Raw genomic sequence first — 57671 nt, forward strand, 5'->3', positions numbered from 1 at the left:
TATATCAAACGAGCTAACGAATTCACTTTTATCGCCTTCTTTTTTAGCACGATTATTCTACTGTTCTTTACCTTTATGATCTGGCGGATTCTTAAGAATTTGATTAATCCTATTTTGAAGCTGGAAGGGGCCACTCATTCCTTGGCTGCCGGTGAGGAAATTCTTCTCGGCAAGCTTAAGCATCAAGATGAGATTGGTCGGCTTTATAATGCATTTCTAAATATGGCCAGAAGTATTCAGGACAAAGAAGAAGAATTGATGATGCAGAATGAAGAGCTGCACGCGCAGCAAGATGAACTTCAGGATCAGCAGTACAGACTGCAACGTTCGCTTAGTGAAATAGAGAGTATGATGAAGGCACTCGATCAATCATCAGCGGTGGGGATCCTTACAGATAAAGGCGTATTTACCTACGCGAATGATAATTTAAGCAAATATACCGGCTATAAAAATTCTGAAATTATCGGTTTTACCTATAAGTTATTTGAACTCTATAATATATCTAGAGAACAAATGCAGAAGATCTTCAACAAATTATATACGGGCGGGGTATGGAGCAATGAACTCCAGATTCTGACTAAAGACGGATTGCCAATCTGGATGCATCTGACTGTCGTGCCGTATCTGAACAATGAGGGTGTGATTTATCAGTACATTTTTATCGCGTATGATGTCACCTCTATGAAAAGTGTACAGCTGGAGTTAGCGGAAACGCTGAAGAATACAGAACAGACCAAAAAAATGCTTGAACTTAATAATCAGCTGAATCATGACATTACGTACACCTTAGATAAACAAGAATTTGCAGATAAGTTTATTCAGTTCATGCATCACCTGTATTCATTTGATTCGAGTTTCTTCCTTCTTGTAAAAGATAAGATCGCGGCTGTTAAAGGGATTCCTCAGGAAAATGTAGCGCGTTATCTCGATAATGAGAACAATGAAATGTTATATCGTTTGAAGACGGAAAAAACCTATCTGATTAAGCGTCTAGCTACGCAATCGGAACAGGGAATTTCTGCGAATGAGGTCTACTGTTATGATTTCTATACCACTGTTGTAAATGCAGAAGATGAGATTCTAGCTGTATTTTGCGGAACCCGGATTGGACATTCTTTCAGTAAAGAAGAGATTAATGAGGTTCAAGGAATGATGAACCGCGTAGCTCTGGCGATTGAACGTTTATTCATGTACGAAGAGATTGAACATGGGCGAAAGCTGAACCGCGATATCGTGAATAACGTAAACGAAGGCATTCAGTTCGTGAGTACAGAAGGCATGATGCTTCAGATGAATAAGGCGCTGTGCAACATCGTTAACTATGACTGGATTGAAGGTACACTGACTCCTAGAAAAGAATGGATGGATTATTTCATCGAACGCTCGAATGAGAACCATGAGCTTCGGTCGTTTTTTGAACAAGCAATCTCTGAGGATGCTCTGGAGTCCAGCAGTATGCAATACTCTATTGGAACGGAATCCAAGAAGCATATTGATGTTTATGCGATTCCTGTTTTCCGCCGGGAGCTTAGAATTGGTACATTGTTTGTATATAGAGATATCACTAGGGAGTACGAGCTGGATCTTATGAAATCTGATCTTGTCAGTACGGTAAGTCATGAGCTGAGAACGCCATTGTCGAGTGTATTAGGATTCACGGAACTGCTATTGTCCAAAACCATGAAGCCTGAGAAGCAGCTGAAGTATTTGGAGACGATTCATAAGGAAGCGAAGCGGTTGACTGAGCTTATTAATGATTTTCTGGATCTGCAGAGAATGGAGTCAGGGAAGCAGCAGTATATCACGGAGCATGTAAATCTTAGTGAAATTGTCCTTGGGGTTATCGATCAATATAAACTTAGTAGCACGCATCATGTGCTATTGGTGGATGAGGCTCTGAATGCGGAGGTAGATGTGGACAAGGATAAGATCGTTCAAGTTCTAACGAATTTGTTAAGTAATGCGATCAAGTTCTCACCGTCTAACAATGAAGTGAAGGTACTGCTGCATAATGAGCCGGATCATATTATTGTGCGTATCCAGGATAATGGTCTGGGCATTCCAAAGGATCAAATCGGACAGCTATTCCAAAAATTCAGAAGAGTGGACAACAGTGCCTCCAAAAGAATTGGTGGAACAGGTCTCGGTCTTGCCATCTGTAAAGAAATTATTGAGAAACAAAAGGGAACCATCGGTATTGATTCGGTAGAGGGTGAAGGGACAACCGTTTGGTTTAGCCTCCCAATCCTTAATGCAGAAGCAAGCCGGCAGCAAGATGAGCTGAATAAATGGAATGCTGATAAAGAGCTCAAACCGAATGTAATGATTGTTGAAGATGATTATAGTCTTTCGTTGCTTTTATCAGAAGAGCTTAAAGGGAAGGGGTTCCGTGTTACCCATCACTATCATCCACAGCAAGCTTTTGATCAAGCCTTGAAAACACCATTTGTTGCGATCGTGGTTGATTTGATGCTTGGTGAAGAACTGGACGGCTGGGATTTGATCCGAATGCTAAAAGAGGATTCGAGAACAGAGAATATTCCGATTGTTATCTCTTCTGCTCTGGATCAATCAGACAAGAACCAATTGAATGATGTGATACAGAAGTATTTAACGAAGCCTTATCCGCCAGGTGAGTTATCGAATACGCTTGAAGAGATTGTGAAGATAAAGACAGGGGTAGGCGAGGTATTATTTCCCGAAAGTAAGAAGGATTTATAGTTTTTATTTATCACAATATTTTATAAATAGTATCATTTTTTATAATGAAACCGATCAAAACAGGGCAAATCATACTGTTTTGATCGGTTTTTACGTACTTTATTGATACTTTTTCAATAATTAACAATTTTTAGGTGAAAATGACTTCATTGATCGTTTACAAATATTGTGATAGCCTGATTTTATGAGGTTCTAAAAAAGGCTCAGATAAATTCAATTGAGGCACGGATCATAACCAGATTTCATGTTTAGGAGAGGTGGATATTGTTGCAACTACAGGTAACGAACAGTCCTTTTAACGAGAACCAAGTCGAGCTTCTCAATCGTCTTCTACCAACCTTAACGGAGACGCAGCAAATATGGCTCAGTGGATATTTGTCCGCGATTGGACGTACTACGGCGGCAGCGCCAGCAGGTGCTGAACTTCAAGTGCCATCGAATACGATTGGAAACACAGAGGTTGGCGCTGCCGTAACGAGCCAACCAGCAGCCTCACGGGAAGTGACCATATTATTTGGTTCGCAAACGGGTAATTGCCAGCGGCTTGCGGGGAGCTTGTCCCGCAAACTGGAAGAGCAAGGATTTCAGGTCACACTCTCCGCGATGAACAATTTCAAACCTACAGCGCTTAAAAAGGTTGAGAATCTACTTCTATTGGTGAGTACTCATGGAGAAGGTGAACCACCTGATAATGCAAGGATTTTTCATGAATTTCTTTACAGTAAAAGAGCTCCTCAATTAGAGAACCTGCGGTTTTCAGTTCTGGCTCTGGGAGACACCTCTTATGAATTTTTCTGTCAGACGGGTAAAGAGTTCGATCAGAGGTTAGAGGAGCTTGGTGGTAAGCGCCTAAGTCCACGTGTAGATTGTGATCTCGATTATGACGATTCCGTTGCCGAATGGTTTGAAGGTGTAATTGGTGCATTAAATGCAAATTTAAATGCTCCAGCCATTGCTGCAAAAGCGGTTCAAGCCGCGGAGGACGCAGAGTCACAAGAACCTCTATATACTCGTAATAATCCTTTTAAGGCAGAGGTACTGGAGAATCTGAATTTGAACGGACGCGGTTCGGACCGGGAGACTCGCCATTTGGAACTATCGCTTGAAGGCTCTAATATACAGTTTGAACCTGGGGATGCACTGGGAGTATACCCAGAGAATCATCCTGAACTGGTGGACGCTATTATTCATACTATGGGCTGGAATCCTAATGATAAGGTTCCGTTTAATAAGAAAGGTGATGAAGGAGCCTTACGTGAGGCACTTCTGCATCATTATGAAATCACTGTATTGACCAAACCTTTGCTGGAGCAAGCGGCAAAGCTGTCTGCTTCAAACAAGCTGAGTGAGTTATTAGCTCCAGACCGTGCTTCGGAGCTTAAAGCGTATATTCAAGGACGCGATCTACTCGATTTGATCCAGGACTTCTCACCGTGGGAAGGTCCAGCCAGCAGTTTTGTGACGATTTTGCGGAAGCTTCCTGCACGCCTATATTCTATCGCCAGCAGTTATAAAGCTAACCCGGATGAGGTTCATCTAACCGTCAGAGCTGTACGTTATGAGGCTCACGGTAGGGAACGTTACGGTGTCTGCTCAGTGCATTGCGCAGAAAGAGTAGAGCCGGGAGATACATTGCCTATTTACATTCAGCATAATCCTAACTTTAAGCTGCCGACTAATCCGGATGCGCCGATCATCATGATCGGACCAGGCACAGGTGTTGCACCATTCCGCTCTTTCCTAGAGGAACGTGGAGAGCTGGGAGCGGAAGGGAAATCTTGGCTGTTCTATGGGGATCGGCATTTTGTAACAGATTTCCTGTATCAGACAGATTGGCAGAGAATGCTAAAGGATGGCGTTCTAAGCAAGCTGGATGTCGCCTTCTCACGTGATACCGAAGAGAAAGTATATGTACAACATCGCATTTTACAAAAGAGTCGTGAGGTTTATGAATGGCTGCAAGAAGGTGCTCATATCTACGTTTGCGGTGACGAGAAGTACATGGCGCATGATGTTCATTCTGCACTGCTTACGGTAATTCAGAGTGAGGGCGGACTGAGCCTTGAAGCTGCAGCGGCTTATCTGGAAGATATGCAACAGACGCAGCGTTACCAGCGTGATGTCTATTAATGGATAGATGGAGTTATCGAATGACTTCGGGGGGAGATAACAACAATGGCAAACAATGAGAAGGTTCAGCCGATCGGCGGGCCTCCAAGTGATGTTGAGCATATTAAATCGGAGAGTAACTATCTGCGGGGTGCATTAGTTGAGACACTAAGCAATCCGATTACGGGTGGTCTACCTGAAGATGATAATCGGCTGCTTAAATTTCACGGAAGCTATATGCAGGATGACAGAGATTTGCGCAATGAACGGGAACGTCAGAAGCTGGAGCCAGCATTCCAGTTTATGCTTCGCGTAGTTGCCCCAGGTGGTGTAGCTACACCGGAACAATGGCTGGTGATGGATGATCTGGCACAGAAGTATGGTAACGGAACCTTACGTCTGACTACAAGACAGGCATTTCAAATGCATGGCGTTCTCAAATGGAACTTAAAAAAGACCATTCGAAGCATCAATGATACGCTAATGACAACCCTTGCAGCTTGTGGGGATGTCAACCGTAACGTAATGAGCAATCCGAATCCTTATCAATCTGAGGTGCATGCAGAAGTCTATGAATGGGCGCGCAAAGTTAGTGATCATCTATCCCCACGTACTCCCGCTTACCATGAAATTTGGCTAGACGGTGAAAAGGTAGTGGATAGTTTAGGAGATCGGGCAGAAGTTGAACCGATCTATGGTCCGGTATATTTACCGCGTAAATTCAAGATTGGTCTTGCGGTGCCCCCTTCAAATGATGTAGATGTGTTCTCACAGGATCTAGGCTTCATCGCTATTCTTGAGAATGATAAGCTGGTAGGGTTCAACGTTTCTGTAGGCGGCGGTATGGGAATGACGCATGGCGATACCAGCACGTATCCTCAGCTTGGCCGCATCATTGGTTTTTGCCGTCCTGATCAATTGATCGATGTAGCGGAGAAGACAGTAACGATTCAGCGAGACTATGGAAATCGTTCTGTCCGCAAAAATGCACGGTTCAAGTATACGATTGACCGCCACGGTCTGGAATGGTTTGTCGATGAGCTGCATGAAAGACTCGGATGGCAGCTTGAGGCGGCACGTGAGTACCATTTCGACCATAATGGAGACCGCTATGGCTGGGTGAAGGGTACGAATGGAAAATGGAATTTGACGCTTTATATCCAAAGCGGACGGATTCATGACCAAGAAGGGTACACATTGATGACTGGACTGCGGGAAATTGCCAAGATTCATTCCGGGGATTTCCGGCTTACGCCGAATCAGAATTTAACGATTGCTAACGTAACCACTGCCAAAAAGCGAAAAGTTTCTGAGCTGGCTAAACAGCATGGACTTACGGACGGAGCTCATCTGTCTGCGCTACGACGCAGTTCGATGTCTTGTGTGGCGCTACCAACCTGCGGACTTGCAATGGCTGAAGCAGAACGTTATTTGCCTTCGTTGATTGATAAGCTAGAGCTTGTCCTTGATGAAGCTGGTCTACGCGATGAGGAAATCGTGATCCGGATGACAGGCTGTCCTAATGGGTGTGCAAGACCGGCACTAGGCGAAATCTCGTTTATTGGTAAAGGTCCAGGCAGATATAATATGTACTTGGGAGCAGGGTTTACGGGAGATCGCTTGAACAAAATGTATAAAGAAAACATAGATGAAAAAGAAATTCTGGAGACGCTGGAGCCAATTCTTCATCGTTATTCAAAAGAACGTATGCATAGCGAGCATTTTGGAGATTTCGTGATCCGTGCAGGTTATGTCAAAGCGGTTTCGTCAGGTCTTAATTTTCATGACTAATCTAATTTAGACTGAAATGGGTGTCCCAGAGCCTGCATTATGGCTGCTGGGACACCTCTTTGTTGGTTGGCCTTACCCTAACCACATTTTCATAAGAATAAGGGAAGTTTTTTAGTTTCAGACAGGAATAAATATTTTTTTTGCTTAATGATTTGGATTTCTCGTGTTTTTCTTTCATAATATAAAGGGGAAACTAAATACAAAAGAAGAGCCATTGCCCGAGAGTGATGTGTTCTGTACAGAAGAGGCGATATTATGATTATCATGAAAACGATGGAAGAGATCGAAAAAATGCGTGCGGCGGGAAAAATTCTCGCTGAATGTCATCGTCAAATTGCGCAAATTCTACAGCCGGGAATTACTACCTGGGAGATTGATGAATTTGCAGAAAAATTTATACTGTCTCAAGGAGCGACTCCTGAGCAAAAGGGATATAACGGATATCCGTATGCAACCTGTGCATCTGTAAATGATGTAATCTGCCACGGATTTCCGAAGAAGGAACCACTTAAAGATGGAGATATAGTAACCATAGACATGGTAGTTAACTTAGATGGCTGGTTGGCAGATTCCGCATGGTCATATGGGATTGGCAACATTAGTGAGCAGGCGACTAAATTACTAGACACCACAAAGGAATCTTTATTCCGTGGTATCGAGCAGGCAGTTGCAGGCAACCGTATCGGGGATGTCGCTCATGCTATTCAAGTTTACGCAGAGTCTAATGGTTTTTCAGTTGTGCGTGATTTTATTGGTCATGGGATTGGTTCAGAAATGCATGAAGCACCAGAGGTACCTCACTATGGTCCGGCTGGCAGAGGACCTCGTCTTAAAGAGGGGATGGTATTTACCATTGAACCGATGCTGAACACAGGCAGCTACAGAACAAAAATTGATGCGGATGGTTGGACTGCACGTACCATTGACGGCGGTCTGTCAGCACAGTATGAACATACATTAGCTATCACCCCTCAAGGAACCATTATCCTGACTGAACTATAATTTAGGGTAGAAAATAGACCTGATTAGCTTCATCTTCTCATGATGTTGCTGATCAGGTCTATTTGTTGTTCAGTTAATCAGTAATGTTGCGAGTATAATATTCAATGATATCTTTTCGACGAATAATTCCGACAAACACGCCTTCTTTATCAATCACAGGTACAAAATTCTGATCTGCGGCGAGCGTCAGCATATCCTCCATTTCGGCATTTATGAGAACGCTCTCGTTATGAACATGCTTCTGGATATCGCTTACTGGAACTTCTCCTATATTGTCAAAAGTTAGACCTGCTGTGTTTTTCAGCTTCCACAATAGATCGCCTTCCGAAAGTGTTCCTACATATTTTCCTTCATTATCAATAATAGGGATAGCCGTATAATGGTGCTGCTCTAATTGTTCTAAGGCTTCCAGCATGGATAGTGAATTAGTGATGTAGGCAACTTGATCTTTAGGCAACAAAAAAGAGGATATTTCCATCGGCATGAACTCCTTTGTATTGAGATTTTTTTAGTTAGGCTACTTTTATTTAAACATACTTTTTGAAGGGATAGGTGTTTTAAATTTTATTATTTAATTATAGGTGAAAAGACCTATTTAATGATAGTCGTATTTTGTCGATTAAAGATAAGGTATATTATCCTAGAGTGGAGTTGTTCAGATGGCGTTATATCGTAGGCTTTCTTTAACGGTTAAATTTGTTCTGGTAGTAAGTTTAGTTATCATTGTTATCTTTTTCTTTAGTCTAATCGCGAATCTGCTTAATCTTCGAAGTGTGAGCATATCGAACGGTGAACTAGAGGCGGAAGTTGCTGGGCGAAGTTATGCGGAAACTATTCAGAATAGTATGGTAGACATAGAGTCGGCAGCAAAGGTATTCACAGATGTACTGGTTGAATCAAGAGAACATCAAACTTTGAGTCGTGAAGAAGTTATTTCTACAATGAAATCGATGCTTGAGAATAGACCCGAGCTTTTTGCAATTAGTACATTGTGGGAACCCAATGCCTTCGATCAAAACGATCAGGCTAATATCAATAAGACGCCATATGATGATGGTACGGGGCGTTTTATTCCTTATGTTCTTAGAAATCAAGGTTCAATAACGGTTGAACCCTTAAAGAATTACGATGTAGAAGGTGCGGGTGATTATTACCTTTTACCTAAAAAAGAGAAAAAACCGATCTACATTGAACCCTATTCCTATGAGACGACTGGCGGGGCTATAGAGATGATTTCGGTTATGCTGCCCATTTTGGACAAATCGGGCACTTTTCTTGGGACGGTAGGATTTGATGTTTCGTTATCAAAGCTCCAGGAGGATGCTGATAAATATAAACCTATGGGTGGATACGTTTCTCTAGTCACGGGTAATGGTAAATATGCAGCTAATCCTAATGATCCAGAAAGTGTACTTAAAGATTTCGGTGATACGGAAGAGAAAGCTGCACTGTGGAGACAAGTGAAGAATGGGAAGTCGGTTCAGGGGTACACCAATAATTCCAAAGGAGAAAATGTACTTCGTATTTTTGTTCCGATTCCACTGCCAGAAAGCGATCAGGTATGGTATACGCAGACTGCGATTCCTAAAGCTACAATCATGGCTGATTACGAACAATCGAAAACAGAATCATTTATTATCATGCTTGTTGGGATGCTGATTCTAGGAATAGTTATAGTCTTACAATTATGGTTAATGGTGATCAAACCGCTTCGAGTATTATCTGAGAAATTGCAGCTTATGGCTCAAGGGGACTTAACACAAACATTGCAGGTTCGAAATGATGATGAATTCGGTAAGATGTCTTCTCATTTTAATCAGATGACATATAAGCTTCGAGAAATGTTTGGACTTGTGGCTGATTTATCGATGTCAGTGGGTGCTACTTCTGAAGAGTTGACAGCGAACGCGGAACAGACAGGGAAAGCTGCTGAACAGATTGCTGTGGCTATTGGACGAGTCGCCGAGGGAGCGCAACTGCAGAATGGTTATGCAGGAGAATCTTCTCTGGCGATGAGCGATCTTAGCATTGGAGTGCAACGTATCGCTGACTCTTCATCAGCGGTGTCTGCATCTGCAGACGAAGTAACCGATCAAACGAAGAGAGGCAGTGCACAGCTTCAAATGGCTGTGAACCAGATGACAGAGCTTAAGCAATCCGTGGATGAGACGAGTCTGGCGATTGAACGACTAGGTGAAAGATCTGTACAGATTAGTGGGATTATTGGTCTGATCTCGAATATCAGTAAACAGACTAATCTATTGGCATTAAACGCAGCAATTGAAGCATCCAGAGTGGGTGAACAAGGTCGTGGATTTGCTGTAGTAGCTTCGGAAATACGCATGTTGGCGGATCAAACGAAACAAGCTGCCGAACAAGTTACTGAATTAGTCGAACATGTGGTCCAAGATACTAATCAAGCCTCACAGGCTATGGCTGTTGGTAATGAGCAAGTACGTATCGGTGTGCAGGGTGTATCTGACAGTGATCTTTTGTTTACATCGATTCTTGCTGAAATGACACAGGTTACAGATCAGATTCAGGAAGTATCTGCTGCTGCACAGCAGATGACTGCTGGTACAGAGCAAATTTCAGCTAGTGTAAAAGTATTAGCTGAACTTGCATCAGAAGCGTCCGCAGATTCACAAAGTGTTGCAGCAGCCTCAGAGGAGCAGCTTGCTTCTATGGAAGAAATCTCAGCTTCGACGGAATCCCTCAGCTCAATGGTGCAAGATTTGCTGGACAAATTGTCTTATTTTAAAATTTAAACTGATGTGATATCGTGATTACAGGTGGGAAACCCTGTCCTTTTCTAAAGGATTAGGGTTTTTCCATTTATTACATAATCTAAAAGGTATCTACATGCCATCGGATGTGCTATAATCAATATATCGAAAGTAGTTACCTGCTAATTCACATAGCGTAGAGGGTTATTCTTAAGATGACAATAACCTTGTACCATATGTGAATTTTTATTTTTTTAGAGATTTTGTAAGAGATTTTTTTGGGATAAGAATAACATGTAAATTAAAAAAAGGTGGTAATTATATTATGCAAACAGGAACAGTGAAATGGTTTAACGCAGACAAAGGCTTTGGTTTTATCGAGGTTGAAGGCGGAGAAGACGTATTCGTACATTTCAGCGCAATCACTGGTGACGGATTCAAGTCTTTGGATGAAGGACAACGTGTAGAATTTAACGTAGTTCAAGGCAATCGTGGTCAACAAGCTGAGAATGTTGTAAAACTCTAAAGTTGTGAAAAGAATCCCCAAACTTATAGTTTGGGGATTTTTTTAAATAAAAGAAATTATAAGTTTCACACAATACTTTATGTCTTATATTTCTCGCTTAGTAGAAAGGTGGCGGATGTAAGTGCAGGTGTTTGAAGACTGGAATTTAAAAGTGAAGAAAACCTTTAACGCTACAAGCAACAAAGAAGTATTGACTGTGTCTGAAGCCGGTAGCTTGCTTGGTCTGTCTAAAGATCAAATGAAAAGCTATGTAGACCAGCATAAGTTAACCAAAGTCCCAATTATGAGAAGTGTTGTCAGGTATCTTTTACTGAAAAGTGAAATCGATACGATCCTGAACAAAACCTAATGTAACCTCAATATACTTTGCAGACCCATCCTTGATAGGATGTGGTCTTTTTTTTGCCTCAAAAATTTCTTATAAAAAGAAACTTATCGATCCAATGATCGTCTATAATAATGGGATATTTAGGTAATGGAGGGTAGGCACAAATAAAAAGTGATGTTCATTAATGGTGAGAAGTCGCATAAACAGAAAGGGTAATTCATTCAAATGAAAAATAAACAGAGCACTCATCCACCTGCTTCATTTGCATTAAGTAGAATCGAGAAAAAGAAAGTGAAAAAGAATAAAATCAGCAAGAAAATGAAGATTTGGTATTTTTCGATCGCTACCTTACTTCTTGTTGGACTGGGATCCTTTATTTTCCGTAAAGAACTAATGATTTTTGGGTTTGATAATGTTGTAGCACCAACTATTGAACACACCCTTGAAGAGTCCTATGTGCCGTTGGAAGACACTGAAGAATCTGGATTACAAGCAACGACGGAAAATAAAGACCGTCCTTTCTCTATCCTTCTACTAGGCACCGATCAGCGTGGCAAAGAAAACGGACTTTCTGATTCCATTATTTATACAGTTATTCGACCTATAGACCATAAAGCACTGCTCGTCTCCATTCCCCGTGATTCATATACTGAAATTATTGGAGCAGAAAATATCAAAGGAGCACGAAAAGAAACCAAGATTAATGCAGCGCATTCCTACGGTGGTCCTCAGATGAGTGTGGATACCGTTAAGAATCTACTGAACGCACCTATTGATTACTATGCTACTATTAATTTTAATGGGCTTGTGGGTGTTACAGATGCTCTTGGAGGAGTGGTGCTTCCAATCACCAAGGTGATAGAGAATAAGAGCCCCGATCATGAGAAACTAAGAATTGAGCCGAACAAACCGATCTATTCCGGTAAGGAAGCTTTAATGTATGTAAGATATCGGGAAGATTCTGATTTTAAGAGAACAGAGAGACAAAGGATTTTCCTAAAAGCAGCGCTTGATCGGATGAAAAGAATAGATAATATTCTTAATATACAGAACATTATTGAAATTGCTGGCAGTAACTTTAAAACCAATATGAAGTCAGATTTTATTTTGGATTTGGCTAAGAAGGTAATTCTTGAAGGTGGAACCCCTGAAATAACGAGTCATATGCTCCAAGGGGAAGGAAAACATACGGATCAATGGTATTATATACTCGATGAAAATGATGTAAAGCGTACCCATGATATGATCGAGATTTGGCTGAATCCAGAATCTACGGAGGCTGATCTAATAACTGCTTCTAAGGATGATGCTGCATAATATTTTTGCTATTCTATTTTATATTCACACGGAGGTTAGCTTCTATGGCAGTAAAATCAAAGGAGCAAATGATACTCGAATTTAAGTCTCTTATTCCATTCGTGAAATCATTAGAAGAGGTGCCAGATAAACATTGGGATAAGCCCATAGCTACTGGTAAATGGACCGTGAAGGATATTCTCTGTCACCTCATGCTCTGGGATAAATATTTCTATGAAGGTGCTATTAAGAAGATTATTTTGAAAGAACCACTAACAACGAAACATTTGGATTTTAACGAATTTAATGCTAACGCGATTGAGTATGCCAAATTGTTATCCAAGCAAACCTTGATAGAACAATTTGTGCTCTACAGATCTAGAATTTTAGATACAGTCTCTGGATTAACGGATGAAGAATGTGATTTGGAATATAAGGATGGAGACCGCAAGAAGTTCAGTGTTCGCAAGTATATGAGAAGTTTTATACCACATGATAAGCATCATAAAAAACAGATTGAACAATTTCTAAAATACATACAGCAAGGTTGAAAGTTTGCCTTTTATGGCTTAAACTTTAGCGCGATTCTGAACCAATTTCATGGATTGGCGAATGAGTATTGGGCCGAACATGCTGCCGGCTGAGGCGGCTATAAAGGAATGTAAGGGAAACCTAATGGCAAAGTAAATGACCGTTCCAGCTACAAAGTCAATAAGAATGAATTTCTTGATCTCGGATAGTGGGATTGTGACGAATACAAATGATTCTTTATTTTTCAAGTGGTTGACCTCCTATTTGATAACGCAGCATATAAATCCACTGTTCATTCTATTTTGAGAACAAGATGTCCCATTCGAAATATTTAGACTAACGGCATAGAAGAGTAAAGGGTGAAGACTCGAATGGATAATCAGGATCATCAAAAAGAGCGGAAACCGCTATTATATATACAGACAGCTAATCATGTTATGGAAGAAATCAGGAAGAGAAAGCTTCAGTCACATGATCTCGTCCCATCTGAAGGGGAGATTGCCAAGTTGTACGGTGTCAGTCGCATGACGGCGAAGCTTGCTTTGCAGATCTTGGAGAAAAAAGGGATCGTTTATCGCCATGCCCGTCGTGGGACATTCATATCCGCTGATTACCACCATACACATTCCGGTGAACAGATGCTGGAGAAGGCGATCGAGGAGAAGAAATCGATACGAAGGATTGCATTGGTGATTCCTAATATGGATGATTATATCGGTAGAATAATTACTTCCGTCGAAAAAGAAGCGCGTGAAGCGAATTGTCATTTACTCATTCGAATGACTGGGGACAAAGAAGACGAAAGCATATGCTTGCAAGAGCTGTATGATGATCAAGTAGAGGGTATTATTTTATATCCGCGTGGGAGTACGCAGTGCAGTGAGAAAGTATTGGAGCTTAGTCTATTAAACTACCCTCTAGTTATCATCGATCGTATCTTTCGAGAGGTGCAGATTGACTGTGTCTACCATGATCATTACCATGGGGCTTATAAAACCACCCAGTATTTGATTGAGAAAGGCCATCAGGAAATCGGATATCTTTCAATGGCATTTGATGGTGTGACGAGCAGGGAAGACCGGTATAGAGGTTATCTTCAAGCTATGTTGGATCATGATCTGCCGGTAAACAGTCGTAATATTTACTTGAGCTGCTCAGAAGATTATATGCATCAGTTGAATGCTCCGAATGTGCAGTTGGCGTCATTTTTAGGTAATAATTCCGCTTTAACGGCAGTCGTATGTGCAGACGACTATATCGCTGCATCATGCTTATATACGGCAATCTCCATGCAAATATTGGTTCCGGATCAATTGTCAATCATAGGGTTTACCGACATTCAATTGGCGAGCTTGCTGCCTGTTCCATTAACTACAGTAAGACAAGCTACAGAGAAACTCGGACAAGTTGCTGTCCAGCGAGTTGTTAAACGGATGGATAATTCACGTGAAGGAGCACTAACGATTAAGATTGATACCACCATCGTCGAGCGAAGCTCCGTTAGACCCAACATTATTAAATGATCCGCTTGAAAATTACCTTTTGAGACTCTTTCCCCACATTTTTGTGGAGGGAAGAGTTTTTTATATCAGTGACATAAAAGCGCGATAATGTATTTATCATGTTATTTAATGATATTATTTCAGACTATTTGATTGTATAGATCAGTGACATATACTAGTCTGTAAATAGATCGTTGGAAATTCCAGTTTTCAATAAGCCATAATCTAATGGAAGCAGGTCGGGAAAATGAATAACACTAAGAAGGTCCATGTTGTATTTAAAACGCATTTGGATATTGGGTTCACGAATTTGGCTGCGCATGTATTAAGACAATACATGGAAGAGTATATTCCGAAAGCGATCGCTTTGGCCGATACATTAGAGGCTGAAGGTGGTCGCGCGCAATTTGTATGGACGACTGGATCCTGGCTAATTCGTTATTATTTGGATCACGCACCTGCTTCGGAAAGAGAAGCGATGGAGAAGGCAATTCGTAAGGGACATATAGTGTGGCATGGGTTACCGTTCACTACACATACTGAGCTTATGGATAAGGAGCTTTTCCGATACGGGCTAACGATCAGCCAAGAGCTTGATCAACAATTTGGGAAACAAACGATAACCGCAAAAATGACGGATGTGCCAGGTCATACCTTGTCCATGGTTCCGTATATGCAGAAAGCAGGCATTCAGTATATGCATCTCGGAGTTAACCCAGCCTCTATGCGTCCTGATGTACCAAAGCTGTTTCGCTGGCAGGCAGGGGATGGCAGCGAATTAATTGTGAACTATGCCGGAAGCTACGGAGAGCCGGTTGAGATTGAAGGGATCGACGATATATTGCTATTTGCGCATACGGGTGACAATTGTGGGCCGCCAAGTGCTGAGGAAATCGAAGAGCAGTTCCGTGAAATCCAAGAACGATACCCTGACGCTGAGATTATTGCGTCTTCACTAGATGCATTTGTTAGAAGTCTTATGCAAGTTCGCGAGCAGCTTCCTGTGGTTAGTGAAGAAATCGGTGATACTTGGATTCATGGTGCAGGGACAGATCCATTAAAACTTGCCAAGCTTCGCGAGCTTCAACGTTTGAGAAGCAAATGGCTGTCCGAAGGAAGCTTAGACGAGCATAGTATTGCCTATAAAGGGATGAGCGATGCTATGTTGATGGTAGCAGAGCATACATGGGGTTTAGACGTAAAGAAATGGCTTCCTGACTTTCGAAACTATGCGAAAAAAGATTTCAATGATGCTAGAATCAAGGACGAGATTGATGTAGACGATATTCCTGCGAAATTCAATTATATTGGTGCATTCGCTATGGATGAATTCGATAAACATTCTAGTGGTTTATTTACCTCAGAACAGAGCGTCCGGAAGTATTCGATGATCGAACGTTCCTGGGCGGAGCAACGGGGCTATCTGGATCAGGCAATCGCATGCCTGGATAAAGATAAACAAGCGGAGGCAAAGGAAGCGTTCGGTAGGCTAGAGCCTACGAGGAAAGATTGTTCCGCTGATTCTGAGCAGGTTAGTGTCCAAGGGGTGTACGCGGTTGAAGGTTATAAACTGACCTTTGGCGTGAATGGCTCACTTGTTCATTTATCGGACGCTAATGAGAAAGTATGGGTAGACGAAAGCCATCCCTTCGGCGTTTACGCCTATGAGACGTTTGGAACGGAGGACTACGCCAGATACTTCCGTACCTATATGCAAAATTTAGGCTTCACCCATCCATGGTCTGATGCCGACTTTAATAAGCCTGGCTTTGAATTTGTTCGACCATTACCTAGCCATCAGCTATATGAGCCCATCGTGACTGATATGAAGCGAGTAAATGGAAAACGGTTCTTGCTACGTTTACGCATGCCGGTACAAGCCTATGAATTATATGGTGCGCCGAAAGAACTTGAATTAGTGTATGATTTTGAGCATGAAGGTACGGTTGACGTATCACTGCAATGGTTCGGAAAAGAAGCCAACCGCCTTCCAGAAGCAAGCTGGTTCGGTTGTGCATTGAATGTCGATAATCCTAATCTTTGGTTGATGGATAAGATGGGCTTGCCAGTCTCACCTTTGCGTGTAGTGAAGGACGGGAATCGTAATCTTCATGCCATTGGACGTGGCGTTAGTTATCAGGGGGCAGATGGGAGCGCCTTTATCGAAACCATGGATGCTGCGTTGGCTGCACCGGGTCAAAAAAGACTGCTACAATTCGATAATTCTTTTGTTTCTCTAGATAAAGGATGGCATTTTAATTTGCACAACAATATCTGGGGTACGAATTTCCCTATGTGGTACGGTGAAGATGCAGTATTTCGTTTTCGTCTAAATTTACAATCGAACCGTAAGTAAAATAATAAATGTACTTGTGACTGAAATGCACCCCTTAGAATAAACATTGGAAAACCCTCTGGGTCCGATGTCTTTCTATGAGGTGCATTTTTGCTCAGTTTCTGCAACTGATAAGATCTCAATGTTAAAAAGACAAATTTCCACTTGGAAAATTTGGTTTTCATAGGTGATATCCCATATTCCGCCGATTTCTTCTACCGCATTCTTTACGCTTTTTAGACCGATACCATGAAAATGCTTGTCTCGTTTTGTTGTGGCTAATTCTCCGAAATGATTCGTACGTATTGAATGCTGATATGGATTCTGTATTCTGATAAATAAAGTACCCTTATGATAATGAAGTTGGAATTTAATATAAGGCTGAGTCACACCTGGATGCCTGCATGCTTCTATCGCATTATCAAGGGTGTTCCCTAGAATAATGCTAAATGCATAAGCATCTAGGTCAAGCTGAGGTGGAATCTTAATATCCGTTTGAAAGGAGATACCCAGCTTTTTGGCAAATTGCGACTTGTAATTAATGATAGAGTCGATTAGGATGGAGCCGGTATTACTTTCACCTGAAGAGAGTTCTATTACTCCAAGAAGCTTATCCACATCATTCAGTCCGGCTTCTTTTTCCCCAGCTTGTAATTGAGACCTCAGGCCGAGCAAGATATTCCTGAAATCATGTTGAAACGTAAAGACTTCTTGCTGCCTTTCTTTCGTGAGCAGATACTGGTTCATATAGTAGGTGTTCTGCTGTTCCAACAAGTAGTTTTTATTCTGTGCCGATTGTATGGTTAATACACGATCACACAAAAGAATGATCAGGAAGTTGATCAATAGCATTCCTCCGGACAAAGTCGGATACAACGCCGGATATTCCCGCAATGACAGCTCGCCCGATAATTTTGCAATACTGAGAATGCTGATAAACGGAAAGCAGAACAGCCCGATCCAATACCAACTGCTTAGACTGCCCTCGCCAAAAGCTTTGGTAAAACGAAGCGTGATCTGTACCAGTATAAACATCAGAATCTTAGACAAAAACAAGGTAAAGATGTATCCGCTTGTCGTATACACAGGTGCAGTAGCTGCATCTGAAAGAATAATCAGTGCGACTATAAATAAAGCAGCACCAATACGCCATTGTATTTTTCCTTTATACAAAAAGGACAAGAGAACGATCCCCACTATATTAAGCCCTAGCATCCATAAGCCGGGGAGTGGGCTGTAATGAAGGAGGAGTACGAAAATATAATAAGCAGTGTATACGGAATAAAGGATTACTTTGGATTCCCAAAGTCGTGGGAAACAATGATCATAGAAATAATGAATGATAAATGGGAGAGCTGCCAGTGTGAGGGCATAGAACAGCTCATCCAGTAGAATATTATTCAAGCAGACTCCCCCTGAATTGCAAATAACTCTTTTTCACTACGGTGCTTTGCTTATCGCTAATCGGAAGTTCTTCCCCACTCGTTAATACAATTTTTTTGCCCTGAATTTGTTTTATGTAATCGAAATTCACAAGATACGATTGATGAATCCGCACAAACTGCTTCGAAGGTAGCTTTCCTTCTTCTATAGATAAAGTACTGTAATATTCCGTTTGATCTTCCGTTGTTTGCAAAATGATTTTTCGGCGATCACTTGCCAAGTACATAATATTACGGATTGGAATAAGTAGTTTAGTTCCACTTTGGTGTACAGGCAGTAATTTTGGTTGGTTTTGCTGACGCTTGACCTTTATTTGCTGAATCATAGAGATTAGTTTTTTTTCAAAAGACTCGTTATGTATAGGCTTCTTTATAAAACCGGAAGGTTGAACGTCAAATAGTTGAACATGATACTCTTCGTGGCTCGATACGTAAATCAACCGAACCCTATCATTATCACAATCTCTCCGTAATATATGACCCGCTGTTATTCCGCTTATTCCCTTCATTTCTATATCCATAAAAATAAGATCAAATGGACAACCATGTTGAATGGCTTTCGTGAAACTTTCACCAGAATAGAATATCGATACCTCTATCTTTACAGTCTGCTGAATGGGATGGTTAAGGATCAATCTCTCAATATATTCTGTTGCCTTGAAATCATCATCACAAATAGCAATATGTATCATGTGAAATTCCCCTCCTGTGTTATAAATAATAATACATTATATGGGAGTATAATCAACCTTTATCCTTTTAGGGATCACTTGGAAGCGGCGAAAGTTACATTTATTCCCGTGTTTTTTACCATTGCGATTAGTAATTCTAGTAAACATGCTAATTTAATATCAATTAGTAGCAGACGGTATGGAGGAGTTGAAAAATGAATACAACAATCTTTGAAGCTGAGGGATTAACTAAACAGTACGGCAGTGCAAATGCGCTTCATAATATAAATATGCAGATTAAACAGGGTGATATCTATGGCTTTGTAGGTGAGAATGGAGCAGGTAAAACCACACTCATGAAAATAATTAGTGGATTAGTTTACCCTACAAAAGGGACTATCCAATTGATGGGTAAAAGTAGTGAGAAGGACATCGCACGAGTCAGAAAAAAAATGGGGGTTTTAATAGAGCTACCTGCCCTCTACCCCCATATGAATGCTGAAGAGAATTTAAGCTTTTATTGTAAGATTCATGGTATTTCGGATTTCAAGAGAATTAAAGATGTGCTGAATTTAGTGGGACTAACGGATGTTGAAAACAAAAATACAACGGAATATTCTCTGGGCATGCGTCAACGCTTAGGGCTGGCAATTTCCCTTCTCAATGAACCGGAATTTTTAGTGTTGGATGAACCGATTAATGGACTTGATCCTACAGGAATTGTAGAGATGAGAAAATTATTGGCTAAGCTGGCACATGAAAAAGGGGTTACCATCTTGATTTCCAGCCATATCTTGAGTGAGCTCCAATTGTTAGCTACCAAATTCGGGTTTATTCATAAAGGGCAGTTCATTAAGGAAGTCTCTGTGGAAGAACTCTTGCAATCAGCCGAAGCGCAAATTTGTATTAAGACCGTTGAAATAGCTGCAGCAATAAACGTGCTTAAGAACGATCTTAATATTCATTCGATCACATTGTCAGAAGCCGGAGAAATATTGGTTCCCAAGGATTTGACAGATCTTGAACAGTTAATGTCAACGTTAATTAGAAATGGAATTCCACTTGAAGGAATCAACCTGTCCACAGCAAATCTTGAGCATTATTATATGGATCTGATAGGAGAATGAGAAATGAGGGATTTTCTGAAAGCTGAGTCTTACTTTATAAGAAGGGATATCATGTTTAAGGGAATTTCTCTTCTGTTCCTTATAGCAAGTCTGGTACTAGCAATCTGGATTGGCGGTAAAGGTGGTTTTGAAATCGGTAATCTCGCGGAACCCTTAACAATTGTGACACCTTTATCTTTATTTTTTTATTTTATTATTCCAGTTTACGTATGTTTTTTTGCAACCGAAGGATTTGAATATGGATCTATCAAAGTTATCCTGGCTTCCGGACAAAGTAGGTTTATCTATATCACGGGGAAATACCTTTCTGTTTTTAAAATTATTATATGGTGGATTTTACAATTTACAGTAGTGTTTTATCTCGCTTATATGATAGCTGCTTTGATAATTGGGACTGACATCGGTAATCGTAATTTTTCTGCTGACTTGATTCAAGTTTCCCGTGTACTGGGATTAAATATCCTTTATTTATCAGCTTATGCTGCTCTAATCATTATGGTAGGTATTCTTATTAAAAGAACGGCTTCAGCGGTGGTTGTAACTTTTCTAATTATATTTGGCGACTTCATGATATCCGGTTATTTCCGTGATGCTTCCTCCGCATTGTTAAGGGGGATTTCAGACCATGCTTTAACGACTCAGGTTATGAAGTTTTCCGGAATCTACGTCGTTAATTCACAACATATAGTCCTAACCGGAGCAAAGAGCTTTATGGAAGTGGTGCTGATTCCTGTGATTATCATAGCTATTAGTTTGTCTGTCACCTATATTTCGTTTGGAAAAAGAGATATACACGCGTAGATAAAGGAGGAATTGAAATGGACAGGGGTAATAGATCACCAAAAACGATCGTTATTGTAGGTGCGTTGCTAGCTATTGTAGTTTTTGTTGTTCTTTTTGTTGGTATTGAGATGGGATGAGGCTAGTCTCAGTATATGTCGCGGGGAGTTATGTGAAATGAAATACAATGTAGTATGGATCAGCATTAAAGAGTTATTTCATCCTTACCGTAAAAACATTTGGATAATCAGTATTGTTATGTTGGTGACTTCTATAGGGAGCTTTTTGACTCCTTGGTTTACCAAGCAACTTATTGACATTGGTATTCTAGGTTTGGATTTTTATCGAGTTATTCAATACGTAGGACTAATTTTTTTAATATTCCTTATCCAACAATTACTTGGTATTTTTCAATTCTATTACTATAAGGAAATAAGTGTGAGAATACCATATGACTTGAATAAGAAAGCTTGTAAACATGTGTTATCCGTACGCACGAAATTTTTTAAAGACAGAAATTTCTCAGTAGTGATGTCTGAGCTTTTTCAAGATATCGCCAACATATCGTCTTTGACAGACACGCAATTTTTAACATCTTTCGTTAATCTATTTAAAGTTTTCGCCGGCTTAACAGCATTGTTTTATATTAACTGGAAATTAACTCTAGTTATGCTCGCTACAATTCCAGTCAAAATGCTAATCAGCAGTTTTTTATATAAAAAGCAAGTAAAGGTATATGAAATCATTATGCACTTGCAATCAAATTTCTCAGAATGGTTAGGGGATGCAATTAGTGGCATTGAAGCGATAAAAGTATGGGGGATTACTGGAAAACGACTAGCGAAACTGAAAGTGAATCTGGATGGAAGTAAAAATGCTAAATCCAAGTTAATGCGTTATGGATTTATTGATAGTATATCGGGTTCATTAATGACGACATTGTTTACTTGTGGTCTTTACTTGTACGGTGCTTGGTTAATCCAAAAAGATGAAATCACTATTGGCGGTCTGGTATCCTTCATTTCGTACTCATCATTGGTATTTGAACCAATTACTATCATATCGTATTTGATTACTCAATTATCCAGCGTGAAACCAGCTTTTGAGCGGTTTTTAAAATTTCTAAATACGGATGCTGAAATTGATAAACCGGAAGCGAAGGAATTATTAGAATCAATATCTATCAATGATCTGAAATTCGAAAACGTATCCTTGGTTTATGAGAATGAAAAAGCTCTGGATCAAGTGAATTTCACCATTCAAAAAGGTGAGAAAGTAGCGATTATTGGTTTGAACGGCAGCGGCAAATCATCTGTTGTAAATCTGCTGCTAAGATTCTATGAGCCAACTGAAGGCAGCATCAAAATAAACGATAAAGATGTGAAAGAGTATACTTTTGAATCCTATCGCTCAATATGGAGCTTGATGGCTCAAAACAATTATCTTTTCAATGATACTGTGGCGAACAATATCAACATTTCTGAAGAACTTACACTTACTGAGATATTGGAAAGCTGCAAACAATCAGGGGCATATTCATTTATCCAAGACCTACCCGAAAAAATGGACACTCGAATTGGTTATAATGGCGCTAAACTATCGGGTGGACAAAAACAAAAAATAGCACTTGCCCGAACATTAGCACGTAAGGATACAAAAATTCTGCTATTGGATGAAGCAACCTCAAGCTATGACTATTATTCGGAGCAGGTTTTTAACGAGGAACTGTTATCTTCAGATCGTTATATGATGACTATCATTATCACGCATCGACCGGAAGTATTAAAGAGATTAGATAAGATCATTTATTTAAATGGTGGCAAGGTTCTTGGGATAGGAACTTTTGATGAGTTGTATACATCTCAGGAGAGTTTTAGAGATATGATTACTAGTACGCAAAGGGAGGAAACCCCGGATGCCTTTTATTCCTTTTCAAACGAGAACGAATCTACATTACGTCTATGACATGAATAGAAACAGTATTTATAAAATCAAACAGAATCAGTATGAAGCGTTAAGTCATATTTCTGAAGGCAGTTATGAGGAAGCTGATGTAAATGTGCTTAAAGATTTTCAAAAGAGAGGGCTTTTAGCTGAATCTCCGATTCTACAAATTGAGCATCCGGCAAGTCAAATGTTGGAGTACCAGTTAGAGCGCTGTGTTAACTCAATCACTTTTCAAATGTCTCAAAATTGCAACTTGCGTTGTGGTTACTGTCCTTACTCAAGCAATGAAATTTATAATAATCGTTCACATTCTGCCCTGAATATAACCTGGGATACTCTGCAGCAAGGGATTGATTTCCTTGTAGCCCATTCTAAAGACGTGGACCACTTGCATGTAGCTTTTTATGGTGGGGAGCCTTTGATTGAAAAAAAACTCATCATGGATACTATGAAATATACACAGGAAAAAGTCAGCGGCAAAGAAATTTCCTTTGGTATGACTACTAATGGCACACTTCTGGATGATAGTTTTGCAAGGGAAGTTCGTGATTTTAACATATCCATTATGATTAGCCTGGATGGACCGAAGGATGTTCATAATGAAAATAGGACGTTTGTAAATGGACGTGGTTCCTATGAGATTGTATATCGTAATGTTGTACATATTCGAGATAACTATCCTGATCTATATCAAAAACTGAAGTTCAATACAGTTATTAGTCCAGATGGTAAGTTCGAAGAGATCTTTGATTATTTTAGAGCGGGAGAAGGAGTTAGTGACCTCTCTAAAGTTAACTTTAATACACTATCCATGAACTATACAGAGACGGAATTCTTTTATGGTGAGGCTTATTTTGAAGAACGAAATTACGAAGCTTTGAAGGCATATCTATTGCTGCTAGGAAAAGTAAAAGAAGAGCCTGTGGCCTATCATAAACGTGATATTGAAACCATTTATAGCTACAAAGAGTTTCTTTCGCCAATCAATGAGACCCCGAAAATTGCTCATCCCAGCGGGACTTGTATACCAGGCTTGAAAAAACTTTTTGTAGATGTAAACGGTAACTTTTTTCCTTGTGAGCGTATTGATGAAAATTCTTCACTGATGAAAATGGGAAATCTTCAGGATGGTTTTGATATTAAAAAGGTTCGAGAAATTTTGAATGTTGGAGCAGTTACGGAACAACACTGTAAAGAATGCTGGGCCTTTCATTGCTGCTCTATATGCCCCGCTGCAGCGGATAATGGAAAGGATGAACATTATTCAGAAAGCTATAAGCTTAGCAAATGCAACAGGGTTAAAGCGTCGGCATTAGAGAATTTGAAGAACTATACGATGATGAGGGAATTTAAATATCAGTTTAAAAGAGAGGATATTTCACTGTGAAGAAAAAACTGGCGGTTTACCCTTTTCATAAAGGTCTGATGCCTTTATTGCTAACAGAAAGTGAGCTTCAGAATTTCGAGCTGATATATGCCGTAGTTCCAAAAGGCTGGGAGTCATTCGATGAAGTGGACGACACTAAAAAGGCTTTAATATGTGATGAAGAGAGCTTTTATTTAAATGATCTGATTAACTCTGTTGATGTACTGTTATTATGTAAGCCTCAATTTCAAGTTGATGAATCAGGTTACTGCCGGTTAACTTCTCTTGCAGAAGAGAAGGGAAAGCATATTATGTACGTTGCTGAATTGAAAACTGTATTAAACCAATCAACCATAGAGGGTTGGGAATGTCTGAATCTAGAGCATCCTTCTATATCGAAACAGAAAGCATTAGCGAGTATCGACGTCCCAGTTATTTTAATTATGGGGATGGGGGAAAACTGCGGAAAATGGAATTTGCAGCTTAAACTAAGTGAAAACTTTCGCAATTCGGGATATAAGATGAGTTTGATTTCCAGCAATGCACTATCTAGATTATGGGGATACCATACAATCCCAGACATTATAGACGGCAATGATCTAACGTTTTCAGAACAGGTCGAGAGTATTAATGCCTATATTAAATATATAGAACAAGCTGAGAATCCAGATGTCATTATTATTGGAGTTCCAGGAAGCATTCTTAAGTATAGCACTTCAGTTCCCAATGGATATGGGTATATACCTTTCCTAATCAGTAATGCAGTCACACCAGATATCACAATATTAAGTTTGTATAACGGAAATTACGAAGAATCCCATTTGAAAGAAATGAAGTCCACTTGTTTATACAAATATGGCGTTAATATTGATTACTATCATATTTCTGAGAATGTTTGTTTATATAATCCAGAAGCAAGACAACTAGAATACTATTCTGTAGATTATCTGGACTCAGTGGAAAACAATTCCTATTCTCAAGAGGGGATGTATACTTTTAATCTTTCTAATTCTACAAGTCAGGAAGAGGCTTTTAGAAGAATTATAAGTGAGCTGCAAAATAATATTCCGATGATTTAAAGGAGGAGAAGGAGTTGTTGTATCTAAACGAACAGGTTATAGAAGAAACAGTCAAAAAATATGTCAAAGAATTCGATAGAACGACCAATCTATTAGGTGTAACTTCTGTTAGAAATATCATTTATATTTTAACAGATCTCGAGAACGAACTTGGATTCCAGATCAATGATTCTTTTGTCCGTGAAATCAAAGACTTAACTGTAGAAAAACTTATTGAAGTTATACCGAAACATCTAAAGTAGTGGCATAGAAATTTCGCTCTATCATTCTCAATGCTGACATAAGAGATGTATTCAAAACAGACCCTATGACAAACTGAAAGGAGGGGACTAAACAATGGAACTGAATAAAAACGCTTCTCAACAAGTAGCTCCTATGGTCTCTACATTTGCAGCTTGCTGGTGTATGTGCCTATGCCTTATTTTTACAGAAAAAAGACATAGTGACCAATTAGATGCTTTGAATGCTGTTAAAAATTAGTGAATTTATGCATCATTAATTGAGATCCTGTTTTTGACGAAGTTTTATTAGAAAATTGGCTGTTTTGGATACATCCTTTATGTCAGCATTTAAACTCTAATATAAAATCTCCGGCAACAATATTGCCAGGAGATTTTTTTGTTCAGGGCTTGTTTTGATTGGGCTGATATCGGAAGAGTACTGAAAGTCACAGAGGATTATTTTAATTATCGATATAATGAAAGCGTTATCTTTTTTATTGCAGTTTACTTAAATTAAAAGGAGATAAGCTATGAGAGTGAGCAAAGTTTCTTTTAACCAGCTTGTGTTTATTTGTTTAGGGATTCAATACATGTTAATGCATTTGTTCTCTGCAGGCGAGGCGATTGTCATCACATCCATAGAGCTTGTTATATACATGATTTTTACCGTTGTTGGCCTTGTAGGATTTTTTATGCGGAGCAGAAAAGTGGATAGTGAGGCTATTTCCGGATTGGTCGCATTATTCTTCAGTGTATTATGGATGGTATCTTTATTTTCGCAATTTAAGAAAGAAAGCTACCCAGATGCTTTAACGGTAATTAATTCGCTTGGCGTAGCTACTGCCTTACTTGTGCTTCTGGCTGAGTTCATCATTATAGCTAAGGCCTAGCGTAAACACAAACAAAAAAAACAAGACAGGTCTATTTAAGACTTGTCTTGTTTTTTGTGCATCCCCAGAAATGAAAGCTCACCCTGTGCATTCCGCTTAAATTCATATTCTGAATCATGCTTCGTATGATGGAATCTTGTTTCCGAGATTGGATAAAAGGGAGTGACCTCTACATCATTCCAGACAAAATAGTAATCTTGCCCACTACGCTCGACGCTCGCTTTGCAGCCATATCCCTCATAGGTTCCCATATATGAAGCATAAATGCTATCATCAAGCGGGTAGGCTTGCGGAGAGATCGGCACCCTTACAGGTTCGCCGAATACTAATCCAGCTAGCGATTCCGTTAACTTAGTGACGGGTACGCAATCATAATTAGTCAACATGATTATGCTTGTTTGATCTTCAGGGTATCTATGCAGTTCACTTCGGAAGCCGCGATAGGCACCGCCGTGATACATTCTTTTTCGATCAAAACGTTCGTCCAAGAACCAACCAAATCGATATTTGAGGTTACTGGAATGAAAAGCCATCTCTAGGGTGTTATGAGACACTAATTGATCGGAGTATAAGGCTTGATCCCACAGGAAAAGATCGGCAGCGGTCGAATACATCCCGCCAGCAGATAAGATAGAACTCATATCTATGTATTCCCCCTGAGTATACTCTCCCCAAGAAGAATGATAAGGTGAGGCTAATTTTTGAATAATCTGCTGATTGTTATAAACTCCTGTATTTACCATGCCCAGAGGCTGTAATATAAAAGTAGTGATATAATCTTCAAATGTCATCCCTGTAATCTTCTCAATAATCATCCCCAGCAAATAATAACCTGAGTTGTTATAGGCAAATGAAGTGCCAGGCATAAATGCAGGGGGCTGACTCACAAATAGCTGTAACATCTCCTGTGGAGTCAGCTTTAGCTTATTTAATTTTTGATTATATTCGGGTATGGAAGTGTAGTTGGCTATACCAGAGGTATGTCCTAGCAGGTGAAGGATGGTAATCCCCTCTAGTGCATGCTGCTGAGGGAGATATTTTAGGATTGGATCTTCCAGTCTGAGACGTTTTTGTTCTTTTAGCATCAGGATAGCCATGCCAGTGAATGATTTGGTAAGTGACCAGATCCGGAATTTGGTATCTAAAGTGTTGGGGACCTGATGTTCAAGATTCGCATATCCGTACGCTTTATGTAACTTGATTTCTCCACGCTGAGCTATTAAGACTGTGCCACTTAATGGCCAGTTTTGTTCGTATTTATCTAAATAGTGCTCCAGACGCTGGAACTGTGTATCCACAGGTAACCCCTCCTTAAAGGCATATTCTAACATAATAATAAATTCAGTTGAAGTGGAGAGAAATTGATGAGATATGATTGTTTGATTATTGATGATGAAATTGAGCTTGCGGAGACCACCTGCGAATATTTTAATTTGTTTGATGTTCAAACCGCATTTGTTACGAGCGCCGATGCCTGTCGGAGCTTTTTGAGTGAGCATCAGGTGTCGATGTTACTCCTAGATATTAATTTAGGTGGTGAATCCGGCTTCCAGTTATGCAAAGAACTGCGTCAGACGACCGGGATTCCCATCCTGTTTATTAGTGCCCGCTCCAGTGAGGATGATGTATTAATTGCGCTAGATATCGGGGGAGATGATTATATTCATAAGCCGTATACCCTGAGAGTGCTGCTGGCAAAAGTAAAGGCGGTGCTTAAACGGTACAACAACGAAGTTGTAGCCGAGTCCTCCCTTCTTGAATCCGGACCCATCCAGATTGATCCCGAACTCAGAAGGGCAAGTCTTAACGGCGTACCCCTCAAGCTGAAAACAATGGAATATAAATTGCTAAAGTTTTTGATCCAGCATAAAAATCGGGTAATCCCTAAAGAGGAGCTATTTACAGGGGTATGGGGGGATGTTTTTGCGGGAGATGGCACCTTAAATGTACATATCCGTCATCTTCGTGAGAAGATTGAGCAGAATCCTAACGATCCGCAGTACATCCGTACCGTATGGGGCATCGGTTATGCTTTTGAGGATAAATAGTGATGACTAAAAAATTGCTACTGGCGCTAATGCTCACTATACTCGCTGCAAGTATAACTCTCATATTCCTGATATTTAATTTGAAGGTGGAGACCTCAACAGACCGAGTGGCGATCAATACCATTGTTAAGCTTACAGAGCAGCATTGGGATAAGCTTGAGCCGAAACTGTACAAGGAAAGTCCCTATGATTTCGCCATTATTGATACCTCTGGTAAATTAAAATATCAGACTGAAAATACGATTTCTGTTAGCGTTAACGAAGCTATCAATAATCGGGATACCTTAGTCGACGTTGTTGTTCAGGATCAGCTGGTGGGTAAAGTAATTATTAATAATGATTACCGTACGATTTTTATACATATGAAACAACAATTTATACAAGTTTCTGTTGCAATGCTGCTTTTGCTTACAATTCTAGGCATCCTCTATATTTGGTTCCTGAATAGATCCATTCTTCGTCCATTTCGCAAAATGCAGCTATTCGCGAACCATATCGCAAGAGGTGATCTTGAAGTGCCTCTGGAGATGGATCGTAATCATCTATTTGGTGCTTTTACCGAAAGCTTCGATATGATGCGGGAAGAGCTTGCGGCGGCTAGGCACAGTGAATATTTAGCGAATAAGAGTAAGAAGGAGCTGGTTGCTAGTCTCAGTCATGATATTAAGACACCCGTCGCTTCGATGAAGGCGATTACGGAACTGATGTTATTAAGCGCAAGAGATGAGAAGACAAGCAGACAGCTAAACACCTTGTATTCCAAAGCGGATCAGATTGATCGTCTGGTCACAGACATGTTCCATTCCACCTTGGAGGAACTGAATGAACTAAACGTCAGCTTAACGGAGGAGAATAGTCACCTCCTGACCCAAATTATAAATAATGTGAACTTCTACGAACGGATTTCAGCAGCATCTGTGCCAGACTGCATCATTATGGTGGATCCCTTACGGCTGCAGCAGGTCATCGATAATGTGGTGAACAATTCCTATAAGTATGCCTACGCCGGTACACCCATCGATATTCAATTCGAGATTAGGGATCATTATCTGGAGATTGATGTTCTGGATTATGGTCCGGGTATCCCTGAGGAGGAATTGCCTTTAATATTCAATAAATTCTTTAGGGGCAGTCTGGCCGTGAGCCAGAACGGTGCAGGTCTAGGTCTGTACATTTCTCGTTATATGATGCAAAAAATGCAGGGCGACATTGTATGCTCCAATCGGGAGGATGGATTTACTGTAAAGCTGCTGATTCCTTTAGCAGGATAGAATTAAGAATTCGCTAAGGATTGCACAAAGACATGTTAAGAACATTTAACGTACGATTAGGTTGCAATTACGAATGAGTCTGTGATTGCAGCCATTATATTGTGCGTAGAGCTAGGGTTACTATTAGCGTAATTAATGAGCATGAACGTAAATGGAGTGTTCAACATGAACGAAGTGAATAATAAAGTATTGATGCAGACCCATAAGCTTGGAAAAACCTTTTCCCATGGAGGAACTCAGCAGCATGTATTAAAAAATCTAGATCTGACCTTATATCATGGTGATTTCACGATTATCATGGGCAGCTCTGGTTCTGGTAAATCAACACTGCTGTATGCCATTTCGGGAATGGATAAACCAACGCTTGGAGAGGTCTTGTTTGAAGGTCAAGATATTACGGCGATGAGTAATGATCAGCTGGCGATATTCCGGCGGAAGAATTGTGGATTTGTGTTTCAGCAGATCCATCTGCTCGATTCAATGAGTGTGCTCGACAATGTATTATCAAGTGCTTTTCTTGTCCAAAAGGATAGAGCTGGGGCTGTGGAAAAAGCCAAAAAGCTGCTCTTAGATGTAGGCCTGGATGACACAATCTGGGGTAAGTTTCCAGCGCAAATCTCAGGAGGAGAAGCTCAGCGTGCCGGAATTATCCGGGCCCTGATCAACAGTCCAAAAGCGGTCTTTGCGGATGAGCCGACTGGAGCGCTAAATAGCTCAGCAGGAATAGGGGTACTGCGTGTCCTAACCGAGGTAAATAAGCAGGGGCAAAGCATAATTATGGTAACCCATGATCTCAAAACTGCGCTGCGTGGTAATCGGATCTTGTATCTGCAGGATGGAGTAGTCATCGGAGATTTGCGCCTTTCCCCTTATAGCGAAGATAGTGGACCTGAACGGCAGCAGCAATTACAATCCTTTCTGACCGAATTGGGGTGGTAGGGATGAGAAGCTTAATAGGAAAGCTTGCTTGGTCCAATATTCGTAAAAGAAAAAGTGCAACGATTACACTCTTCGTATTGATTATGATTGCTGCGCTGCTGCTGAACATTGGCCTCACAGTCAGCTTGAAGCTTAATTCTTTTCAGCAAGAAAAAATATCGAAGCTAAATACACCTGATATCACCGCTTATTTTCCTTTAAATGAGAATGTGAAGAATTATGAATCTCTGGTGGATAGCTATCCTTATACTGAAACATGGGAGAATGAGGCGGCGCTTCTGCTACCTGATGTAAAGATAAACTACGGGGGAAACAATACAGCTATTGCTTTCTTGATTCTTAATAAGGATTCGCAGCGCTCTATGGGACTATTTAATACCACTTCTCGGTTGGAACCTGCGGATCAAAATACAATTTATTTGCCGTATATCTTTCACGGAGGCTCAGGGTATAACCTTGGGGATACGATCTCGTTTGAATACGATAACAACAAATTTACTTATACCATCGGTGGATTTACGGAGGAACCCCTTTTTGGGACATTGACGAATGGGGCTTTGAAAATATTTTTAAACGATGAAGGTTATAAGCAATTAGAGGAACGGCTTGGGAAAGAAGTTCAATTTAATTTTTTATCTGTACAATTAAACGAACGGGCGAAAGAAGTCAAGCTGGAGCAAAAGTTGAGTGAACAGATTTTTGGATCTGGAAACACAAGTTCATTTTTAGTCATGCGAACTGATGTGGGGCTCGAAGGTAACCGTGTTTTTGTGAATATTTTAGCCGCTATTCTGATTGTATTTGCATTGATTATGGTTGTAATCTCGTTGATTGTGATCAGGTTTCAGATCTTCGGGAATATTGAGGATAACCTAACCAACATCGGTGTTTTGAAAGCGAACGGTTATACGTCAAGGCAGATCATATCCTCATTTCTTTTACAGTTCGTCTCAGTGTCTATAATTGCCTCCATACCGGGAAGTTTGATTTCTGTTCTAGTCATGCCCTTAGTAGGTAATATGATTTCGTCTTCGGTTGGACTGTTGTGGCCGACAACTTTTGAATTATTAAGTGCTTTGTTGAGTTTGCTTATCGTTACGGTGCTGATTCTCTTAGTTGCCTACCTGTCTAGTAGAAAGATTCGAAGGATTACTCCGATAGCAGCTCTTCAGAGCGGGCTTCTTACCCACAATTTTAAGAAAAATCATTTTCCACTAGCGAGCACTTCATTGAATTTGCAATTCGCCTTAAGTCTGAAGTCTTTATTTAGACAGACCAAGCAGAATTTTATGATCGTGCTGATCGTTGCAGGGTTGACCTTTTCGAGTATATTTTGCTCCATCCTTAATTTTAACTTTAAAGGGGATACTTCAGCCGTTTTAGATTTAGTGGGTCTAGAACGTACCAATTTGCAACTTGATCTAAAAAAAGCTAATCATGATCCAAAGATATTTGCAGAAGTAGAGGCCATGCCTGAGGTTCAGAAGATCTCCATATTGGAAGGTAGAGTAGCTTCTATAGATGATTCCAGTTTTATGATCCGTGTATCTGATGATTATGCCAAGCTGGAGACGCAGACGGTCTATAAAGGTAGGCAGCCCATTTTTGATAATGAAATTGCGATATCCGGTGTAATTGCAAAAATGAAAAATAAATCGATTGGGGACGAGATTCCAGTTACGTTTAATGGGGTAACCCAAAATTATTTGGTGACTGGTCTTAGCCAGCAGATTAATCAGTTAGGTATGGTTGCTACCATAACAGAAGATGGAATGAGAAAATTGCAGCCGAATTACTCAGTCCAGTCCATTAATGTGTATTTAAAGGAAGGGGAAGATCCTCAAGCGTTCATCCAAAAGCTTGAAGAGCGTTTCCCTGGACAATGGAATGTAACGAACATTTTAGATATGTTAGAAAGCACGCTTAGTACATTCACTACAGCAGTATCTTCTATGACAGCAGTCATTACCGCGGTCACAATTATAGTGGTTAGTCTAATTTTGTATTTGGTGATTAAGACGTTGATTATGAAACGTAAGCGGGAATTCGGTATTCTTAAAGGTATCGGATATACGACCTTTAATCTGATGACACAGATTACGTTCAGTCTTTTTCCGGTGATTGTAGTTGGAGTATTATTGGGGAGTTTAGCAGGTTATTTTTTCTCGGATTCGGCGTTTGTATTATTGCTTTCAAGTCTAGGCATTTATAACGTTCAGCTGGCGGTTAGTCTGCCTCAAGTGCTTCTACTGTGTGCTGTCATTCTAGTTGTTGCTTATGTGGTATCCATGTTAGTTGCAAGACGGATTCGGAAGGTCAGTGTATATGATTTGATTATGGACTAAGAGCTTGAACAAAAAACAACGAGCTGGAGGTAGGCCGCACCTGTATTAATAGGTTCCACAGCCACTCCATACTCGTTGTTATTTTTATTACATATTCATTCGTCCGTCATCATAATTGAATTGCCAATCGATGCCGAATTTATCTTTTAGACTACCATAACACGAGCTCCAGAAGGTTTCTTGTAATTCCATACCTACTTTTCCGCCTTCTTTAAGCTTATGGAAATATTTCTTTATGCCATCCAAATCCTTACTAACTACCGAAAGACTAATGTTATTTCCTTCCACAAAAGGCATGCCCGGAAAAACATCAGAGAACATTACATTACTGCCTTCGATATTCAAGCGAGTGTGCATAACTAAATCTTTGGCTTCTTCAGGAAGAGTGAAATTGGGATCAGGTGGTGTTTCGCCAAAGGTCATGATTTGTGGACGTTCAACGCCAAACACCTCCGCGTAAAATTCTGCAGCTTGGCGACAATTCCCGTTGAAATTCAGATAAACATCGATAGACATTTACTTCACTCCTTAAAAGTTTTATTGGCATCGAAAGCATAGTTTAAAGTTAAAATTTAAGATATCTCGCGACTTCCATATTGTATCATTTACCAGTGTATAAACAAATATACTTATAGTCTCATTTGGTATGAACTTTTACATGATTATAAAAAGGAGCCGCTGGAGTGTTATCCAGCGGCTCTTTCCTTATGATTTAATTCGTTTACCGAGCAGAACTAGTAGCCAAATGATACCAGCACCTACTATGGCATGACCGAGACCCGCAATATGCGGTAAGAAGCTGATATCAGTCCCGTTAATTTGCAGCATCCCGCGAGTGGCCATAGTACCGATCGTGATCAGGAGACCAATGTTATATACAATGTACCATGCGCCAAAGGATTTAGCTTCATGGATATTAAATAACTTGGCTAGGATCAATGCGATTATAAAGAAGAAGAAGCCCAGTACAAGGATATGAGTATGAAGTGCAACTAAGATGGTGTTTCCTTCGAAATCATTCATTTTGGTAATTTCACGATAAGCAACACCTGCTATCAAACCAAGAATGGCATAGAAAAAAGACGTGTAATACAATTTTTTCATGATCATGACTCCTTTATGTTTATTGTTATATTGAAATCATATCTTTCAAATAAGAACGCAGTATGAACAAATGATTATATAGTGATTAATTTCACGGAATTGACAAAAATAAATCTCTTAAGTATGTCCCACATAGTTTCCACACAATATTCATCTATAATCATTAATATTATTGAACCCCACTATTCATTGAATTCAGGGTGTTCGATGGCACGGGAGGATGAATATGAAAAAAGCGGATTGGATCATAGCCATTCTAGTTATGGGAATGGGTCTGATGTGCATGTTGGTTTCAGCAAATTTTTTTCGTATTGATTTTTTCCGTATTATAAAGTAGGAGATGGTTTTTTTGAAAAGAGGAGTATTTGCAGTAATCTGTGTTGTTATTTTGTCATTTGGAATTGGAACAGCAGCTTATGCTGCCGGGTTTGCTCCAAGCACTTTTAAAGAGATGTTGCCCTTTATGAAAGAAAGACATCCTAACTTAGGTGATTCCGAGCTAGAACAAATGTATAAGAGCTGTCATCAACAAGAGGGCATTTCTAATACTCGTGGAATGATGTAAGGCTATGCTGATATAGAGTCAACTATAAACAACGCCTTTTAAAAAGAACCCTTTGTTGCATACAACAAAGGGTTCTTTTTTTATCTTTATCATCACATAAGTATCCTATTACAATCTTAAGTTACCGGGTTCAATGCTCCTTGATACTCATACATTAAATTGTCGATAATCTGCTGTACGGACAATATCTCTTTAATCTCATGAACTCTGGACCCGGCAAACACTAATCCGTTCTTAACATCTCCTCTAAGCGAAGTTAGCAGGGATTCCATGGTACAGAAGCGATGCGAACATACCTTTAGACAATTAGAGCATTTGGCTATTTTTAATTTGGCATCATCACTAATACGTTCTGTGAATTCATTACGAATCGCTCTGCCATCTAGCCCAACTGTAGACTTAATTAGAATAGTATCACCTTGCTGAGCATCTACATATTTTTGCTTAAAGGCCAGAGGAGCATCACATTCATGGCTCGCCACGAAACGAGTCCCCATCTGAACACCAGAAGCGCCAATCCGAAGGGCTTTTGCGATATCATCTCCCGTCAGAATCCCACCAGCAGCAATAACCGGAATCGAAATGGCTTCTACAACCTCAGGAAGAATTTCGAACATGGATCTTTCTGTGCCCAAATGGCCCCCGGCTTCAAATCCTTCCACTACGACTGCAGAAGCACCAAGTCTTTCGGATATTCTGGCTAATTTGGCGGAGGAAACAATAGACACCACAGGAGTACCATACTCTTTACCCCAAGCATAAATATCTCTGGAAATCCCGGCTCCAGAAATAATAAAGTCCACTTTTTCTTCCAAAGCGACCTTCATTTTATCAGCAAAATCCTTCATCGCGAATAGAACATTCACACCGATATATCCAATCCCTTTTGAGAGCTCTCTTGTTTTGCGAATATGCATTCTCAGTTCATCAGTGGTGATTCCTGTACCGGAAATGGTGCCGATCCCGCCTGCATTGGCTACAGCAGCAGCTAAGCCACTTAAGGATATGCCTACGCCCATACCCCCTTGAATTACAGGAACCTTGGATTTAATATGCCCAAATTGGATTGTTGGCAGTTTCATATACGCACCTCTTTCACTAGTTGTAGACCGTTATAAAATGTCTACTGGAGTAACAGTTATAAAGGTATCACAGTTAAATCTTTGCAGATGTGACTGTGCGCATGCTCAAACTATGTTAAATATCATGTTCATATTATAGGAGGGGGAAATATAGAAATCCGTTTATGATACAATAAATAGCAATATTATAAGGAGAGAAGGACTATGTATGGAGTTTGAATATTTGCTTCGTGTAGTTGGAGCTGGAATTTGTGGTGTTTTAGTTGGCTTTGAACGAAAAAGTCGGATGAAAGAAGCGGGAGTTAGAACGCATTTTATTGTTGCTTTAGGTGCTGCACTTATGATGATCATTTCAAAATATGGATTTCAGGATCAAGCTGATTGGTCCTATGTTAAGCTCGATCCCGCACGTATAGCTGCCCAGGTAGTAAGTGGAGTGGGATTTCTTGGTGCAGGAATGATTTTCATGCATAGACACACTGTGAAGGGCCTGACAACTGCAGCGGGGATTTGGGCAACGGCGGGACTAGGGCTGGCGATTGGATCGGGCCTATATATTCTTGGTGGAGGAGCAACAATTATTATCTTACTTGGGCAAAAGATTTTGCATGGCCGATACAGTTGGCTGGCCTCACCGAAAACGCAACAGATTGTGATCTGTCTGACTAATTCAGAAGGAGCCGTGAGTAGAATTCAACAGCTCCTTGAAGAAAAAAATATTACCATTTTAAGCTTTCACGCTGAAAATAATAGTCTTGCCTCCGAATTGAATTTAGAAATTATCGTAAAATTTCCTGAATCGTTTAATGCTGTGAAATTATTGTCACTGATACAAGAGGACGCGTCTGTTAAGGCAGTAGAGTTTCAATAATTTTTTTAACACTACGCATCAAAAGTTGGTTTCTATATGAAGAACTTGCTTTTGATGCGGGTGCAATCTCCATTTCACTATCAATCCGCGCACGATTCTACCTTTTTTCCAATATTCAGATTCACAAAACTTCTGCATCGATCCCAAACCTCTTTTGTTTTTAAGATATTTCCTCCACCTCTAAATTAAGTTTTTCCTATTTATAGTTTCCGCTCGGTCTATTATGAGAGCGGTTTTGGTCTTTGGTGTTATGTTTGTGTTATGTATTTATTGGAGATTGTTATAAAAATCACATATTAAACGCTTTCATTTATTTCGAATAAAAAAATATGTCATTTATATTGACATACAATCAATGAGCCTTTATTATTAATCCCATCACTGGAGAAACTAAACTGAAATTTAATCAAATAATACATTAGCGTAGCTTAATTGGCAAATTTTTTCTTATTTTTATAGTTTTATTAGTTTGATTAATGCACTGAAGAAAATAATTAGGAGAATGTCTGTGAAAAAGCACGATCAGGATTTTATGAAGCGGCAAAATCGTTTGACGGTCTTCGAAATCATAAAAAATCAACAACCAATTTCTCGCGCTTCCATTGCCAAACAAACGGGTATGAGTCCTACAACTGTAAGTCGAATTGTTGGGGAATTAACTGAACAGGGCTATCTACTGGATTCGGATCAGGTATCGTCAGGATTAGGTCGGAAATCAACGTTGCTAGCTATGGTTGACGCTTCTGTATTGTCGGTTGGGGTTGAGCTGGATCGCAGTCTTATGATTGTAGGTATCGTAGATTTGCAAGGTAAGCTTCTCTGCAGCAGGCAATACCCGCGTACTCCGGACGAGAGTCCAGACAAGACACTGGAACGAATCAATGAAGCGATTGAACAACTGACGCAGCAGCATGTGATTGACAGAACGCGTATCGTCGGTATTGGCGTTGGACTTCCTGGCATTGTGAATAACGAAGAAGGTATTGTTGTCTTCTCTGTTCAGCTTGGATGGAAGAATGTTGCCTTAGCAAAACGCCTAAAGGAACTAACCGGTTTTGAAATTGCTGTAGATAATGAGTTGAAAGTTAGAGCTCTTGCTGAACACCTCAAAGGCGCTGCTGTTGGATCTGTCCGTACCGCACTATTGGGCTTCGGGCAAGGCGTTGGCTCGGCGATGATCCTTGAGGGAGAGATTTATCGCGGGGTGATGAACAGTGCTGGTGAAATAGGGCATACGACAGTGGATCCTAACGGAATGATGTGCGAGTGCGGTAAGGCGGGTTGCTTACAGACCTATATAAATATCAGTTCATTGTTGTCGGAAGCCAATCGGATTCGTCCGATTCGCACGATTGAGGAGTTATTTGAAGCAAAGGATGCAGGAGAGCATTGGGCGGTTCATTTGATCGAGCGTGCGCTCATGTATATGGCGATTACTATCAACAATGTCGTATGCATGTATAACCCCGATAGTGTGATCTTGAGTGGAGAACTCGTAGACAAATTTCCGGATATTTATGAAGCAGTCGAGAAGCTATATCTTTCACGCTTCACATGGGAACCCCTTCGTGGGTCTTTCTCCATTCATCGTTCCATGTTGAACGAGAATGGTGTAATTATCGGATCTGGACTACTATCGCAAAATCGCTTTTTCGCATTGGATTAAAATAATTACATCGAAGGAGGTTGTACAGATGGGGTTTACAACATTAGTAGAAGAATATCGCGGTGGCTTACTGGAGAATGTCCATTATGGTGCAGTTAGCGTGGTCGATGAGAAAGGTAATATTTTGTATAAAGCAGGTAATCCGGAGCATATGACCTATCTTCGTTCAGCTGCTAAACCATTCCAAGCTTTACCGGTTATGAAGCGTCGGATCGATGAAGTTTACGGTTTGACAAGTAAGGAAGCCTCACTCTTTACTGCTTCGCATCGGGGAGAGGCCTTTCATATTGAAGCACTTGAATCTCTTTTTCAGAAAATGGGATTAAAAGAAGAGGGACTTCATTGTTGTTCTACATACCCACTGAATGAGGAAGCCAAGGCAGAACGCCATCGGGCGAATGAGCCCACTCGCAAAATCTTTCATAATTGCTCAGGTAAACATGCAGGGTTAATGGGCCTTAGCAAATATATGGGTTGGGATATAGATACTTATTATGATCCTAACCATCCCGTGCAACAGGAGATCATTGATATCATGGCTTATATCGCAGAAGTATCGAAGGAATCCATTCCTCAAGGGATTGATGGCTGTGGTCTTCCTATCTTCGCGCTCCCTCTTCATAAAATCGCTTATTCATATTTAAAGCTAGCCTGTCCTGATTTGATTGAGAATACGGAAATACGTAACGCAGCTGCTGCGACTGCAAAGCTTATGAACGATAATCCGGTGATGATTGCAGATACGAAATTCGTCTGCTCAGAGCTACTGAAGGATGATAATCTGACGGCAAAGGGCGGTGCTAAAGGTGTATATGGGATTGGACTCCGCAAGGAGCGAATCGGTATCTCACTAAAAGTATCCGATGGTTCTGAGCAAGTCTGGCCTTGTATCATCGCATCGATTCTGGAACGTTTAGGCTATAGCAATCAAGATACGATTGATCGTTTATATGCACTCGTGCCGAACACTATTGTTAATGATGGCGGCACAGTTGTAGGCGAACGCCGTGCTGTATTCCAATGGGAAGTCTGATTATAAGGATCGAGAATAATCTTCAAGTCTCATGAATAATTGGACTGGGAGCTTTTCTAATACATCGTTTCTAAAGGGGAGTGTATAACATGAAAGTAAAAGGAAAAGTATGGTCAATGTTCATGCTGCTGCTTATTACAGTAGTAGTGACTGCAGGGTGCGGCAACAAAGCGAACAACGAGGGACAAGGCGGCAATACCGCTGGTGGAACTGAAACTAGCACCCCAACTACAAAAAATGATAAAGACATTGTAATTGCCATCAATTCTAACTTTATTACGCTAGACCCTCATAACGCAAGCGATACACATTCAATCAGCGCTGCCAGAACGATGTACGAAGGTCTAATGGGTTTTGATGAGAATATGAACGTAGTTCCTGTCCTTGCTGCTAGCCATTCCATAAGTGAAGACGGGTTGGTCTACACGTTCAACTTGCAAGAGAACGTTAAATTCCAAGACGGTACTGACTTCAATGCTGAAGCGGTTAAAGTAAACATCGCCCGTATTCAAGATGAGAAGAACAATCTGAGATTGCGCAAAAGCTTTGCAAAGGTAGCCAAAGTGGAGACGCCTGATGCCAAAACCGTGGTTATTACACTCAGCGAGCCATACAACGCATTTTTAAATAAAGTAGCTATGGCACCTATTATTAGCCCGAAAGCTTTAGAAGAAAACGGAGCTGATATTTCGAAAAAACCTGTAGGAACGGGTCCGTTTAAGTTCAAAGAATGGGTGCAAGGTGATCGTCTAGTTGTTGAGAAGAATACGGATTACTGGCAAAAGGACTTGCCGAAAGTGGATAGTATAACCTTTAGACCCGTACCAGAGAATGGCTCACGGATTGCGATGCTGAAGACTGGTGAGGCTGATTTCATTTATCCAATGCCTACCGAGCAAGTATCCGAGGTTGAAGGCCTTGAAGGAATTACTATAGATACCATCGATTCAACCATTGTTCGTTATGTAACTTTGAATACGATGAAGAAACCTTTCGATGATGTAAAGGTACGTCAAGCCATTAACTATGCTATCAACAAAGATGCGTATATCAAGGTGGTGAAATCGGGTCTTGGCGCTAAGCTCGATTCCACGATGTCATCCAAAACACAATATTATTCCCCACAAACAGGTTATGACTATGACATTGAAAAAGCTAAACAATTGCTTGCTGAAGCGGGATATCCAGACGGATTCGAAACCGAAATTTGGGGAGAAAACGAATCTGAAACGATGAAGGGTATGCAATTTATCCAACAACAGCTAGCGCTTGTAGGCATTAAAGTAGAAGTGAAGTCCATGGAAGGCGGTACTTTATCCGACCAAATTAACGCTGCTAAAACACCTGAAGAAGCAAAAATTCAAATGTGGTATGTCAGCTGGTCTCCATCCTCCGGTGATGCAGATGGTGCTACGAGAGGTTTGTTCAGTAGTGAAATGTTCCCACCTGCTGGCTCGAATACTGCTTATTATAAAAATGAAAATGTAGATAAATGGATTGCTGAAGCAAACAAATCTGTTGATCCAGAAGCGGCTAAATCCATTTATGCAAATATTCAAAAAACAGTATGGGAAGATGCTCCGTGGGCATTCATGGGCGTTGACCAAATCATCTCAGGCAAAAGATCGAATCTGGAAGGTGTCAAAGTCTTCCCGGATGGTTCCATTAATGTCCTAAATGCAGAAGTGAAATAATTCAAGTCAAACGCAAAATTTAATTTCCCAAGAATTGAACGAGGCCGCTTCTTAAGAATGGTAGGAAGCGGCCTCAACTAAATCATTTGTCGATACTGAAGGGGGCTTATGAGTTGGGTAGATATGCTTTACAAAGACTCCTCGGGGTTATTCCGTTGCTATTCATTGTATCGGTATTAGTCTTTCTGTTTATTCACTTAATTCCGGGCGATCCGGCCCGGCTTATTGCGGGTAAAGACGCCACACTTGAAGAGATTCATGGCATTCAAGAGCAACTAGGTCTCAATCTGCCGCTGTGGAATCAATACATAAACTACATGAGCGATCTACTAAGTGGTAATCTGGGCAATTCGATTCGATCAGGGATTCCAGTAACCGATATGCTAGAAAGTAGAATAATGCCTACCTTGTGGTTAACGTTTCTCAGCATGGCTTGGGCGCTTGTCATTGGTCTTCTAATTGGTGTTATTTCAGCGGTTTATCGTAATAGATGGCCTGATCACTTAGGCACATTGACAGCCATTTCGGGGATGTCGATTCCTGGATTCTGGTTAGGTTTGGTACTCATTCAAATTTTCTCGGTAGAGCTTGGTTGGTTTCCGACCGGTGGTGTAGATTCCTGGAAGTCGTATATTCTTCCTTCCATTACACTTGGAATGGGAATTATGTCGATGCTGGCTCGTTACTCACGGTCATCGATGCTAGAAACGTTACGGGAGGATTATATCCGTACTGGACGTGCGAAAGGCTTACGCGAGTATGTTGTTATTAGCAGGCATGCGCTGCGAAATTCTCTTATACAGGTCGTTACTGTAGCTGGACTTCAATTTGGGTTCTTGCTTGGTGGATCGGTAATGGTTGAGACAGTGTTCAGTATTCCTGGCCTTGGTAGACTGCTGGTGGATTCCATTTTGTTCCGGGATTATACAGTTATTCAAGCTTTGCTGCTGCTGTTTTCAACACAATTTATCCTTATCAATTTAATTGTAGATTTATTGTATGGCGTACTCAATCCGAAAATCAGGTTTTCTCAGTAAGCTAGAGTAACTGAGAGGCAGAATTACGATAGTTTTCTATAGGGTGAATATAGGATTAGGAGGGATATCATGAGCGACAATTCGGCGGTAATGGGAACTAATTCTCCTATACCCGGAGAGGTAATAGCCCCGGAGAAAACAAAAGGCCGTGCGGGTGTTTTTATTCGCAAGTTCAGCAAACAAAAGATGCCCCTTGTGGCTGCATTTTTTATCATATTGCTTTTTTTAATTGCCATTTTCGGGCCATTTCTGACCCCTTATAATCCTGATGAACCGAACTATGATGCGCTAATGCAGGGTCCGTCTGCCAAGCATTGGGCGGGAACGGATGAATACGGCCGTGATATTCTAAGTCGCTTAATTGATGGTACAAGGTTGACTTTGGCGGTCAGTCTGAGCTCCGTTTTGATTGCAGGTGTACTTGGAACCATCCTTGGTCTTGTCAGTGGATATTATGGCGGTTGGCTGGATCGGATTATTATGCGTGGCAGTGACGTATTGTTCTCATTCCCTGATTTACTGCTTGCCATTGGGATCGTCGCTATACTTGGGCCTGGTTTATCCAACGTTGTGATTGCCGTTGCAGTCTTCGGTACACCCTCGTTCGCCCGCATTATTCGGAGCGTAACATTGTCTGCGAAGGAAACGTTGTTTGTTGAAGCTGCCCGTTCAATGGGTGCAAAGAATCGTCGAATCATTTGGCGACATATTTTTCCTGAAACAGTTCCTAGTATCATCGTTAATCTATCCATGAAAATTGGCGGGGCAATCTTAGCCGCTGCGTCACTGAGCTTTCTTGGAATGGGTGCGAAGCCAACGGAGCCCGATTGGGGGGCAATGTTAAGCATGGGGCGCGATTATTTAAGTATAGCTCCACATATCGTTTATTTTCCGGGTTTAGCTATATTTTTGACAGTACTTGCATTTAACCTGGTCGGGGACGGACTGCGCGATGCTCTTGATCCCAAAATGAAAAACTAAGGAGGGACAAGACATGACTCAAAATTTGCTGGAAGTACAAGGGCTGAAAACGGAGTTCAAACGCGGCGATGGAAGTATAACGGCAGTTGCAGGTGTTGACTTTGTGATTAAGAAAGGTGAAGTGCTGGGTCTAGTTGGAGAATCCGGCTGTGGCAAAAGCGTTACCTCACTGTCGATTATGCGGCTCTTTAAGGATACGCCAGGCCGAATTTCTGGCGGTTCTGTTCGTTTCGAGGGAACGGATCTGACAAAGGTTACGGACAAAGAGATGCGCCAGATACGGGGAAATGAAATGGCGATGATTTTTCAGGAGCCGATGACTTCGCTTAATCCTGTGCTGAAGATTGGTTTGCAATTGATGGAGCCGATAATGTTGCATTTGGGTTATGGTCGGAAGAAGGCTCGTGAACATGCCATTCATATGTTGCGGTTAGTTGGTATACCACGTGCGGAAGACTTGGTGGATGAATATCCGCATCAGCTCTCTGGCGGTATGAGGCAGCGTGTCATGATTGCGATGGCGATGTCTTGCCACCCGAAACTGCTGATTGCAGATGAACCAACAACGGCGCTTGATGTAACGATTCAAGCTCAAATCCTAGATCTAATGAAGCACCTGAAAGAAGAACAGGATATGGGAATGCTGCTCATTACCCATGACCTTGGTGTAGTAGCAGAACTATGCGACCGTGTAGTCGTTATGTATGCTGGTCGTGTAGTGGAGGAAGCTTCCGTTCATGAGCTATTTGCAAGACCGCAGCATCCATATACGAAGGGATTAATTCAATCCGTTCCTAAGCTGCGTCAAAACGTACGTCGCTTAGATTCCATTAAAGGGAATGTACCTGATCTATCACAAATGCCAGCAGGTTGTAAGTTTGCGCCACGCTGCGATTATGTCACAGAGCGTTGTCTCTCGCAGGAGCCAGAGTTACTCCCGATTGAGGGACTAGAGCGAAAGAGTCGTTGTTGGCTTACACAGCAGGAGAACACGGAAGGAGGGGAACGTTTGTGAAGGAGACTCCACTCATTGAAGTTAAAAGTCTGAAGAAGTTTTTTTCGGTGAAGAAGGGCTTTTTCGGAACTACTAGATATTTGCACGCAGTTGATGGGATCTCATTCGCTATACGTAAAGGAGAAACGTTCAGCCTTGTGGGTGAAAGTGGCTGTGGTAAATCTACTACGGGTAGATTAGTGACTCGCTTGCTGGAGCCGAATGACGGTGAAGTGTGGTTTAAGGGTCAAAATATTAGCCATATCTCAGACAATCAAATGCGGCCTATTCGTAAAGATATACAGATGGTGTTCCAAGACCCCTATGCTTCGCTTAATCCACGGATGAAGGTGAAGGATCTTGTGGCTGAACCTCTGCTCATTCATACAAAGCTCTCGTCCAAAGAACGGGATAAACTAGCATGCGAGTTACTAGAGACAGTGGGATTGAATAGTATCCACGCCGAGCGCTACGCTTTTGAGTTCAGCGGTGGGCAGCGACAACGGATTGGAATCGCCCGGGCGTTGTCTGTTCGCCCAAGCTTAATCGTAGCAGATGAGCCTGTGTCAGCACTGGATGTTTCGATTCAGTCACAAGTGCTAAATCTGTTGCAGGATCTGCAGGAAGAGTATGGCCTGACATATTTATTCATTTCACATGATCTAAGTGTTGTTGAGCATATTAGTGATCGAATCGGAGTTATGTATCTTGGTTCGCTCGTAGAGACGGCGGATAAGGATACCTTGTATGATCGTCCAATGCATCCATACACACAAGCACTGCTATCTTCTGTACCTGTACCCGATCCTACCTTAAAGAAGGAGCGCATTATTCTGAAGGGAGATCTTCCAAGTCCGGTTGATCCACCGTCGGGATGCCGTTTTCATACAAGATGTCCTTCCTGTATGGAAATCTGTAAGCAGCATGTACCGATATTCCGAGAAGTCGAACCAGGTCATGAGGTTGCGTGTCATTTATTTGATGAAGAAATGCTGAAATTAGAGCGGTAACTGAAATTGTGAGATAACTTTACGGAAAAGAAGGGACAGCGATGAATATCTTATTCGATTCCGCTAATGTGGCGGATACTATTGTCTATTTAGCTTATGACGAGGAGTCTTTTCCTTTTAAGCTGGGAGCGCCCCACAAACAGTGCAGCAGTGTGACTTGGTTACATGCTCGCACTGAGGAAGAGTCTGATGTGTTAGCGGTAGGAATGGGAAAGCGCAAGGATATTACGCTTGAGAGGATTCGCCGAGCGGGTGGAGCTGCTGCTCGTGCAATTCTGAAGGAAGGACGCAGAAGTGCTTCGCTTGTTCGCTTAGCATCCGAGGCTATAAATAGGAATAAGGATATTTCTGCTGATGATGAATTACAAGCTTGGATGGAAGGTTGGATTCTCGGCTTGTACCGTTTCCAAACTTATCGGGGAACTACCAAGGTGGAAGGCTCTGTTGATTTACAGCTTCAATCGATAGATTGGCCTGAGCTGTCATCGATTGAATTGGAAGCTGTACGTGTTTCTGCACAGATACGCGCTGAAGGAGCTGTAGTTGCTCGCGATCTTGTGAATGAGGTACCTGGGACACTGAATCCTGATCGTTTTGCGGAATGGATGGCAGAATTTTTCGACCGTGATGATGCTGCTTTGAAAGTCCATATCTATCGAGGACAGGAGCTTGTGGAACTTCAGATGAATGGGTTGCTCGCAGTTGGAGCAGGGAGTAAGCACGCTCCAGCCCTAGTTGAAATTCGTTACGAGAGTAACCCTGAATTACCGATGTTAGCACTGGTAGGTAAAGGTGTAACCTTTGACTTAGGTGGCATGAATGTGAAGACGGCTAGCGATATCAGCGATGCACGCATGGATATGGGGGGTGCAGCTGCTGTAATTGGGGCTATGGATATTTTGATACGGAAGCGTGCCAATGTAAATGTGACCGCACTTATTCCAGTAGTTGATAATGTGCCAGATGCTGAGGCTATGTTACCTTCGTCTGTTATCCGCTACCCTAACGGGGTAACTGTTCAGGTTGCGAATACGGATGGCGAGGGTCGACTTATCATAGCGGATGCGCTTATTCATGCCGCGAATATCGGAGCAAACCAAGCTGTTGATATCGCTACCCTAACTGGAAATGTCGGTGCGGCGCTCGGATTAGGCATCGCGGGCATATGGGGCGATGCAGATATAACGCAGAGCCTGGTTGAGATCGGGGAGCGTAATGGAGAACGACTGTGGCCCATGCCGTTAATGGATGAATATGAAGCAGATCTTCGGAGTAATTACGCTGATCTCCGCAATGTTAGTACTTCCCCCTTTGCAGGTGCGATTACAGCAGCCCTATTTATTCGGCGCTTTGTAGCAGAATCGATGAGCTGGGTTCATATTGATATGGCTGGGACGGTACAGTACAAACAGGATGTAGGGTACTCAGAAGCTGGAGCGACGGGATATGGTGCACGCCTCCTCGCCGATTATGTCATGAAGCAAGTACATCATTAACAACTGGAAGAGTGGGTGAAAGTTATGAGATTGGAAATCATCGCTACTTGTATGGATGATGCTCTGACGGCTGAGGCGAATGGCGCAGATCGTCTTGAGCTCATTACTGCCATTACGGAAGGTGGATTAACACCAGGAATAGGGTTGGTGGAGCAGGTAGCCAAATCGGTTAGCATTCCTGTCTTTGTTATGGTCCGTCCGCACAGTCGATCATTCAACTATTCCAAGGATGATATTTTGACCATGGCTGCAGAGATCAGGCAGATTGCAGCCAGTGGTGCTTCGGGAGTTGTTCTTGGCGCATTAACACCGGAAAAAAAGATCGATGAGCATGCGCTTGAAATATTATTGCCGTTGACAGATGGCTTACAAGTAACCTTCCATCGTGCTTTTGACGAGCTGGAGGACCAAATTGCAGGTTATCGGACGCTTTGTAATTACCCGCAAATCACTCGTATACTTACCTCTGCTGGACCAGGTCCGGCACCTGAAGCCATTCCCGCTATGCGTAGGCTAGTAGAGGAATCAAGAGGTAGTTCGATAAGTATTTTGGCTGGAAGTGGTTTGAAGCCAGAAGGTATTACATCGTTTATTCAACAGACCGGAGTCACAGAAGTACATTTTGGATCGGCTGTTCGTCATGGCAAAGATGCGTTGTCGCCAATCGATCCAGTAGCCCTGCGGGCGTTAGCTAAGAATATTCATTCGAACGGCTAATAATAGATAGTGAAAAGGTGAATGGTTATGCATAAGGCTGAGAGCTATGTAGTAGGAATTGATTTAGGCGGAACAAAAATTGCCGCAGCATTATTCGATTCAAAGGGTACCATGTTGAATCGGGAATTAATGGAGACAGCTGGCGCGCGCACCGCTGAAGAGGTGGTGCAGCGAATGATCGGAATGATCCGCTCTGTATCCGAAGGGCGATCGCTGATTGGAGTCGGACTGGCTTCTCCTGGAGCTGTGAATAGTCAGGATGGAATCGTAATGCACGGTACCAATCTTCCTGAATGGGATAATGTTCCACTGAAACATTGGATGGAGTCAGAACTTGGCATAGAAGTGAAAGTGGTAAACGATGCGAACGCTGCGGCTTGGGGCGAGTATGTAAGAGGAGCTGGCAAAGGCTCGAACAACATGGTGTATGTTACCTTCAGCACAGGAATTGGAGCTGGAATTGTTATGGATGGTGAGCTACTGCTCGGAACGAACTCATTTGCAGGAGAACTCGGTCATAATATTATTGACCCGAACGGAACGGAATGTAGCTGTGGAAGATATGGATGCTGGGAAGTATTTGCTTCGGGTACAGCGATTCGGGATATGGCACTGCGGAGTATGGAGAGCAGAACGTCGATGATTACAGAGCTGGCTAGTAGAAGTGGTGAAAAGATTAATTCTCGACACGTCTTCGAAGCGATGGCACTAAAAGATCCGGTGGCTGTCGAGGTGATTGAGCGAACGATTCATTATATGGCGATTGGATTAGCTAACGCGGTACATACGTTTAATCCTGATTGCATTGTAATTGGTGGAGGCGTAAGCAAAGCTGGTGAACTACTGTTTCCAGCGCTGAGAGAGAAAACAGAGGAACTTGTCATGAAGCCGTATAAAGGAACTTATACTATTGAATCAGCAGGTCTGAGGGATGATGTAGGTCTTATAGGCGCTGCAGCATTATTTCATACCGTCTAGACTATCTGAACTATTTATCAAAGCTAGCGAAAACGGAGGGGCTGAAGAGATGGGTACAAGAGAAGAAAGAACGAGATGGTTCTTACAGGATAGATTCGGTATGTTCATTCATTGGGGATTATATTCCATTCCAGCACGAGGTGAGTGGATTCGTGGAAACGAGCGAATGAGTAGAGAGCATTATATGACGTATTTCGATGAATTTGACGCATCTCGATATGACCCGAAGAAGTGGGCCAGCGCAGCAAAAGCAGCGGGGCAGAAGTATGCGGTTCTTACGACCAAGCACCACGACGGATTCTGCTTGTTTGATAGCAAGCTAACAGATTTTAAAGCGACTAACACGCCTGCTGGACGTGATCTCGTTCGAGAATATGTAGACGCTTTCCGGGCGGAAGGTATTGCTGTAGGTCTGTATTACTCTATTATTGATTGGCATCATGATGACTACCCTGGATATGGTGATAAAGCGCATCCTGATCGGGATAACGAAGCGGCTAAAGACAAGCCGATTGATTTTGATCGATACTTGGAGTATATGCATGGACAAGTGAAGGAACTGTTGACGAATTACGGCAAAATCGACATCATGTGGTTTGATTTCTCCTACGACAATATGACCGGAGAGAAATGGAAAGCAACGGAGCTAATCCGTATGATTCGCTCTATCCAGCCGGATATTATTATCGACAATCGTTTGGGTGGGAATATCCGCGCGGCCGAGCCAGAAGAATATGCTGGAGATTTCTTTTCTCCAGAGCAGATCATTCCTCCCGGTGGCATTGTTGACGTGAATGGTCAATCCATTCCATGGGAAGCATGCATTACGCTTAATGATAACTGGGGCTACCATTCCGAAGATAAAAATTATAAGTCAACCCAGCAGGTCATTCGCTCAATGGTCGAATGTATCAGTAAGAATGGTAACCTCCTCCTTAATGTTGGACCAGATGCTAAAGGTGAAATGACACGGGAATCACTGGTTATCCTTGACGAAGTTGGGGAGTGGATGCGCCTTAATGGCGATAGTATTTATGGATGCGGGAAGTCTTCGCTGCCTAAGCCAGAGTGGGGACGTTATACGCAAAAGGGCAACAAGTTGTATGCGCACGTCTACGACCGTGGAATTGGCCCGACCTATTTCCAAGGCTTGAAAGGGAAGATTAAAAAGGCTAGATTACTACGTGATGGTACCGAGCTAAAGGTGGAGGTGCCGTGGATGGCTGAGGAATATTCGGATGTTGACGGTGGGGCGTTTATTACATTAAAAGGGGCTAAGCTTCCCGACGAGATGGACACGGTTATTGAGCTTGAGCTTCTTTAATTAAACCAGATAGAGTGTCCCATAAGTCATGAATGGCTGCTGGGGCACTCTATTGTTTTTTGATTGATTCCTATAATAATTACGACATATACAAAGTACCTATCAAGCACAGATGACTCTAATCGAAGTATTATTGCATTTTTGGGATGTTAACGGACCGTATAGACACTATTGGTATGAAAAACACCATTTATGAACCTCTTTCAAGGGAATAGCTGCGCTGGAGTCCGAAACTCTGTTTAAAAGGCTGGGAATTCGCAAATAACGTCCTCTGGGTCCGTAACACTTAGAGGGTGCTGACTGACACTGTGAAAGCTGTTGAAGCTGTTGAAGCTGTTGAAGCAGGCAGCCAACGAATCAGAACTCAAAGCGGCAAATCTCCAAGAAACAAGAGACTCACCGCTCTGTGAATACTAGATTCGAGCCTTGCGGAAGCCTTCATATATATTGAGGACCGCAATTAAAATCAAGACTGCTATTCCTCCACCTACTAGCCCCGTTTCAAACTGGTTAGCTGTAGTGGTTAATAAATTAGACATGTAGTTAATGAATTCTTGGTTAAATACATTCGGATTTATAAGGATAATAGCGAATACAATAAGCACAATGAGCTCGAGGGCCGTATTACATAATGCTAATTCTCTAGTCCATTGTCTCTTGATTAATTTATATATAGTTAATGCGACTTCTAATCCGATCACAATAAGAATAATAGGCCAATAATCAAGTAACACATGCTGATTAAAAGCTGGGGCTACGAAGTTAAGTGCGCCTTCACCGCCTCTATAGACTCTGATCAGGTGTTCAGCATTAAAATAAACAGTAGCCCAAATGGCAGTCCACAGTAAACTTCCGAACACTTCGAAGCTTGTAATTGCTTTTTTCTTATGGACAAGCGCGATATCCTTCAAATCATCAGGAGTCCATTTCCTTAATTTTGTAGTAAGTGGATGACCTTCCTTTCCTTTATCCGCCCGTTCGATAATAGCGAACACAACAGTTATCCAAAAAAAGACTTGGATTCCTACTTCAAGGAAGGTTCCAATTCCTCTACTTATAACTGCAGTAACAATATCCGCAACTGTTTTATCTCCGCTATAGCCAATCAAGTAATCAGCAACCAGAGCGATTAAAGAAACAACTACAGCGATCGGTATAATCATTTTTAACAACGTAACATATAAATCGAAATAGCGTGGGCCGATGAGATACATGGGCTGATCGCGATACTCACTAGCTAAAATAGCGGGATTGCCCAATTTTGTAAGGACGGCTTTTACCTCTTTTTCGTCATAATCATCCGGTAACATATCCTCGATGGTAGATCGTAATTCGAGAGCGATATCCTCCCGATTTTGTTCCGGTAACCTCCGAGTCACTTCATGAATGTAAATCTCAATTAGATTCATGGTCATCCTCCCCTTGTAATAGGCCGTAGAGCTCTTTCGAATTCTTAAGCCATTCTTCCTTTAGCTGTAAAAAAATTTCTACGCCATAGTCACTTAGAACATAATACTTACGGGGTCTGCTCTCGGATGTGTCCCAGCTGCTCGTCACTAATTCCTGTTTCTCTAATCGGCGAAGTAATGGATATAGGGTGCTTTGATCAATGGTAATGCTGGAATCCTCCAATAATTGAACGAGCGAATATCCATACTGGGGTGTTCGTAATTGACTTAAAACGGCTAGCGTTAACGTACCTCTCCTAAGCTCTGTGATTAAAGAATTTAATAAAGTACTCATTCACCCACCTCATTATTTAAAATATAAGGATTTATAATCTCTTATAAATTGTTCTTATATTTTTGGTTTAAACGCTTGCTGTCCTTGAGAGGACGTCGAAGTCGCTTATACTTACTATGTGTCATACAGTATTCGATCTATACTATGCATCATACACTATTGTTGTTCCAACATCAATTGAATAAAAAAATCTTCTAAGAAATAAATAAGGAAATTTTTCTATTTTGTGAAGCAGTTTGATTAAAAGGAGGTTGTGAAATGATTCCATTTTTTAGTGACATCCCGAATGCTTCTACATGGGAGGTAGTTAAACCGGTTCATAAGGGTTGGTCAAAGGGAAGTTGCTAATATGCTGAGCCGAGCGGAGAGTGTTCTGGAGTGGTATGATGATTTTCAAACCTATATTCCGAAGTGGTATTTGGCAAGCGTGTAGGATTTTTACTGAGCTTGACTCCTCGTCAGTTTACTAGTATACTCATATAAACAAATCAAATAACACATAAAAAAACAAACGATGGACGTGACCAAATGAGAAACAATGGATTCACTGAAGATAACCAATTAAGCTTATTGATCTGGTTGCGGCTGGTTAGGGTATATGAGAATAGTAACGATCTTTCCAATGAATTCTTGAAGCAATTTAACTTAACAGTTAATCAATTCGATACCTTGGTACAAATATTATTACATCAGCCTGTAACACAGATGGAAATTGCCGAGCATCTAACCATTACTAAAGGTGGGGTATCCCATATGCTTGGCAGATTAGAGAAAGAAGGATGGATTGAACGCAAACAGGATTGGAAAGTGAAGTACATTACTTTAACGGAAAAGGGCCAAACACTTATTGAGAAGGTACTGCCCTTGCAATCGGATTTCCAAGCCTCGTTATTCGATCCACTGACAGATGAGGAGAAGAAAGTGTTTTACAACATGCTTAAAAAGATTCATCGCCATAGCCAAGATGAGAATCGACTCCCGCGAGGTGTTCAGTAGTATCGCAAAAGCTTTATTGATAATAAAGCTTACTTTTTTCTTCATCAGTATACTAGTAAACTTAAATTCGACAAAACTCATTAGGAGGTTTTTAAAATGAAACAACAACCCATAAACGGACAACATCATGTGTCTATGCTTACTAAGGACGCTAAACAAAACTTATGGTTTTATACAGAGGTCCTGGGACTGAGACTTGTAAAGAAAACGGTCAATCAAGATGATCCATCCATGTACCATCTATTTTATGGAAATCGTAATGGTGCTCCTGGAACCGAAGTATCTTTCTTTGAAATGCCAAATGCAGGTCAGACCCGCAAAGGGACGAACAGTATTAGCTCTTTCTCCCTTCTTGTTCCTAGCGATGAAGCCTTGTCGTATTGGGCTAGTCGATTAGATTCTTTTGAAGTTCCTCATGAAGCGATAGTAAGTATCGGGGAACGTAAGTCGCTTACTTTTTATGATAGAGATGAATTGACGGTCCATTTAGTATCGGCTGAAAAAGATAACGGTATCGAGCTAGTTGAACCGTGGATTACAGAAGACATCCCTCCAAAGTATGCCATCGTTGGGTTAGGACCCGTTGAATTGACTGTACGTGAGGCTGGCCGCACAAAGGCGGTTTTGGAAGATATCTTGGGCTATACACAAGTTCGGACAGTACCCTCCATGGGTGATTCCAAGAATATGGTAGATATATATGAAACGGGGAAGGGTGGTTTATACACCGAGCTCCAGGTCAAAGAAGTAAATGACAAAGATCGGGAGAGACCGGGTAAAGGGAGCATCCATCATGTGGCTATAAGAGTGAAGGATATCGAAGAACTAACCGAATGGGCCGCTAAGATCACTGCTGCAGGCTTTAAAAATACAGGGGTCATTGATCGTTATTACTTCCATTCCTTGTATTTCCGGGATCCGAACCATATTCTTTTTGAGCTTGCTACAGATGGCCCGGGATTTGAGATTGATGAAACTTTTGACGCGCTAGGAGAGAGTTTGACCTTACCTTCATTTCTGGAAGAACGTCGTGAAGAGATTGAATCGAAGCTTCATCCTATCCGCTAAACCTAATACAACTATGAAAAGAGGACATAATCATGATGGAACAATATAGAATCGATGAGAAAAAAGGGTTGGAGCTAGGTTTATACACGTTAGGTGATCACACCACAGACGCCTTAACAGGAAAAGCAATTAGTGAACGACAAAGGATTCAAGAGATCGTAGCTGCTGCCAAATTAGCTGAGGATGCTGGATTAGATGTATTTGGAGTAGGCGAGAGTCATCAACCGAAATTCATTACCTCAGCTGCCTCGGTTGTCCTTGGAGCCATTGCAAATGCAACCGAACGTATAAAGCTTGTCAGTTCAGCAACTGTGCTAAGTACAGCAGATCCTGTACGTGTATATGAGGACTTTGCAACATTGGATTTGTTATCAGGCGGTAGAGCAGAGATTGTTGCTGGACGTGGATCGCGTCTCGGGGCCTATGAACTTTTTGGTTATGACGTAAGAGATTATGAAGAATTGTTCGAAGAGAAAATTGAATTGCTCATGAAAATAAATGAGTCCGATCGTATTACGTGGGAAGGGAAATTCCGTCCTGCATTAAATGATATGGAAATCTTCCCTAAGCCCTTAAATGGAAAGTTGCCAATTTGGCGAGCGGTTGGGGGACCTCCAGCAAGTGCAATTAAGGCGGGAAGAATGGGGATCCCGATGATGCTGACCACCCTTGGTGGACCGTCATCTGCCTTTAAAGGTTCTGTAGACGCGTATCGTATGGTTGCTGCAGAGTCAGGGTTTAATCCAGCAGAACTTCCCATCAGTACAACTTCTTTAATGTATATTGATCCGGACTCACAAAAAGCATTCCGCGATTATTATCCATATATCAATCACTTGATGAAAGAGCTTCGTGGGTCTTACTATCCGAAAGAACAATTTGCGGAAGCGATGAGTGTGAGAAATGCACTGCTCGTGGGAAGCCCGCAACAAATTGTGGAGAAGATCCTCTATCAACATGAGATGTATGGCCATAATCGTTTTCTAGCTCAGATTGATGTCGGTGGGTTACCTTATGCTCAAGTGGAACAAATGATTGACCTGTTCGCATCTGAAGTAGCACCAGCCGTAAGACGTGCTACAGCTAAGAAATAAGAAAGAGGGGATAGTATGAAGATCATTGGGATTTCAGGATCCATTGTTGGATCGAAGACTAGAATTGCTGTACAGCAAGCACTTAACAACATCATAGAAAAGCATCCGAATTTCGACGTAGAACTAATTGATCTAGGAGATTATAAGCTGGAATTTAGTGATGGACGCAGCTACATGGATTATACAGGTGATACCAAAGTTGTTCTGGAGAAAATCATGGCCGCCGACGCGTATATCATTGGCACCCCAGTTTTTCAAGCTTCGATTCCAGGAACACTTAAGAATCTATTTGATTTACTCCCGGTTAATGGGTTTAAGGATAAAGTTATCGGTATTGTAGTAACTGCAGGTTCTTCAAAACATTACTTAGTGGCAGAACAACAACTGAAACCGATCCTCTCTTATATGAGAGCGGTAGTGGTTCCTAAGTATGTTTTTATTGAAGAGAAACAATATGACCGGAAAGTAATTGTGGATGATGATATTATTTTTAGACTGAATCGACTAGCTAATGAATTGGTGAACACCACGAATGCGATGCAGCAAGTGAAGCAAGCGGAAGAAGCAGCGTTTTTCTTTTAAAAAGAAGGGCTCTGTAAAGGAAATACCTTCAGCCTGTAATATAAAAGGGTATTTTATCCTTAACGTTGTATTTCGTGCAACAGAATGGATCCAAAAGAAAGGGGATCTGAATTCTGTTGCATTTTTTACAATTAAATATAGGTTAAAACTTTTTTTTGAAGGTTTTCAGCAAATTCTAATGTACGAAGTGCAACAGAAACCTTTTTTTTGAGGTCTGTATATGACTTTCTATTGCACATTATGCAATGGAAAGGAGTTCATATTCTAATTTAATCTCGTATTTCAATAGAATCAATAGTAATATCGACATAGACATGAGCAAGAACTTAACCATTTTGTTAAATAACTGGAAGTATATAATTTGAGGATTCATTTCTGAAAAGGGGGAGTAGTGTGACGAATAACCTTATTGCAAATAGTAGGTTGTATAATCAAATGATTGCAGGCTCTTTACATCACACACCAGAGCAGGTCGTGAAAAAAATGGGGGCTATACAAGCGCAAGACTATATGCAGGCGGTTTGGGCCATCGGACTACGTTCTCCTGCTACGAAATTAGCTGATATAGAGCGTGCAATCGCTGGGCGTAAGATTATTCTTACTTGGACGCTACGAGGTACGCTTCATTTCGTCCCAGCAGAAGATGTAAAATGGATGCTACAGCTCTCTGCACCGCGTTTAGCATCACAAACGAAGCGGCGAATGGCTGAGCTTGGACTTGATGATCAGACACTGGAGCGCTGTAGAGAAATTATTGTGGATGCTCTAAAGGGCGGGAAGCAGATGGATCGTTCGGTCCTACTTCAGCTAATAGAAGAGGAAGGCATCCACACGGGGAATCAACGCGGTTATCACATGCTCTGGAATAGTGCCTATCAAGGACTGATTTGTTTTGGTCCGATGAATGGTAAACAGCAAACGATTGTATTGTTAGAGGAATGGGTGCCAGATTGCCGTGAGCTATCTTACGAACAATCGTTGCAAGAACTCGCGTTGCGGTATTTTACAGCCCGTGGATTAGCGACCGTTCAGGACTTCGCTTGGTGGGCAGGCATAACTCTTACAGATGCAAGACATGGGCTGGAGTCTGTGACCAATGAACTTCAATCGGCGGATATAAATGGCAGCGAGCATTGGATGTCTAGCCAACGACTAGCTCCCGAAGAGGAAGATTCTGGAGTCTATTTACTTCCGGGTTTCGATGAGTACATTCTTGGTTATAAAGACCGGAGTGCTGTACTTGAACCTGAGACGGCTCCTTTAATTGTTCCTGGCAACAACGGTGTTTTCCTGCCTATGATTGTTGTTGGTGGCCAAGTTATAGGTACATGGAAACGTTCGATTAAGAAAAAAGGAATTGAGATAGTCATTCATCCATTTAGAGAACTTGGAAATGCTGAAGAAGCTGTGTTTAAAGCTGCTGAAAGATATGCTGCTTTTATCGGGCTGCCGATACTCAATTTTAGCGTGTCTTCTACATTGACATGAGAATGAAAATATCGTTCAGGGGTGAAGATCAAGTTCATGAATGAGGGCGAGTTAAGGTGCTTTATAGAAGACGAATACATATGGAACAGGTGCAGGCACTAACGCACTTATTAGCCCCTGAAAGTTGATTTTTCAGATAGTTCTGATAAGAACGTAACCCGGCAGGTGCGACCTGCCGGGTTTATTCATAAATCTAATTGACTATATGAACTAAATTCGTCTAGCTAATTCTGCACCCTCCCAAATAGCATTAAGCGCTCTGCGAGCTTGTACTGCATCCCCAATTACATGATAAGGAATGGAGCTTTCCTCCAAGAAGTTCTGAAGGGGTTGCTTGTTTAGGGCGCGTGATCCTACTGCGATTACTACATAATCGGCTGGCAGGCTGAGAAGCTCCCCATCTTTTTCAACCATCACGCTATTCTTTTGGATCGTCATGCACTTGCTGTTGGTCATTAATCTAACACCGTGGCCATATAAGCTTTCCATTACACAGATTTTACGAAGGATACCCAGATCATTTGCTACATCGGCTTGCATTTCTACAACAGTGATTTGATTTCCGCGTTCGACCAGGAGCTCAGCGACCTCGAGACCGACCAAACCCCCTCCAATAATAACAACTCGACCTTCAGGATGAGCTGTTCCCCATAATACATCATGTGAATTTACTACATGACTACTCAGAACACCTTCTACTGGAGGAATAATTGGGGCCGATCCGATTGCAAGAATGACTTCATCCGGACTGATTTCTTGAATAAGCTCTGGAGTAACCTCCGTATTCATTCGGATTTCTACACCTTCACGTTTAGCCGTCTCTCCCATATTCAGAGCAGCCGCGGCCATTTCTTCTTTACGCGGTGCGGCACCAGCGATATAAAGCTGTCCGCCTAGAATGTCATTCTTTTCGCATAAAATTGGAGAATGCCCACGACGTTTCAGTGTGATTGCTGCTTCTAATCCGGCTGGCCCACCACCGGCTATAAGTACTTTTTTTGGTGTGCCCGCTCGCTGTAATTCATATTCACTTTCTCTTCCGGTAGCAGGATTAAATACACAGCTGATGAAAGGCACCTTCGGATTTACGAATCCATCGAAGCAGCCTTGATCACAACCCACACATTTAACAATGGTGTCCGCGCGTCCAGCTAA

General features: G+C 41.4%; 52 protein-coding genes (2 of these 52 cut by a window edge). 41 read left to right on the forward strand and 11 right to left on the reverse strand.

Translation table 11 applies throughout. The features are described 5' to 3' along the window. The 4 genes from MKX35_RS13330 to map form a co-directional block, all read left to right on the forward strand. Positions 1-2721, forward strand: partial view of an ATP-binding protein gene (locus MKX35_RS13330; RefSeq protein WP_143759559.1) — the 3' portion only. It extends 537 nt beyond the left edge of the window; only the last 2721 of its 3258 coding nucleotides appear in the window; the start codon falls outside the window, past its left edge; it ends in the stop codon at positions 2719-2721. A gap of 267 nt (positions 2722-2988) precedes the next feature. Continuing rightward, the gene (locus MKX35_RS13335) at positions 2989-4851 is read left to right on the forward strand and encodes an assimilatory sulfite reductase (NADPH) flavoprotein subunit (RefSeq protein ID WP_076300558.1); all 1863 of its coding nucleotides are present in this window, start codon (positions 2989-2991) and stop codon (positions 4849-4851) included. A 45-nt stretch (positions 4852-4896) separates the two neighbouring features. Beyond that, a complete protein-coding gene (gene cysI / locus MKX35_RS13340; RefSeq protein ID WP_076300543.1) occupies positions 4897-6621 on the forward strand; it encodes an assimilatory sulfite reductase (NADPH) hemoprotein subunit in 1725 nt (574 codons plus the stop codon). Between the two features lie 255 nt (positions 6622-6876). Continuing rightward, positions 6877-7623 (forward strand): type I methionyl aminopeptidase, encoded by a 747-nt coding sequence (map, locus tag MKX35_RS13345; protein ID WP_042129378.1) that lies wholly within the window; start codon positions 6877-6879, stop codon positions 7621-7623. Between the two features lie 73 nt (positions 7624-7696). Here the strand turns inward: map and MKX35_RS13350 are convergent, their stop codons facing one another. Then, positions 7697-8101, reverse strand: a complete 405-nt coding sequence (locus MKX35_RS13350) for a CBS domain-containing protein (RefSeq protein WP_042189973.1) — start codon at positions 8099-8101, stop codon at positions 7697-7699. A gap of 181 nt (positions 8102-8282) precedes the next feature. Here MKX35_RS13350 and MKX35_RS13355 point away from each other — a divergent pair, with 181 nt between their 5' ends. The 5 genes from MKX35_RS13355 (at position 8283) to MKX35_RS13375 (ending at position 13050) form a co-directional block, all read left to right on the forward strand. After that, on the forward strand, positions 8283-10391 hold the full coding sequence (locus MKX35_RS13355; protein ID WP_076300542.1) for a methyl-accepting chemotaxis protein: 2109 nt from the start codon (positions 8283-8285) through the stop codon (positions 10389-10391). A gap of 283 nt (positions 10392-10674) precedes the next feature. After that, on the forward strand, positions 10675-10875 hold the full coding sequence (locus MKX35_RS13360; protein WP_036685790.1) for a cold-shock protein: 201 nt from the start codon (positions 10675-10677) through the stop codon (positions 10873-10875). A gap of 121 nt (positions 10876-10996) precedes the next feature. Further along, a complete protein-coding gene (locus tag MKX35_RS13365; RefSeq protein ID WP_042189969.1) occupies positions 10997-11224 on the forward strand; it encodes a helix-turn-helix domain-containing protein in 228 nt (75 codons plus the stop codon). Between the two features lie 204 nt (positions 11225-11428). Further along, positions 11429-12520: an LCP family protein gene (locus MKX35_RS13370; protein ID WP_081383041.1), complete on the forward strand. Its 1092-nt coding sequence runs from the start codon at positions 11429-11431 to the stop codon at positions 12518-12520. A gap of 44 nt (positions 12521-12564) precedes the next feature. Beyond that, on the forward strand, positions 12565-13050 hold the full coding sequence (locus MKX35_RS13375) for a DinB family protein (RefSeq protein ID WP_076300541.1): 486 nt from the start codon (positions 12565-12567) through the stop codon (positions 13048-13050). 18 nt (positions 13051-13068) lie between these two features. Here the strand turns inward: MKX35_RS13375 and MKX35_RS13380 are convergent, their stop codons facing one another. After that, complete coding sequence (locus MKX35_RS13380; protein WP_076300540.1) at positions 13069-13278, reverse strand: hypothetical protein; 210 nt, start codon at positions 13276-13278, stop codon at positions 13069-13071. 123 nt (positions 13279-13401) lie between these two features. On the opposite strand from MKX35_RS13380, the gene MKX35_RS13385 reads away from it, so the two are divergent. Both MKX35_RS13385 and MKX35_RS13390 read left to right on the forward strand, forming a co-directional pair. Further along, a complete protein-coding gene (locus MKX35_RS13385) occupies positions 13402-14553 on the forward strand; it encodes a substrate-binding domain-containing protein (protein ID WP_076300539.1) in 1152 nt (383 codons plus the stop codon). A gap of 226 nt (positions 14554-14779) precedes the next feature. Continuing rightward, complete coding sequence (locus MKX35_RS13390) at positions 14780-16888, forward strand: DUF5054 domain-containing protein (RefSeq protein WP_076300538.1); 2109 nt, start codon at positions 14780-14782, stop codon at positions 16886-16888. A 75-nt stretch (positions 16889-16963) separates the two neighbouring features. Here MKX35_RS13390 and MKX35_RS13395 read toward each other — a convergent pair whose 3' ends face one another. Together MKX35_RS13395 and MKX35_RS13400 are read right to left on the reverse strand one after the other, a co-directional pair. Next, the gene (locus MKX35_RS13395) at positions 16964-18271 is read right to left on the reverse strand and encodes an ATP-binding protein (protein WP_076284637.1); all 1308 of its coding nucleotides are present in this window, start codon (positions 18269-18271) and stop codon (positions 16964-16966) included. Beyond that, positions 18264-19001, reverse strand: a complete 738-nt coding sequence (locus MKX35_RS13400) for a LytR/AlgR family response regulator transcription factor (protein ID WP_052404359.1) — start codon at positions 18999-19001, stop codon at positions 18264-18266. The genes MKX35_RS13395 and MKX35_RS13400 overlap by 8 nt, the downstream gene beginning before the upstream one ends. Before the next feature lie 194 nt (positions 19002-19195). Here MKX35_RS13400 and MKX35_RS13405 point away from each other — a divergent pair, with 194 nt between their 5' ends. The 8 genes from MKX35_RS13405 (at position 19196) to MKX35_RS13440 (ending at position 26390) form a co-directional block, all read left to right on the forward strand. After that, entirely contained in the window at positions 19196-20107 is a 912-nt protein-coding gene (locus MKX35_RS13405; RefSeq protein WP_076284638.1) for an ABC transporter ATP-binding protein, read from the forward strand. A gap of 3 nt (positions 20108-20110) precedes the next feature. Beyond that, positions 20111-20908 (forward strand): ABC transporter permease, encoded by a 798-nt coding sequence (locus MKX35_RS13410; protein WP_076300537.1) that lies wholly within the window; start codon positions 20111-20113, stop codon positions 20906-20908. A gap of 156 nt (positions 20909-21064) precedes the next feature. Further along, a complete protein-coding gene (locus tag MKX35_RS13415) occupies positions 21065-22852 on the forward strand; it encodes an ABC transporter ATP-binding protein (protein ID WP_076300536.1) in 1788 nt (595 codons plus the stop codon). Then, on the forward strand, positions 22803-24221 hold the full coding sequence (locus MKX35_RS13420) for a radical SAM/SPASM domain-containing protein (protein WP_076300535.1): 1419 nt from the start codon (positions 22803-22805) through the stop codon (positions 24219-24221). Before MKX35_RS13415 ends, MKX35_RS13420 begins: the two co-directional genes overlap by 50 nt. Continuing rightward, positions 24218-25279, forward strand: coding sequence for a TIGR04066 family peptide maturation system protein (locus MKX35_RS13425; protein WP_076284642.1), 1062 nt, complete (start codon positions 24218-24220; stop codon positions 25277-25279). The genes MKX35_RS13420 and MKX35_RS13425 overlap by 4 nt, the downstream gene beginning before the upstream one ends. Positions 25280-25293: 14 nt before the next feature. Then, positions 25294-25521, forward strand: a complete 228-nt coding sequence (locus MKX35_RS13430; RefSeq protein ID WP_076300534.1) for a hypothetical protein — start codon at positions 25294-25296, stop codon at positions 25519-25521. Between the two features lie 94 nt (positions 25522-25615). After that, positions 25616-25759: a hypothetical protein gene (locus MKX35_RS13435; RefSeq protein ID WP_156113154.1), complete on the forward strand. Its 144-nt coding sequence runs from the start codon at positions 25616-25618 to the stop codon at positions 25757-25759. Positions 25760-26030: 271 nt separating this feature from the next. Continuing rightward, entirely contained in the window at positions 26031-26390 is a 360-nt protein-coding gene (locus tag MKX35_RS13440; RefSeq protein ID WP_060622809.1) for a hypothetical protein, read from the forward strand. 35 nt (positions 26391-26425) lie between these two features. Here MKX35_RS13440 and MKX35_RS13445 read toward each other — a convergent pair whose 3' ends face one another. Continuing rightward, complete coding sequence (locus MKX35_RS13445; RefSeq protein ID WP_076300533.1) at positions 26426-27688, reverse strand: serine hydrolase domain-containing protein; 1263 nt, start codon at positions 27686-27688, stop codon at positions 26426-26428. Positions 27689-27754: 66 nt separating this feature from the next. Here MKX35_RS13445 and MKX35_RS13450 point away from each other — a divergent pair, with 66 nt between their 5' ends. The 4 genes from MKX35_RS13450 to MKX35_RS13465 all read left to right on the forward strand — a co-directional run bounded on the left by MKX35_RS13450 (position 27755) and on the right by MKX35_RS13465 (position 32993). Beyond that, on the forward strand, positions 27755-28438 hold the full coding sequence (locus MKX35_RS13450; RefSeq protein ID WP_076300532.1) for a response regulator transcription factor: 684 nt from the start codon (positions 27755-27757) through the stop codon (positions 28436-28438). 2 nt (positions 28439-28440) lie between these two features. Beyond that, a complete protein-coding gene (locus MKX35_RS13455) occupies positions 28441-29709 on the forward strand; it encodes a HAMP domain-containing sensor histidine kinase (RefSeq protein WP_076300531.1) in 1269 nt (422 codons plus the stop codon). Between the two features lie 165 nt (positions 29710-29874). Further along, positions 29875-30648, forward strand: coding sequence for an ABC transporter ATP-binding protein (locus MKX35_RS13460; RefSeq protein ID WP_042189939.1), 774 nt, complete (start codon positions 29875-29877; stop codon positions 30646-30648). Between the two features lie 2 nt (positions 30649-30650). Then, on the forward strand, positions 30651-32993 hold the full coding sequence (locus MKX35_RS13465) for an ABC transporter permease (RefSeq protein WP_076300530.1): 2343 nt from the start codon (positions 30651-30653) through the stop codon (positions 32991-32993). An 87-nt stretch (positions 32994-33080) separates the two neighbouring features. Here MKX35_RS13465 and MKX35_RS13470 read toward each other — a convergent pair whose 3' ends face one another. Further along, positions 33081-33509, reverse strand: coding sequence for a VOC family protein (locus MKX35_RS13470; RefSeq protein WP_042189935.1), 429 nt, complete (start codon positions 33507-33509; stop codon positions 33081-33083). 189 nt (positions 33510-33698) lie between these two features. Beyond that, on the reverse strand, positions 33699-34097 hold the full coding sequence (locus tag MKX35_RS13475) for a DUF2871 domain-containing protein (RefSeq protein ID WP_042189934.1): 399 nt from the start codon (positions 34095-34097) through the stop codon (positions 33699-33701). 349 nt (positions 34098-34446) lie between these two features. On the opposite strand from MKX35_RS13475, the gene MKX35_RS13480 reads away from it, so the two are divergent. After that, a complete protein-coding gene (locus MKX35_RS13480; RefSeq protein WP_234532155.1) occupies positions 34447-34662 on the forward strand; it encodes a hypothetical protein in 216 nt (71 codons plus the stop codon). Positions 34663-34778: 116 nt separating this feature from the next. Here MKX35_RS13480 and MKX35_RS13485 read toward each other — a convergent pair whose 3' ends face one another. Then, complete coding sequence (locus tag MKX35_RS13485) at positions 34779-35744, reverse strand: NAD(P)H-dependent flavin oxidoreductase (protein ID WP_076300529.1); 966 nt, start codon at positions 35742-35744, stop codon at positions 34779-34781. 208 nt (positions 35745-35952) lie between these two features. Here MKX35_RS13485 and MKX35_RS13490 point away from each other — a divergent pair, with 208 nt between their 5' ends. The 12 genes from MKX35_RS13490 to MKX35_RS13545 all read left to right on the forward strand — a co-directional run bounded on the left by MKX35_RS13490 (position 35953) and on the right by MKX35_RS13545 (position 49545). Then, positions 35953-36615, forward strand: a complete 663-nt coding sequence (locus MKX35_RS13490; RefSeq protein WP_042189928.1) for an MgtC/SapB family protein — start codon at positions 35953-35955, stop codon at positions 36613-36615. 502 nt (positions 36616-37117) lie between these two features. Then, entirely contained in the window at positions 37118-38281 is a 1164-nt protein-coding gene (locus MKX35_RS13495; RefSeq protein WP_341044248.1) for an ROK family transcriptional regulator, read from the forward strand. Positions 38282-38309: 28 nt separating this feature from the next. After that, positions 38310-39314, forward strand: a complete 1005-nt coding sequence (locus MKX35_RS13500) for an asparaginase (protein ID WP_076286572.1) — start codon at positions 38310-38312, stop codon at positions 39312-39314. A gap of 89 nt (positions 39315-39403) precedes the next feature. After that, positions 39404-41008, forward strand: coding sequence for a glutathione ABC transporter substrate-binding protein (locus MKX35_RS13505; protein WP_076300527.1), 1605 nt, complete (start codon positions 39404-39406; stop codon positions 41006-41008). Between the two features lie 113 nt (positions 41009-41121). Continuing rightward, positions 41122-42045: an ABC transporter permease subunit gene (locus MKX35_RS13510; protein WP_042189920.1), complete on the forward strand. Its 924-nt coding sequence runs from the start codon at positions 41122-41124 to the stop codon at positions 42043-42045. A gap of 69 nt (positions 42046-42114) precedes the next feature. Next, entirely contained in the window at positions 42115-43026 is a 912-nt protein-coding gene (locus tag MKX35_RS13515; protein ID WP_042189918.1) for an ABC transporter permease, read from the forward strand. A 13-nt stretch (positions 43027-43039) separates the two neighbouring features. Next, on the forward strand, positions 43040-44041 hold the full coding sequence (locus tag MKX35_RS13520) for an ABC transporter ATP-binding protein (protein WP_076300526.1): 1002 nt from the start codon (positions 43040-43042) through the stop codon (positions 44039-44041). Next, positions 44038-45030 (forward strand): ABC transporter ATP-binding protein, encoded by a 993-nt coding sequence (locus tag MKX35_RS13525; protein ID WP_042189914.1) that lies wholly within the window; start codon positions 44038-44040, stop codon positions 45028-45030. Before MKX35_RS13520 ends, MKX35_RS13525 begins: the two co-directional genes overlap by 4 nt. A gap of 68 nt (positions 45031-45098) precedes the next feature. Further along, positions 45099-46526 carry a leucyl aminopeptidase family protein gene (locus tag MKX35_RS13530; protein WP_341044249.1) on the forward strand — a complete coding sequence of 476 codons (1428 nt, stop codon included), beginning with the start codon at positions 45099-45101 and terminating at the stop codon, positions 46524-46526. 24 nt (positions 46527-46550) lie between these two features. Beyond that, positions 46551-47243 (forward strand): copper homeostasis protein CutC, encoded by a 693-nt coding sequence (locus MKX35_RS13535; protein WP_076300524.1) that lies wholly within the window; start codon positions 46551-46553, stop codon positions 47241-47243. 27 nt (positions 47244-47270) lie between these two features. Further along, entirely contained in the window at positions 47271-48221 is a 951-nt protein-coding gene (locus MKX35_RS13540; protein ID WP_143759558.1) for an ROK family protein, read from the forward strand. Positions 48222-48270: 49 nt separating this feature from the next. After that, positions 48271-49545: an alpha-L-fucosidase gene (locus tag MKX35_RS13545; RefSeq protein ID WP_076300522.1), complete on the forward strand. Its 1275-nt coding sequence runs from the start codon at positions 48271-48273 to the stop codon at positions 49543-49545. Positions 49546-49958: 413 nt separating this feature from the next. Here the strand turns inward: MKX35_RS13545 and MKX35_RS13550 are convergent, their stop codons facing one another. After that, positions 49959-50954 (reverse strand): HAAS signaling domain-containing protein, encoded by a 996-nt coding sequence (locus tag MKX35_RS13550; protein WP_076300521.1) that lies wholly within the window; start codon positions 50952-50954, stop codon positions 49959-49961. Further along, positions 50941-51288 carry a PadR family transcriptional regulator gene (locus tag MKX35_RS13555; protein ID WP_076300520.1) on the reverse strand — a complete coding sequence of 116 codons (348 nt, stop codon included), beginning with the start codon at positions 51286-51288 and terminating at the stop codon, positions 50941-50943. The genes MKX35_RS13550 and MKX35_RS13555 overlap by 14 nt, the downstream gene beginning before the upstream one ends. 528 nt (positions 51289-51816) lie before the next feature. Here MKX35_RS13555 and MKX35_RS13560 point away from each other — a divergent pair. The 5 genes from MKX35_RS13560 to MKX35_RS13580 all read left to right on the forward strand — a co-directional run bounded on the left by MKX35_RS13560 (position 51817) and on the right by MKX35_RS13580 (position 56516). Next, positions 51817-52284, forward strand: coding sequence for a MarR family winged helix-turn-helix transcriptional regulator (locus MKX35_RS13560; protein WP_076300519.1), 468 nt, complete (start codon positions 51817-51819; stop codon positions 52282-52284). Between the two features lie 96 nt (positions 52285-52380). After that, positions 52381-53352 carry a ring-cleaving dioxygenase gene (locus tag MKX35_RS13565; RefSeq protein WP_076286580.1) on the forward strand — a complete coding sequence of 324 codons (972 nt, stop codon included), beginning with the start codon at positions 52381-52383 and terminating at the stop codon, positions 53350-53352. Positions 53353-53384: 32 nt separating this feature from the next. Then, a complete protein-coding gene (locus tag MKX35_RS13570; protein WP_179085855.1) occupies positions 53385-54446 on the forward strand; it encodes an LLM class flavin-dependent oxidoreductase in 1062 nt (353 codons plus the stop codon). A 15-nt stretch (positions 54447-54461) separates the two neighbouring features. Next, on the forward strand, positions 54462-55028 hold the full coding sequence (locus tag MKX35_RS13575; RefSeq protein WP_076286581.1) for an NADPH-dependent FMN reductase: 567 nt from the start codon (positions 54462-54464) through the stop codon (positions 55026-55028). A 393-nt stretch (positions 55029-55421) separates the two neighbouring features. Beyond that, positions 55422-56516 (forward strand): winged helix DNA-binding domain-containing protein, encoded by a 1095-nt coding sequence (locus MKX35_RS13580; RefSeq protein ID WP_076300518.1) that lies wholly within the window; start codon positions 55422-55424, stop codon positions 56514-56516. Between the two features lie 210 nt (positions 56517-56726). Here the strand turns inward: MKX35_RS13580 and baiCD are convergent, their stop codons facing one another. Beyond that, a protein-coding gene (gene baiCD, locus MKX35_RS13585) for a bile acid Fe-S flavoenzyme BaiCD (protein ID WP_076300517.1) crosses the window boundary here: on the reverse strand, positions 56727-57671 show its 3' end. Its footprint extends 981 nt past the window's final position; the window shows 945 of its 1926 coding nt (coding positions 982-1926); its start codon lies beyond the right edge, outside the window — the gene reads right to left on this strand; it ends in the stop codon at positions 56727-56729.

The organism is Paenibacillus sp. FSL R5-0923, from assembly GCF_038009145.1.
Classification (GTDB): Bacteria; Bacillota; Bacilli; order Paenibacillales; family Paenibacillaceae; genus Paenibacillus_AQ.

Bases quoted from the DNA above. Each gene is read 5' to 3' on its own strand.
- MKX35_RS13540 (WP_143759558.1), top strand. From the start codon at position 47,271: ATGCATAAGGCTGAGAGCTATGTAGTAGGAATTGATTTAGGCGGAACA.
- MKX35_RS13490 (WP_042189928.1), top strand. From the start codon at position 35,953: ATGGAGTTTGAATATTTGCTTCGTGTAGTTGGAGCTGGAATTTGTGGT.
- cysI (WP_076300543.1), top strand. From the start codon at position 4,897: ATGGCAAACAATGAGAAGGTTCAGCCGATCGGCGGGCCTCCAAGTGAT.
- MKX35_RS13370 (WP_081383041.1), top strand. From the start codon at position 11,429: ATGAAAAATAAACAGAGCACTCATCCACCTGCTTCATTTGCATTAAGT.
- MKX35_RS13495 (WP_341044248.1), top strand. From the start codon at position 37,118: ATGTCTGTGAAAAAGCACGATCAGGATTTTATGAAGCGGCAAAATCGT.
- MKX35_RS13360 (WP_036685790.1), top strand. From the start codon at position 10,675: ATGCAAACAGGAACAGTGAAATGGTTTAACGCAGACAAAGGCTTTGGT.
- MKX35_RS13375 (WP_076300541.1), top strand. From the start codon at position 12,565: ATGGCAGTAAAATCAAAGGAGCAAATGATACTCGAATTTAAGTCTCTT.
- MKX35_RS13390 (WP_076300538.1), top strand. From the start codon at position 14,780: ATGAATAACACTAAGAAGGTCCATGTTGTATTTAAAACGCATTTGGAT.
- MKX35_RS13465 (WP_076300530.1), top strand. From the start codon at position 30,651: ATGAGAAGCTTAATAGGAAAGCTTGCTTGGTCCAATATTCGTAAAAGA.
- MKX35_RS13455 (WP_076300531.1), top strand. From the start codon at position 28,441: ATGACTAAAAAATTGCTACTGGCGCTAATGCTCACTATACTCGCTGCA.
- MKX35_RS13420 (WP_076300535.1), top strand. From the start codon at position 22,803: ATGCCTTTTATTCCTTTTCAAACGAGAACGAATCTACATTACGTCTAT.
- MKX35_RS13410 (WP_076300537.1), top strand. From the start codon at position 20,111: ATGAGGGATTTTCTGAAAGCTGAGTCTTACTTTATAAGAAGGGATATC.
- MKX35_RS13460 (WP_042189939.1), top strand. From the start codon at position 29,875: ATGAACGAAGTGAATAATAAAGTATTGATGCAGACCCATAAGCTTGGA.
- map (WP_042129378.1), top strand. From the start codon at position 6,877: ATGATTATCATGAAAACGATGGAAGAGATCGAAAAAATGCGTGCGGCG.
- MKX35_RS13450 (WP_076300532.1), top strand. From the start codon at position 27,755: ATGAGATATGATTGTTTGATTATTGATGATGAAATTGAGCTTGCGGAG.
- MKX35_RS13400 (WP_052404359.1), bottom strand. From the start codon at position 19,001: ATGATACATATTGCTATTTGTGATGATGATTTCAAGGCAACAGAATAT.
- MKX35_RS13535 (WP_076300524.1), top strand. From the start codon at position 46,551: ATGAGATTGGAAATCATCGCTACTTGTATGGATGATGCTCTGACGGCT.
- MKX35_RS13575 (WP_076286581.1), top strand. From the start codon at position 54,462: ATGAAGATCATTGGGATTTCAGGATCCATTGTTGGATCGAAGACTAGA.
- MKX35_RS13500 (WP_076286572.1), top strand. From the start codon at position 38,310: ATGGGGTTTACAACATTAGTAGAAGAATATCGCGGTGGCTTACTGGAG.
- MKX35_RS13555 (WP_076300520.1), bottom strand. From the start codon at position 51,288: ATGAGTACTTTATTAAATTCTTTAATCACAGAGCTTAGGAGAGGTACG.
- MKX35_RS13475 (WP_042189934.1), bottom strand. From the start codon at position 34,097: ATGAAAAAATTGTATTACACGTCTTTTTTCTATGCCATTCTTGGTTTG.
- MKX35_RS13440 (WP_060622809.1), top strand. From the start codon at position 26,031: ATGAGAGTGAGCAAAGTTTCTTTTAACCAGCTTGTGTTTATTTGTTTA.
- MKX35_RS13570 (WP_179085855.1), top strand. From the start codon at position 53,385: ATGATGGAACAATATAGAATCGATGAGAAAAAAGGGTTGGAGCTAGGT.
- MKX35_RS13385 (WP_076300539.1), top strand. From the start codon at position 13,402: ATGGATAATCAGGATCATCAAAAAGAGCGGAAACCGCTATTATATATA.
- MKX35_RS13355 (WP_076300542.1), top strand. From the start codon at position 8,283: ATGGCGTTATATCGTAGGCTTTCTTTAACGGTTAAATTTGTTCTGGTA.
- MKX35_RS13415 (WP_076300536.1), top strand. From the start codon at position 21,065: ATGAAATACAATGTAGTATGGATCAGCATTAAAGAGTTATTTCATCCT.
- MKX35_RS13405 (WP_076284638.1), top strand. From the start codon at position 19,196: ATGAATACAACAATCTTTGAAGCTGAGGGATTAACTAAACAGTACGGC.
- MKX35_RS13560 (WP_076300519.1), top strand. From the start codon at position 51,817: ATGAGAAACAATGGATTCACTGAAGATAACCAATTAAGCTTATTGATC.
- MKX35_RS13520 (WP_076300526.1), top strand. From the start codon at position 43,040: ATGACTCAAAATTTGCTGGAAGTACAAGGGCTGAAAACGGAGTTCAAA.
- MKX35_RS13435 (WP_156113154.1), top strand. From the start codon at position 25,616: ATGGAACTGAATAAAAACGCTTCTCAACAAGTAGCTCCTATGGTCTCT.
- MKX35_RS13565 (WP_076286580.1), top strand. From the start codon at position 52,381: ATGAAACAACAACCCATAAACGGACAACATCATGTGTCTATGCTTACT.
- MKX35_RS13550 (WP_076300521.1), bottom strand. From the start codon at position 50,954: ATGAATCTAATTGAGATTTACATTCATGAAGTGACTCGGAGGTTACCG.
- MKX35_RS13350 (WP_042189973.1), bottom strand. From the start codon at position 8,101: ATGGAAATATCCTCTTTTTTGTTGCCTAAAGATCAAGTTGCCTACATC.
- MKX35_RS13515 (WP_042189918.1), top strand. From the start codon at position 42,115: ATGAGCGACAATTCGGCGGTAATGGGAACTAATTCTCCTATACCCGGA.
- MKX35_RS13545 (WP_076300522.1), top strand. From the start codon at position 48,271: ATGGGTACAAGAGAAGAAAGAACGAGATGGTTCTTACAGGATAGATTC.
- MKX35_RS13505 (WP_076300527.1), top strand. From the start codon at position 39,404: ATGAAAGTAAAAGGAAAAGTATGGTCAATGTTCATGCTGCTGCTTATT.
- MKX35_RS13470 (WP_042189935.1), bottom strand. From the start codon at position 33,509: ATGTCTATCGATGTTTATCTGAATTTCAACGGGAATTGTCGCCAAGCT.
- MKX35_RS13485 (WP_076300529.1), bottom strand. From the start codon at position 35,744: ATGAAACTGCCAACAATCCAATTTGGGCATATTAAATCCAAGGTTCCT.